Below are 57,671 nucleotides of genomic sequence, written 5' to 3' on the forward strand. Positions count from 1 at the left end.
ATAATCCCGTCATCAGAAACTGTCTCTGATTCATTGCGATAGATGTTGATGCGCAGATCCGTATCACCGCCAAGAAATTCCGGTTCCGGCAATCCGGCATCGCGAACCTCTTGCATGACACGCAGAATACCGCTTCCCCAATGTTCGATGTATCCCATGTATTCGAAAGCGGAAGCCAAGGCCTCATTACGTATCTTCGAATAGCCCTGCTTCATACGTTCAATGGTTTGCCCCATCGGCAGACGCCCCGGCGAGGTGATCTCCAAGCGATCATCATAGATTGCGATCTGAATGCTCGAACGATCGATATAGCTGCGATGCACTATTGCGTTGACGATCAGTTCTCGAATGGCATCCGGCGGAATCTCGTACACATCCTGCCGGTACACGCCCTTGAACCGGGCTCCCATATGAATGTTGCGCAGCACATACTGGTAGGACTCTTCAATAAGTTTCTGTGGCGTGCCGGAAAACTCCCTACGGTCCACGAATATGGCCTTGGTGCTTCCTTTGAACACCCCGCATTGCACTACGGAACGAACGGCCTCATTGCCCGTCAGAATCGCATAGGAGTTAGTAGGAGCCAATCGCCCGTCTTGTTCCGTCAGCACGCCCCACTGCAGCAGTTGCTTCTCTGTGACGGTTTTGACCTTTTCGGGGTCTTCGGCGTTATCCTTCGCGGTTTTCGTCAGACTTGCGCATAATGCTTCAACGTCTTCCTCCGTTATGGACAATCCAAGGCATTGCACCTGGTCGAAACTCCGATTGCTACCTTCAATAGTCAATTCCCGGATAGTAGGCTGATCGGCCTGACGCGTGGTGCCAGCTACACGAACGAACGTTCCTTGTTCCTGGCCGAGCGACTTGATATGGTACGGACGCTGCAAACCGGGAGCGATTTCAGCCACAATGACTGTCTTACCGTCCACGTCATGCATGGTGATATCGGGGATGATTAACGGCTCGCAACTATTGACAATGGCATCCGAAATAGAGTCCATTACCGTGAACACTTTGTCCTCGGCAATACCAGCCACACGGAGTGTCTGATCTTCAACGCCGAACACCAAGCATCCGCCTTGTCCATTGGCAAACGCCACTGCGGTTTTGGTGTAGTTGATGCTCTTGGAGGGAGGCATGAGCTTGTATTCCACATTCTTGGATTCGCCATTCAACAATGTCTCAATGCTCATTAGGCGTTTGCCCTTCTGAATTATTTATACGGTCAATCCAATTCAGTTTTGTATCTATTCCCATACGTTTCAGCTGTTTTTTAACAGAGCATAACGCGACCTTACTGAAAAAGGGAAGATCATGGTTATGACTGTCTTGCTTGGGAACGATGGCGAAGACGACATCATGAATTTGATTCTGATTCAACAGGAAATTCTCAACTGAGGAAAGTCCCTCTTGTTCGCCAATCTGCATGATTCTTTCATTCACTTTTTCTGCGTAATCGGAAGCATCCCTCTCCATAGAAGCTGAAACAAGCCCTTGATTAAACAAGTGGCTCATTGTTGCCGAGCCCGAGTACCGCTTTATATGAATTCTTTTGCCATCATCAGCAAGCACGTCACAGAATTCAATTCGGCTGCGACCACCACCATACGAAATTAATCTTCTATCCATTAGAAGAAAGTGGTTGGGAAATTCCTTGACAAGAGCTCTCTCAAGCTTATAGTTATAGAGTCCTTCTTTTTCTAGCTTTATCTTATTCCCGTCAAATCCATCGACCAGTTGTTCTTCATCGCAATCTTGAGAATACGGAATGAACTCGATATCCGATTCGTTCGTATCCATAAAGTCTTCATTAATTCGATTAAGATAATCAGAGCGAATCTCATACCAAGCACCATCAAGCACACAATATGATTTCCCATCATATGTCAAATCGCCAACAAGACACTTATGCGCTTGCCAACGTTGATAAGGCAAGCCATTTTCTCTTGAGATGGCAGTTATTCGTTTATTTTTAAGTTGATCAATAGAAGTAAGAGGGTTTTTAAAAGAACGAAGTACATCTGCTAAAAGTACATCATCCTGAAGAATGGGTTCTTTATTCTCATCAGTTTGAGATCCAATTTGAAAACCTTCAATTCTGTCCCAATCAATAATATCAGGAACTGCCATCCATAAATCATGCTGACTATCATCTTCATAGCTGTAGTCTGCGATTTGCCGAATCGACTCTGCCCATAATTTTTCTTCTAGAGCTGGATCTTTTACAGGAGCGATGTTGTCGACCCAATCAAAATCTTGTTTGTAAGTTTCTTGACAGAATAATTCATAGAGAGATTTAAGGAATTCTTGCACATTATCTATATCGATTTCTTTTGTAACAGCAAGAGAATCACCACCAGTCACCGTTCCACACAGCAACTCATCTTCTCCACATTTAGCCGTTACCTGACTTAGCAAATTCCTTTCAGTGTCGATTGCAAAATCATCGATATCCCCTATTCGGGACAACTGTTCACTTGAACGCTTGGCACTACCCGAGACATCAGCGAAATGAATCGCCCTCAATGTATCATTCTTTACAGAGTTAAGCACACATTTCAGACCAAAACGTTCCTCGATGGCGGAACGATTGATAAGCGTACGGCCATATCCAAAAGTAAGAACAAAGTAACGCTGACTATCTCTCCCACCTGACGAAATAGTTTCATCTGCTTCTACACCAAACGAATTATTCCCAACAATAACCGGAACGACAAGGGCCGCTCCAATATTAGCAACTCTAAGAGATTCACTTCCTACTGCTGAATTAAAGAAAGTATCAACCCATCCAGGCTCGTGCGGTTTTGCGGAACGGGCGAACAGTTTATAACTCTCATGCCCCTTGACCTGCAACTCAACAATACGGTTACCATCATCTGAGGCAGGAGGAATAATCTCTCCTACTGGAAAATCTTGTTTTATCAGATAAATGCTGAGCTTATTCTTTGCCATTGCTGACTTCCTTGTCTTTTTCCTTCAGTGGATGAACGGGCCAGGTCCAGGTGGAGACTTCTTTTCGCTTTCGCTCGATGGAGGGAATGGCACGAAGGGCTTTGCCCATGCGCAGGTAGTTCACCAGCACGCCGTCGTCCAAATCCATTTCCAGATTACGGGTAGCCAGCGGGTACAGGGTCTGATCCTCATAGTCCTTGCATTCAAGAATGGCTTTACGGAGTTTGGCGGCCTGTTTCTTGTCCGCGGTACGGTCGGAACGCTCCAAGCTATCGGCGATGTCGGCGATTTTGTTGGCATAGTCACGCAGATAGTTGAGCACCACGTTCGTGGTTTTTGGCGTATACCGATGCAGATACACGAGCGCCTTGAATGAGCCTTTGTTGCTGGTTTGGCTGGAGTACTGCCAGTAGATCGGACGATTCGAGTACATCTTCACGTGGTCGTTGTAGAAATCATTCACGAAATACTTGCGGATACTCTTGCCCAGCACCTGCTCGATATAGGCGATGTTCGCGGCCAGATCCTCCTTGCCGAACGCCACGGTAAGGAACCTGCGGAACCGTGTCACGATATCATCTTCGAAGCAGTCCGTCTCCGTGACAGGAATGACATTGTCCGCGTCCGGCTCGAATGACGGGTTCGGAATCTGTGCATGGTAGTCATCAAGTGTTTCACCCTGCGATGCGAGAATCAAACCAGGCTTGTCGAGCGAATACCTGCCGAACATGCAGCCCACCGCATACGAAATGAGCTCCTTGACGACATCTTGAGCGAATTTCTCGTTGCGCACTTCCGGAGTATCCTTCGGATATGCGAACGCGACGTTACGCTTCAACGACACGCGTTCCAACGGCACGTCACATGGCACATCATCACGCACGCCATACGCGTCCGCCACAGCTATGTTGTTATCAATCTCAAGCTGCTGCTGTTCCGAAGCAATCATTGCCCAATACGAGCGAACATTCTTAACAAGCTCTTCTATGACGCCAGATGAAAAGTCTGTCTGTTCCTCATCAAACAATATCGGCTTACTGAAATTCCATGAAATTTCTTGAGTGTTCCAATCATCTTTAGTATTCTGAATCAAATTATCAATTTTTAAAGTCCAATTTCCCGGAAGAAGATTGGCAATCGGCAACTTCGCAACTTGTCCAACTTCAAAATGCAGAGTTGGAGCCATTGCAGCTAGAAGCTGACCTGTTACCGAAGCATTGCAAATTGCAATGAGTTTATCTCTATCCAGTTCGTCTTTAGGGAAGAGACAATCACCAACATGGCTGAAAATGAAACCTTCTGGATAATACCGGAATGAAGGAGTCCCAGAAGATACATTGGACCACGATACTGAGGACTGGAAATAGAATTGTGGATTCCTGATAACTGATTTTGGCTTGAAATCATACAATTCTTGACCATTGTTTTCCCAATTAATCACATAATCTTGGTTTCCATACCATTTGCGGTATTCGCCACCTTTGTTATAGGGAAACCATTTATCGCAAACCGGAGTTTTTCTGTCCTTTGCGTTATCAGGCGTAAGCTTCGATTTGGATTGCGAAACTTCCCACCATTCACGAATGAAGCGATTATTATCAGCGGTCGCAAGCCCCTGCCTTGGTTTTGCAACTTTTTCAAGCTTATCTCCCTTAGTGAAAGCCTCAAGCATGGGTTTGCTAAGCCAGTAAACGATTGGCACACCGGGAATTTGCGCGAACTCGTGCTGGTCCACCTCGAAAAAATACTTGCGCATACCCGAATGGGCAGATTGCTCATTATTGTGCGCTTCGATAATTTCCAATGCACGAGGACCTTGCTGCTTCGCTCCTACAAAATCACTAAGTCTGACAAATGCACCCTTCCTATCGCTGCGACCCTTTCCTAGAGTGAAAGTACAAATAGGCACGGTGGCACCTTCGAATCCGGAATATTCCAGTTGAATCAATGAACTGATGTGTTCCTGTCGGATAATCCGTTGACGCATCTGCTCATAGGAAGATATGAACATCCACACGTAAGGAGTCATGAAGCCAAGCTGCCCATGCTTAGGCACCAACTCAAACAGTCTATAAATGAATGCCGCAAAGAGATCAGCCTTGCCATCCTCATAATGGTCCTGCACGAACTGTTTGAGCTCGCCGCTCATATTCTTTGCGCCCATATATGGCGGGTTCGCCACCACTGCCGCGTATTTACGTGCAAGGTACCTTGTTTGAGTAAATACGTCCTCTGCATGTTCACGCAGAAGAGGGTCGAACAACGTATCGATGTCATCCTCGCTTTCCGGTGATGACGCCGCCAATTCAACAAGCTCCTGTGGCGGCTGAATCAGCGAACCATACACGTCCGCCTTCGCATAGGTGTTCCATACCGTGGAGTCCAGATTCACCTGGTATAGGTCATTCAGCTCGGCGACTTCGTCTTCCTTGAACGCAATCGGCGCAATGCGCTGAATATTCGGCTCCACCTGTTTCTTGAAGAATCTACGGGAACGGGAACGAGCCTTCATGGTCAGAGCGAAGGCGGCAAGGCTTGCGGCTCGTTCATCGATTTCCATGCCGTACAGGTTGTGTTTGAGAATCAGGCCGGGAATATCACTCGGCGCATACCCCTCCTCCTCGTAGATCTCATACAGCAGGTCGAATGCGTAGGTAAGTATGTGGCCGGAACCGCATGCGGGATCGCATACGGTCAGGTCTTCCGGAGTCCGGATTGCGAGAATATCCTCGTTCCCGACGGAATCATTCTCTGAAGGCCAGATGTAATAATCCCAGTTTTTGTGCAGCTGGCTATCCGGATGCGACTGCATCCAAAGCCTGCCAACCGTGTTCTGCACCAGGTAGCGCACGATCCAATCAGGCGTGAACAGCTGGGTGGCGGCGGGAATCTCATTGGCTCCGGCTTTGTGGTTCTTCTTGAACCCGTCCATCACCTCGTTCTTGCGTTCCGAAATGTAGTATTGGTACAGCCAGCCGATGATCTCCACATTGCCAGACGGATCGTCAACGCCGCAATCCTCCGGGGTCATGATCTCCACCGCATTCCTCAACACGGAACCCTCGGCGAGCAGATCGGCTGGCATGAGCAGTTCATCCACTCTGCCGGCTTCCTTGCCGACGTTTTCGAACACGAACGGCAGGTTACGATTCCAGAACCGGCATTCGGATTGCAGCAGCAGGCCATAAGCCACGCCCTGCGGATCATCTGCCAAAATGGAACCACTCAGCAATCCTTCAATGCGCTCTTTGGCCTTATCATTCACCCGCAACGAGAACACCCTGCTGTCATACTCGCCTCGTTTCGCCGCTGCAAGCACTTCCGGCAGACCATTCGTGCTGGTCAGACCGGCTGGAGAGACCACCGGCGTGCCGGTGAACCCGTGCACATCCATGTAACGGAACGCGATGATGCGGTTGAACCACCGGTACGCATAACGCTCCACCACATGCTTGCGGCCCTCTACGCCGCCACCGGCACGCTCGATCTCACGCTGCAGAAAAGCGAACGCACGCGGGTCGTCAACCTGGGCGTCAGAATTCGGCACCAATGCGGCGTCAAGCCGGGCCCTCACCGCATTCATGAGCTGGCGGCGCGCATCCGTTGCGAAGGCTTGCAGTTTCGACGTGTTCATAGCAGGATCTTCTTTCCATTCTCAATGGCGGCGATAAGCTCACGGCGGTAAGCATCAAGGAAGTCATCCACATCATCCTTGGTTTCCAAAGCGTCCTTGGTGTGAGGCCTGCTGATGGTAGCGAACGACACGGCCACGCGCGGGGTTTCCTTTTGTTGCGATTCAGGAATGTTCGCATCCATCGGCGTAGTAGCTGTAGCAGCCTGCGCCTCTCCTGCGAGCGCGGTCTTCGGTCTCGGCGCGGAGGCTGCTAGCGTGTTGATGAGTTGCGGGTAAGTGCGTTCGCTCAGTTCGTGTACGCTTTCGCGCATTTTGTAGATGAACGGTATGCGCTGCATGCGTTCCGCCACTTGGTCCAGTTCTGTCTCGACCTTGGCTTGCGCGGCTTGTGTTGCATGCTGATATTCGGTGGAATCGTGGATTCTGGCGCGAATATCTTCCACGTCGTTAAGCGCGTTGGCGCGTTCGGTTTGGATGGTTGCGTCTGTTGCCTCACGCAGATCGTCAATGGCAGTCTTGAATTTATTGGTTTTGCGGAAGATGTTCGGGTCGTTTGCCAGCTGTTCCGCGGATTGGTACAGGCTTGCTGCCGTAGTGCCAGATACATAGTCGATGTTTGGCTTGTTGTTTTTCAGCCATTCCAATCCGTCTGCAAGAATCCTGGATTGGGAACCGTTGAGGAAAGCGACAATCGGGTCGATTACGTCTTCTTTAAACTCGAGCAGTTCTTCGGAACCGTTTTCGGTTTCTTGTGCGGTGAAATCGCCAAGCAGCCAGTCCTCACCCATTCCGGAGGCATAGTTGATTTTCTCAATGGCCTTGTCGAGCTGCTGCACAAAGCCGAATCGGGCATTGCGCACGCGCAGCTGGGTCAAACTCTCCGCCTCCCACTTAAGTCGCGTGGTAACGGCCTCCGCCAGATCAATCGCATTCGATGGCAGGTCCGCGGCGGTGAGCCCAAGGAAATCCCTGGCGAAGTCACGCAGCTGTGAAACTTTTCTCGTGTCGAATACGCGCGGTAGATCCACTCGGATGGAGTCCTGCTTTTTCGTTTCCCTAAGCACGCGGGCGGCCTCGCTGCGCTGCACCGGCTTGCCGTCCAGCGTCAGCGTGATTCTGTCGGAACCATACAGGTGGCCGATGCATGCGAGCGTGGCGGCGTACGGCCAACCATAGGGAACGCTGCCGTAGGCATCAAGAAGGCTCTTGACGGTGGCGACCATGCCTTTGCCTTTGTCACGACTGACCGCGGCGAACACATCATCGGCGGGAACGTCGAGTTTGTCTTGCACTGCGTTCAAGCCGTCGAACGTGCCAGGCTGATGCTGTGTGGCGTTCATGATAATCCGGGCGAGATCCGTTTCCTCATATCGTTGCCCGCCGAGCAGGGAGAAGTTTGTGTAATACCGGCCGATAAGCGTTCCAAGACCTTCCGCCATACGGGCCTGCACCTCGGTGGATTTCACTTCCACAGTTCCGCCGTTATAGTCGAACTCGCCATTGGCCGCGGCTTTGACGATGCGGGTACGCAGCTCCGTGTAAAGCCTTTCATTGGCGACGCTCTTGCGGGAGATGATCTGCTGGCGCACTTCTGACTGGCTGTTCTTGTCGGTGCGCATAAGGTACGTATAGGTCTTCACGTACATGCGCAGGTCGTCAAGCAATGTTTTGTCGGACATATCCAACAGCAAAGTGATGGTGTCGCGCATACCCATGCCCATGCGAATGGCATCGGCACGGTCCTGCGCATTGGTCGAAGTGACCACGTTCAACCAGATGGGCTGTTGCGCGGACTGTTGCACCCCATCGATGCGCAAACCATAGCGGAACTGGGCACGCTGTTCGCCGTATGCCACGGTCATCTTGCCGAGCACGTCGCTGACCAGGATCTTCTTCAGCTCGTCGATTTCCTTGCTGGAGTCGATGTCCGTGCTTTTGATCTCCTGCTCAATATCCTGCTCTTCGTTGGTCAGGTAATTGTAGGTATCTCCCACACGCTGCACATACGTGTCTTTTTCCAACTCTCCCAGAACATACTTGATGTTCCGTTCCAGTTCCATCACGTCCATGTCGAACTGGTCGGTCAGCAGAATGCGCAGGTTATGCGGTGTGGTGGGGAATCCGTCGACATGCTTGACCAGCAGCAGCACCTTCAGCAGGCGCACACCCAGTTCTTTTATATCGGAGCCAAGTCTCTTTTCGGCTTGGTTGATGCGGAAGTTCGAGGTTGATTGGATGGCGTCGGCGATGCCGTCGTACAGTTTGTCGAACGGCATCAGGGCCCCGACCGTCTCATTCTGACTGGACCGCAGCGTGCTGCTGATGGTGGAAAGCATGGACCGTTCACCCACGGATGCGTGACGCCCGGAGAACATGTTGTACCGGCTCATTTCCCGCAGCACGTTCTGGAACAGCTCGAACTCATAGTTCACGAACGGGTACGATGCGATGAAATCGTCTTTGCTGTATGCCTTGTTGCTGCTGAATTTCGAAGTCTCACGCGTGAATTCGAACATGGTGCGCAGGTTCGCATTCTGCTCATCCCACAGCTCGTTCATCACCGACTCATATTCCGGTTTCTTGGTAAGCAGGCGCTTCTGAATGACCTCCACCACGTCAGCACTGTTAAGCTTCAGCTTGATGGAGAATCTGCCCTGGATCTTCGAAAAGTCATAGCTTTGCTGCTTGGTCCGATCACCGACGATGGTATCCATGTCTTCCTGAGAGGTGACCACTACCCACGCACGCCCGTTGGTCTTAACGGCAAGATCCTCGGCAATGGATTGCAGGGACAGCATGAGCTCCCTGTTCTCACCGATGAACTGGCCAACCTCGTCCACGAGGAACAAGATACGGCGGTTCGGTTCCTGATGGGACAGCCATGCGTTCACGTCGTCTGCGAAATCGCCGACCGTCATCGTATACGTATCCTCATAGCGCTGGATGATGCTGTCCTGCTCCGGCTTGCCCGTCACCGCGGCATAGGCTCCGCAGATCTCATCATCCCATAGCACGGCCTCGTCGCGCCCCTCGCTCCACGGTTTGCCAGCCGCTTGTTCGAATTCATGTTTGAAATCGTCAAGGTAGCCGTTGTTCGCCAGATCACGTTCGAATTTCGCGACAAACGGATTCTTGCCATAGAAGCCACGCGCCTCATCGAATACGCGGACAAAGGCGTACAACAGCGCATCAGAGGCATTGGATTTATCTGCCTTCTGATCGATGTTAAACAGAATCGACGTGGCAGGAATCGTCAAGGTCTTCTCAAGCTGCCCTGCAAGCATCTGGTCATCCTGCGATTCGGCTTTGCCCATAAAGGTACGAACAATCTGCTCACGATTCATGGTCGGCTTATTGCCCTTGTCGACGAGTTCGGCCGGAACCTCGCCCAAAACGTGTGACAGCATCTTCAATAAGTGCGATTTACCAGAACCGAAGAAACCGGAGATCCATGCGCCATTCTGTTCGTGGTTCGACGGGTCGTTGTATGCGTCAAGGAATTTGGCCAGATTGCGGCAAATCTCCTCCGTCAGCACATACTCATTGACCTCATCGTCAAGGTTCTTCTCATCATTGGCCTTGATCACACCATTGATATTGCGGTCAATGTCCTTGCTGAACAACTCCTTGAAGCTGATAGCGCTTTCCCCGTTCATCTGCGTTCCCTTCTTCTTTGAACGAATACTTCGCAAGCGTTACTCGCATTCCACCTGAATTGGCAAAACAACCCTTAGGCCGTCATTCCTGTCATTCCTCCAGTCGCACACTCATCTCACGCAGATTTTGCGCACGATAATAATTATCCCCAGGCAAACAGTTGAACAGCGACATGACCGATCCTGAAGTAGCGCTTCTTGTGAACGTACCCGGATAAAACAGCACCAATGGGCGATCATCGATGCGCCCTTGCAACGCGTTAAGCAGTGTATGCGCACGAATATACGGGTAGACCTTGCCGATTCCCGTAATGAATACGATATTGGCTCCGCCCTCGCTCTTGGCCTGCTCGTAATGATCACGAATGGTATCAGGCAACTGAGCCGTATCCGCGCCCAACACGTTATCGAGCAGTCCTAAAAACTTATCCGTATGCGCATCCGACGAGACTTTTCTGTGGCGTTTTGCCTCCCTGTTAAGCACACGATCCAGAATGCCACGATTACCAAGAATCTCCAGAACAACATCGAATAAATCCAGAGTGAGCACCTGCGGAGCATAATCGCCATCATATTTCGGCGTCATCGTCTGCAGCTGACTCACCAATTGCCTGATATGTTCGGCGACCTCAAGCTCCTGCCTAGGCGGATAGTCATAAATATAATAAGGCTGCTCACCGGCCAATCCACTATTGGTCCGGAATGAACGGGACTCCATGATCTCGCGCAAATGAGCGAAATCAGCATCAATGTCACGGTGCTCATCGGCAGCTTCAACGCCTGCGATGAAATCGGTCATGCTATCCCCCATTCGTACTCACAAGGATGATTCACGCATCGGGAAAAACCCGAACGAATCTGGTCTCTTCATAAGGATATCCGCCAAAGAAGGACTGGGTAGGAAGGAAACCACCGTGTTGGAATTTTTATCGAACAGATGGGCCTCAACCATGGCCTTGAACAGATTGGACCGGAGTTTCTTCGCCGTGCCCTCGCTTATGTTTTCCAGTTCGGGATGCCATGTGGCTTTGTCCGCAATGAACCGATCATAATCCTCAAAGTCCAGATGCGTATTGCCGGTAAGATAATGCTTTTTAAGTACTTCGCCGGCGAATTCTCCGACGATTGCGTAATAACGGCACATCGCGGTCCACATAAGTGCCTCGCGGTCGGATGTGGAGGAATCCGGGCCTGCCAAATATGCAAGCTCCCCAACCGTGAGTGCACTGAGCCGCCTAGTAGTTTCCGCCACAACGCGCCTGTTCGCGGAATCCGTGCGAATCGCAAGAACATTTTCCTCGATGGCCTGTTGGCGAATCGCAACAATGGACTTGCCCACCTCGGTTTGGGGAGAACGCTCAGCATCGCCGCCGCCTACATGATTCAGATGATTCAGATACATTTCCGCAAGCGCCCGGCCCTGCGAGGCAAGAAGTCCGCCGACAGTGAAGGAAAGCCGGTACCGCTCCCCCTGCGTCGCTTCCGCACCGTACGAGCCCGCCATGCGTATTCCTCCCTTTGCTAAGACATCAACGTTAAGACACAAGAATATTTCAGAATATTCCTAGGTCTGGAATAATCACGACATCCAAGTCATGCCTGCAACCCCTCACCGCATCATTTTGAAACCTCTTCCGATATTTACTGTTCAGCATTCTGGCAACAAGTAATATAGGTAGTGCACAAACTTAGAACGAGCTGAAGTCGAAGGAGACACACCATGTTCAGTAAGGTCCGAAAAACAAGAAGTGATTGCACTGTTGATACCTATGAAAAGAAGCACGATCTTCCAACTGGCACCATTCGAAACACAGACGGAAGAAAGGCCCGCAAGGACAAAAAGCTTGCGACACTCCGCAAAGAAACCGGGAAGGATTTCCGCTGAAAATCTGCTTCTGGAGACGCGGCATCCCCCGAAAGACGTCCCAGGCAGAAGACACGCAACGATGTTTTCAGACAACATCTGATCCGCCTTTTCTGAACTACACTGTTCCTAGAAGAGTTTCCGTGTTGAAAGGGGTAACCGATGACGCGCAAAGGTGGGTCTCTGAAGGGGATCGTCACATCGGCGGCGACCTATGCCGTCAAAACGGCGGTCGATATCGCGGTCAACCCGGAGAACATGCAGAAGGTGGCGCAGCTTGTCAGCGAGCAACAGGTAGGCAGCAAACTCAAGCAGGCCGCCACGAACATGCATCTGCCTGCCGCCCTTAGCCCATCAGCAAGAGTCGCCAAGCAACTTGACACCATCGAGGAGACACTGGAGCAATATGCCGACCAATTTCCCGTAAACGCACCAGTCGAACGATGGAAGAGCACCCTGCAAAGCCTTCGTCTTATGGACACCATGAACAGATCCACAACCGGCAGCGAGCATAAGATCCGCTTGGAAAAGCTCCAGGCACAAACCGAGGCCCTGTTCAACGAGATCTTCCAGGCTCTCGACTCGGGCGATGCCCAGATCGAAGACTGACCACTTCCCCACCGCTTGCATACCTGTTCCCCGCCACTCCCAAGCGCATCAACGCACTTACCGGTCGTATACTGCTACCAGGTGGATTTGAAGGGAATAACCATGATCGACGACGATTCCAATGAACTCATCCCATTCGAAGGCGGAGACGGTGATGCCGATGCCAGCACCGGGAACAACAATCCAGACGACACGCAAAGCGTCACCATCATCCAAGACGAACAAGGCATCGTCTTCCTCGGCGACGCCGGTACCATAGATCTCTGGCTCAAGGACGAAGGCTTCGATTCCAAAGCATTCAAAGCCAAAGCCGTGCAGACCATCTCATCGGCCAGCAAAGGCGCACAGGCAGCCGGCAATGCCATGGCCGAAAGCGGACGCTGGGTAAAACTCACCAAGGAATCGGCCGAACTGGTTGCCAAATACGGCAAGAACTGTAAGAAGGGACCGTTCCAAGCCGGTGTTGTACGGCAACCGAACGGGCGCATCATCAAACATTTGAAATTTACCCAGCCTGGGCAACTCAACCCCGCTTTACTCACCGGTATCAGCGGCGTCATGGCACAGATGGCACTGGAACAGGCCGTCTCCGAGATCACCGATTACCTGAAGGAAATCGATGCGAAGCTCGACGACCTGCTGCGCGACCAGAAGGACCAGACCGTCAGCAAACTCGCCGGAATCTCCCACATGATTGACGAGACCATGCTCATCTACCAGCAGGTCGGTTCGATCAGCGAGACCACATGGTCCAAGGTGTCGGGATGCCCGCAGGGCATCGCCACCATCCAGGCATATGCAATCGCCAAAATCAAGGGACTCACCGAAAAAGTAGAACGTGAGCAGGATCCCAAGCAGGTCCGCCCGCTGACCCAGCAGATTCGACAGGAGATCCACCAGTGGTTGGGCATGCTCGCTTCTGCAGTCAGGATGCAGGATCAGGTCTCCTGCATCGAGCTCGCACGCGTATGCCAGGAGGAGCCGGAACAGCTCGAAGCGCACAAGAAGGGCATCGTGCTTGCCAGGAACAAGCGTCTTGCGGAAATCGAGCAGTCACTCAACGCATTGGGTAGGCAACTGGAAACGAAGGCTGGAATCGTAGGCGGGAAGGTGCTGCTGAACCCATACAGTTCGCCTCATGCCATTGCCAACATCGAAAGCATCACCAGCGATCTCAATGTATTCGCCAGCACATTGCAACTTGAGCACATTCATCTGCATGTCGAAGACGGTCCCACTTGGATTCAAGCCGCGGGCAAGGTTGTAGACGACACCGGCAAGGCCTTGCAGAACGCCGGGCAGCAGACCGCGCACGCCGTCCAAGACGCCGGCAATGCGATAGCGAAGGGCGCTCAAGATACCGGTGCCGTCGTTACCAAGGGAATGCAGGACGCCGGAAATCAAGCCTCACACATCGCGCAGGATGCGGGCAACGCCATCGCGAAAGGTGCCCAAGATGCAGGCGCTGGAATAGCAGACGGAGTGCAGCAGCTTGGCAAAGGCATCGCCAGCGGGTTAAAACAGCTCCCGGAAATCAAACTGCCCAAATTCGGGCGGGGCAAGAAATAAGCCGGAGAATATGGAAACAACCCAACACAAGCTGGAATGTCATATTCAGAACCTTTCCCCTCAGATCCGCGGCACATCAAAAGGATCCTTCCCTGTAAGCTGCACCTGCGCCTGTTGTTCCACATATGGTTGTAGAATCGCCAACACCTCCGGTACTTCATGGGTTACGGCATAGTACAAGCAATCAAAATCAAGTCCGTCATAATCATGGGCGATCCAGTCGCGCATGCCACTCACTCCACGCCATGGAACACCGGATTCCGATTCACGGAATTCTTTTGAGAGCTTCCTGGTGTGCTCTCCTGCTCTGGCAATCACCATAGCCACGGCATTCTGTTTCTCATCATTCTCAGCGAATTCCTCAGCGCTTAGCCCTCCAAGGAATCGTTGCGCATCATGAAGAGCGCGGACTATCGCGACGATATGCAAGGCATCTTTTTCCGTCGTTTTCATAACACACCTCAGATAATGCGGAACATCGGATTGGAGGTTATGGAATTGACGAATATCACACGCTGCATTTCAGCCAGTCTGTCCTGCAGTTCAGTGGTAATGTATCGTTTTTTCACCAAGTCGATCTCCCGACCAAAAGTCGATGCAAGATCATCACGCAAAGCCCACTCATCAATCATTGGATTGGCGGTGTCGTCAAACTGATAGATGAAATCGATATCCGAATCCGCATGCCCCTCCCCTCGAGCCATGGAACCGAACAGGTACAGTTCATTGACATGATGCCGCAGCGCGATAGGACGAGCAATCTCCGCTATCTGCTGCGGCATAGCGACCCGCGAAATCGCATCAAGCGCTTTCATAGAGCTAGAACATGTGCAAGTTTCTTTTCCACCTGGCGCATGACATCATCTTCCAAAATTCCAATGCGTTGGCCCAATGCCAAAGTGTGCACTGCAAGAATCTTCTCCGTCATCACCCAACTTTTTAATCAAACCATTCTGCGTAGTAGGAGGAACTTTAACCCGGGTAGTCATATCATTCGACGTAAAAGAAGTCATCAGGCATACCACGGTAGAGTCAAAACCCTCGATTTCGTCATTCTGCACAACGACAACCGGCCGAGGCTTTTTCGCGTAACCATCAGCCAGCACAGTCCAGATTTCACCCCTCCTCACCAACGCTCATACTCGCCATAATCGCCAAACGGTGCCACAAATAAGCCAACAAGCGTTTTTAGAGGACTATTCGTGTGATGTTGCGCTCTATCATTGATAAAGGATCCAGCAATCGCATACCGTAAGGAATCACATGCGCTATTTCACTTCGGACACGCATTTCGGCCACCCTCTGGTCACCGCACTGCGCGGATTCCTGAACAATGGCAGGCTCCGCACCGAATACCGTGATGTCTGGCAGGCGCAGGGTCGCGCCGCCGCGCACGCATGGATCAAACAATACGTACGCGACAATCAGACGTCGTTCAAAGCCATGTGCGACATCGAACGCCATGAGAATACCATCATCGGCAACATCAACAAGCTCGTTGGACGCGACGACGAACTATGGATTCTCGGCGACCTCTCCTACCGATGCACCGTCGAGCACACGCTTGACTGTCTGCACCGCATCAACTGCCGGCATCTGCACATGATCATCGGCAACCACGACCGCAACTTCCGGCTCCGCTCCAACGACGTGTTGTATGCGGACGTGTTCGAAACCATCGACGATTACCGTGAGATCGATATGACGCTGCCGCTGCTCGGCGATTCGAGCGAGTCCACGGGCCGGACCGCACCTCAGACCACGCTGCAGACGGTTGGCATGAGTCATTTCCCGCGCTTGTCGTCAATGCTGCAGGAACATGACGATTGGCCCGGGAACTGGAACGAGTTCGCGGATGATGCGCCCGACTGCGAGGGTTGGCTGCTATATGGTCACACGCATCAGGATGTTCCCGACGGCACCGACCCGCGTTGCGTGAACGTCGGTCTGGACGCGTGGAATCTCAAGCCCGTAAGCGAGCGGCAGATTTTCGAATGGTTCATGGATTCGATTCAGCAGAATCCAACGTCAGACGGCTCCATACCCTGTGTTCCAGCGCAAAGGCAGAAAGCCGCCCGTTGAATCCGAAACGCCACGTCGTCACAGAGGAATCGCTCACGGACACCATGCCAAGCTCTGGATTCCGGTCAGACGGTATGATGGCCACGATAAAACGTTGCCCGAAGAATATTGCGACAGGACAATGTCCTACAAGCCAATCGGCATAGTCCACGAAGACAAGCAAGGAGACTGACATGTCAGCAGCCGAAGGAAAGCACATCGCGATCGTCACCGGAAGCGCCCTGGGTCTGGGCTATGAGCTGGCGCGCCAGCTCATCAGCAAGGGTTGGCTGGTAGCCGGCATAGACTTCAACGCCGAACGCCAGGCCGAGCTTGCCGACAGATTCGGTTCCGACAGCTATCGCGCATTCGTCGGCGACGTTTCCGACGAGACCTTTGTGAACGACGCCATCGCCGAAATCGCGCAGCTCGGCCATATCGACCTGTTGATCAACAATGCCGGCCAGCCCTCGTTCAAGGTGCCGACCGGCTACGTCGCGGCCGACGTGGACAAGTGCCTGAAGGGCCTCAAAGGCATGATCCTGTGGAGTGTGGCGACGTTGAAGGCCTGCGGCGAGCAGAATCTGAAGATCGCCAATGTGATGAGCACCGCCGCCACGCGCGGCAACGCCAATGAATCCGTGTACTGCGCGACCAAGTGGGGCGAGAAGGGATACACGCAGAGCCTGAAGGCCGCCTACAAGGGCACGAGCGTGAAGGTGGTGGGTGTCTACCCCGGCGGCATCGACACCGATTTCTACCGCGACAGCCACGATTACGTGTCGCTCGACAAGCAGCATTCCTTCATGAGCCCGGCCGAACTCGCCGAGGTGATCCTGTTCAATCTCGTCAACGAGGCGAATCTCACCGTCTCCGACATCCTCATCGAGCGCAACTACCGATAAGCCCCACCCGCGGAGCCTTGGCGCTTCTCGAATGGCACACGGTTCACCAGATCGGCCACGGTTCCACCCCGACCGTCCCACAGCCCAACGTGCGAAGCGGCAGGAACGGAACCATCCGGGACATTCACCGTCCGGAGGCGAAGCGGCCCAGGACGCCGGATCGCGCCAACGCGCGGCACAGACCCCATGAGCCGAAACCTGCGAACACCAACGCGCTCAACAGCTCGCACACGGTGCCGATGAGGCCGCGTGGGCTGAAGAACGAGAACGCCTGATAGTAGAAGAACAGCAGGTAGAAGTTGTATACGATGCCGATCGCCATGGCCGACAGCAATGTGACGCCAAGCGTCCAACGACGGTAGCGGAACAGGGCGAACACCGCTTCGGCAGCCACCGCCTGCACGAGCGCGATCACCACCAGGCTCACGCTGTATTTCGTGCCGAGCACCACTTCGATGAACGAGGCGACCAGAAGCACATAGGCGGAGGCTCCCGGCTTGCGCACAATCAGCAATCCAAGGGTAGCCGGGAAATAGAACAACGCGTGCAGCAACGCGGCGGAGCCCGGAAGAATCAGCGTCAGCAGCGGGAAAAGACCATACGACAGACCATCAAACACCCAGAACATCACTCCCGACATCACGCCGACCGCCGCGCCGACGGCGATGTCGACCACACGCCATGCAAGCGTTCCGCGTGTTTCCTTCGACGTTTCCCGGGAACGTCCCGCAGCCTTCGCATCCGTATCATGGGCAATCGTTTTGGGGAATGGCTCCGCCATAATGAATCCTTCTCTCGGTCGATGCCGCGCACCGTGAATTGGAGATCGCGGCGTTCACCGTGGGCCGCTCCTCGACCTGCGCAGCCCGGGCAGGAGCGACATGCGACATTATACGAGCGGCTCGCATCTTGACACTCCCGTGGTTGAAACCACGGGATTCCTGCGAACTGGGCTTGCTTGCACTCGGGCGTTAGGTCCGAGTGCAGCGGCTTCCCATATCTGGCAGGCTATCCCCGATTGTCGGTCGGTTCCTCTTTTTGCGGTCATTGTCCGGTTTGGTTGAGGCGAAGCGCCTCGTCTCGAATGTTCAGCGCGGCGTTCACATCCCGGTCGTGCTTCCGTCCGCAATGTTCGCACACCCATTCGCGTTCCGACAGCCGCAGCTCCTTGTACTTGTGTCCGCAGTCGTGGCAGAGTTTGGAACTCGGGTAGAACCTGTCCACCCGGATGAGCGTGCGCCCGTACCGTTCGGCCTTGTATGCGAGCTTGTCCACGAGACCGCTCCACCCGTCGCGGAGTATGGAACGGTTCATCGCGCGTTTGCGCGACTGTCCGTTACGCATGGGCTTGCCGTTCGCGTCGAGCTTCTTCTTCGCTTTTCGTGTCATGTTCCGCACCATCAGGGTTTCCATGCCGATGAATTGGTTCTCTTCAATCAGCCTGTGAGATGTCTGATGTTGGAAGTCTTCACGATAGTGGCGGAGTTTCGCATATGCTTTCGCTACGTTCTGCTTCTGCTTAAGGTAATTGTTTGACCCTTTCCTTCTATGGGATAGTTTGCGTTGCCCGCGTTTGACGCGTTCCTCCAAAACCTTCATACGGTTGGGTAGTTGATTTTCTCACCGGTGGATAGTGTGATGAAATCCTTAACCCCGGCATCTATGCCGATTTTGCCTTCGACCGGCTTCTTCGGTTGAACGTCCACGTTGAACAGGAGCACCAGATAGTATTTGCCGTTCTCACGTCTCACCGTCCAGCTCGACAATGATTCGACCGGATAGCGCAAACGGTCACGTTTGCGGATTCTTACAGAACCAAGCTTCCTTGACAACGGATACCGGTTGCCGTCCAAACGCCGTATGGGCATACTGTTCCGAAACGATTGGACGTTGTCAATTTTGGAAGCGAAACGTGGACGGTTTTTACCATACTGCGCCTTATGAAAGTAGGCGGATCGGGCTTTGCGAAAATCCACGATGGCGTTGCTCAACGCGTTCGATGGTATGGGACTGTCCCTCAACCATTCGTTCGCATTCTTCATATCCGTCACATTCGGATACGACGGTTTCGGATTGGACTCCTTGTCATACGTGTTGAACGCCCCGACCTGCTGATTGTAGGCGAAACGCCTGTCACCGAAGCAACGCTCCAACAATAAGGCTTGCGTCTTGGACGGTTTGAACGGGATGCGTTGGGCCGCTTTACGCATGGTCATCGCTGTTCACGCTCCTTCTCCCGTTGACCGTCGATATATTTCGCCACCGCTTGTTCGTTGGTGGCGCCGATGCTTTCCGCGAAATAGCTGGGAGACCATAGGCTCCTTTCGCCTTTCCGACGCCAATACTGGCTTTTCAGTTCGGGATGCATGGAGAACAGTCTGAGGCTGGACGTGCCTTTCAGCTGTTTGACGATGCTGCTCACGCTGATTTTCGGCGGGGCGGACACGAACAGGTGGATGTGGTCGTCCAATCCGACCTCCATGTGGGGGATACGGTAGCCGTGCTCGTCGGCTATCTCCTGGAGGATGGCCTTCAAATCCGAGTCGATTCCGTTCTTGAGCACCTTGCGACGGTATTTCGTGCACCAGATGATGTGGTAGTTCAGATTATATACCGAAGTCCTACCATGTGTAAACCGTTCATCGCTTGTGCTCATAGGAATAATTGTAGCACATCCACTACCATGTGCATAATCGGGAACGCCCTAACCCGGCATTGGAATACCGGGTTTGCGGGCTAAAAAATTCATCAAAAAAAACAAAACGCCATCTTCCGGAAAAATGCGAAGGAATCGTCTACATCGTACGCAACGCATCGATCGGTCCCGCCTTTTCGTTTACTCTTGGACAGGGATTGAATGGTGGACTTTACAGGACATGGGCATGCGCGTTAAGAGGTTGTTGGCATGAAAACGATGGGGCGACGATTGGGAATCCTACTATGCGTTGCATTGGCCCTACTGTCGGCGTTCTATGCGTTCGCCGTGATGAAGGCCCGATCCGGCACCGGTTTCTGGATGGTCTGGCTGGCCATCGCCGCCTGCCTCATCCTACTCGCAATCGGCATCGCAGCCGACTGGTGGTCCAACTTCCCCCGTCTCGTCCAAGACATCATCGTTTCCCTAGTCTTCATCGCACTCGTAGTATTCGGCACAGTAGAAGGCTGCGTCATCAGCAGAATGACCGAACAGGCCAGCACCGACCTCGACTACGTGGTAGTACTCGGCGCCCAGGTGCGCGCGTCCGGTCCGAGCAAGGTGCTGCGCTATCGGCTCGACACGGCAATCGAATATCTCAATGAGAATCCGAAAACCATCTGCATCGTCTCCGGCGGCCGAGGCGTGAACGAGCCGTTCCCGGAGGCCCAGGGCATGGCCGACTATCTTGAGGAGCACGGCATCGAGAAAGACCGCATCCTCAAGGAGACGAAGTCACGAACCACCCAGGAGAACATCTCGAACAGCAGCGGCCTGATCACGAAACCCAACGCCGAGGTCGGCATCATCACCAACGATTTCCATATGTTCCGCGCGCTGCAGATCGCGCACAAAAACGGCCTCGTGGAGGCGCAGGGCATCGCGGCCGGCTCTCCCCGCGACATGCTGGCGAACAACATGCTCCGCGAATTCTTCGCCGAAATCAAATTCCTGTTCTCATAAACGGACGAGTTCCATCGGGAATCCGCCGACGACGAAAAGCGATTCCGCAACGCCAGCTCCGCTGATTTCAGATGGCATAGTCTCTTCCGCAGTTACAAAAACCGGGTATGGAAACGCTTGATGATTTTTTAGCCCGCAAACCCGGCATTGAAATACCGGGTTTGCGGGCTAAAAAATCATCAAGGGCTCGGCGAACAACGGATTCGGTATCGACGCACAGACCGACAACAACCGTGTCTCCATTGAGAACATGGCGTTCAACAATGTCGGCGTGGCCATCAGACTCAAGGGTGCTGACGCGGCACGCATCAGCGGATCGTGGATCGCCTAAACCGCTTTCGGCATCGAATTGACCGGCGCATCGAGGGCGACGGCCACGGATTCGTGTCCTCCAGCATCCGCTACAACATGGCCGATGACCATTGGCCCGACCTGCACGAGGTATGGCCGGGAGGCAGCCGCGTCATGGCCGCCCATGCAGGAGCACGACAACGGCCTGGACGATGACTATGGGCTCGTGCACGTGGAGGGAACGCGCAACACGGTCGTCGCAAACCACGTGTCCGAGGTCATCGACCCGGAGCATCTCAGGCCGGCGGGCGCGCGGCCGGTCGTGGTGCGCGTCGCGGACGGGTCGGGCAACTACATCGCCGCGAACCACGTGGTCGCGATGACGGAGTCCGCGGCGATCGGGGACGACGCGGCGGACTCGTGCTTCGGCGCGCAGGTCGACGCGATGCTCGCGACCGAGCGTGCCGTGCCGTTGGACATGGTCGCGGTCAAAGTGGATCCGTCGTCCACGGGCAACGTGGTGTTGGACACCGCGACCGACGCGCAGGCCGACCTAGACCGTAGCGTGAACGTGTTCCGCCCAATCCCCGCCATAGGCGCGTAAAAAAGAATCGTCTTTCGCTGCTTCCGCCAAGACGGAGGCAGCGAAATCCCTAGCGCCGACACGTCGGGCGAACGCCGAGGCCTCCGCGCTAGGGATTTCACAACATCACCAGGTCATGGCATTACCGTCAACGTGCGAGCTTCGCGGCAGCCATTCCTTCTTCGGCAATGAGGAGAACGTTGGCCATTGCTCCGCGGCGTCAGCGGCCGATTCGAGACGGCGTTTGAAGCCCGGCCATTCAGGATCGGATTCGATCAGCCGTCCAAGCAATATAGCCGTGGCATGGGCGTCGCTCAGCGCGCTGTGCGCATCCTCGTTCGCGATGCCGAAGTATTCGCAGCAATCGGAGAGTTTGCCACGGCCGATCAGTGAGCGGGACAGTTTCATCGTGCACAGCATGGTGCTTTGGTCGACGGGTATCGAGGCGCCCATACGGGAATATTCGGCGAGCAGGAACCTTGAATCGAACGACACGTTGTGCGCCACGAATACGCGTCCGGCCAGCAGGTCGCGCAGTTCATGCGCAATACCTTCGAAGTCCGGTGCATGCAATAGTTCCCGTGCGGTGATGTGATGCACCCATGAGGCGCCGACGCTGCGATCGACATGGATCAGCGTCTCATGTTCGTCCTCAAGCGTGCCGTCCGGCGACACGTGAACCAGGCCTATCTCGATGGCCCGGTCGCCTTTCGCGGGGCTTAGTCCCGTGGTTTCGAAATCGACGACCGCATATCCCCGATCCATCACATGCTCTCCCATCCATAGAAGCCGTTGGAATCCAACGTTCCCGGATTTCCAACGGCCATATTCCAACAGCGTTGTTCCTGCGAAAGAAAAAGGCCGGAACCCACTTGGGGATTCCGGCCCACGCGTATTCAGCGCTTCAGCCTATCGGCTTTCGCGATTCACTCGGCTTCCTTGTCGGCTGCGAGCTCATCGGCCACGGCTGCGGCCGCGGAAGCGGCTTCGACGCTTTCGGACTCTTCGTCCTCAGCGGCTTCGCCAAGGAAGGCGCTCAGATCCAGGGTCTCGCCTTCGGACTTGAAGGTCACGGCGCGCATGCCGGAGAGCAGGCCCTTGGAACGGCCGACTTCCTGCACCGCGGAGCCGATCTGGCCGTTGCGGATGATGGCCTGGATGAAGGCGTTCGGATCCATGCCGTACTGCTGGGCGATGGAGGCGAGGAAGTTGAACACTTCGCCCTGGGAGACCTTGACGTCCATGGTCTCGGCGAGCACGTCGAGCACCATCTGGTCGCGCAGTTCCTTCTCCACGGTTTCTTCGGCTTCGGCCTTCTGCTCCTTGGTGGCCTTGGACGGATCCGCGGTCACGTTCTTGAGCTGCTGCTCGACCATTTCGGCCTTGACGCCCTTCGGCACCGGAATCTCGAGGCCTTCCTCGAGCTTGGCGATGAACGCGTCACGGGCGGCGGTGGCCTGACGGCCTTCGGCGTCCTGAGCGGCGACCTTCTTCAGGTCTTCCTTCAGCTCGTCGAGGGTGTCGAACTCAGAGGCTTCGGAAGCGAAGTCATCGTCGAGTTCCGGCAGTTCCTCGGCCTTGACGGAGTTGACCTTGACCTTAATCTGGGCCTTCTCGCCTTCATGCTTGCCAGCTTCGAGAGTGCCTTCGAAGGTGGTTTCCTCACCGGCGGACAGGCCTTCGAGGGCCTCGTCCAGACCGTCGAGCATGGTGCCGGAGCCGAGCTCGTAGCTCACGCCTTCCTGGGAGTCCACGCTCTCGCCGTCGATTTCGGCGTTGAGGTCGATGTTGGCGTAGTCGCCCTTGGCGGCCGGACGGTCGACGCTCACGAGAGTGCCGAAACGCTGGCGCAGGGCTTCCAGACGGTTGTTGATGTCTTCATCGGTGACTTCAGCCTTGGCGACCTCGATCTCCATGCCGTCAAGAGCCGGCAGTTCGATGTCCGGACGACGCTCGACGGTGGCGACGAACTTCAGCTTGGTCTCATCCTTGGCGGATTCCGGCACTTCCTGAACATCGATCTCCGGCTGGGCCATCGGGTGGATCTTCTTGGTTTCGAGAGCCTTGGAATACAGCTCCGGCACACCGTTGTTCACAGCCTCGCCGGCGACGGCGCCGAAGCCGATGCGCTGGTCGATAATCTTGCCGGGCACATGACCCTTGCGGAAGCCAGGCACGTTGACCTGCTTGCCGATTTCCTTGCGAGCCTCGTCGAGATACGGGTTGAATTCCTCCGGGTCGACGGTGATGGTGAGCTTCACCTTGGTCGGCTCAAGATTCCTGACGCTGATTTTCACGCTTGCGCTCCTGAAACAATACGGTTCTTCATTGTTCTGCCGTTAGGCAACCTCTACATGATAGCGCGACTTACGGACTCTGCGACAAGGGCGACCTGCCAGTCGCGCGCGCCCTGCTCCGTAAGGAACTGTGCCACATCGCGCTTTCGCGGTTCGTCCGTCCAGCACAGGTTGCGCAGATACTGCGGTTTGATGATGATCTCCACTGGCGTGCGTGTGTCTTCAGCTATCTGCGAAACCACCTTGCGCGCCTTGTTGAGCACCTTCAGACGTTCCGGATAGCGTTCCTTCCACGCGCGGATGGATTTTGGAGCCGACGACTGCGGTTCGTGCCGACGGCCGACGGCGCTGTCCGTCTCCGGCCATTCGCTTGGCGGCAGAGCAAGCGCCTCCTGGATGACGTGTTTCCACATGCTCGGTTTGATTTTGCGTTGGATCGGCGCGTAGCGTTCGAACATCTTGTCCTGTTCGGAATCGGTGTGCATGCGGACGCGTTCGTTGATGGACCGGATCGCGCGGAACTGCGCCGCGTTGTGCGGCTTGCGTTTGGCCACTTCGATGATGGTGCTGTCGGCGAGCAGCAGCGATGGCGCGATGTCGTATTCGCGAGCGAGTTCGTCTCGTCTGGTCCACAGCGCCCTGACGATGGCCAGCGCCTGACGGTCGCGCATGACTTCGTTGATATGCGAGACGTGCATCCATGGGATCGGATGCTCCTTGCGCGGTCCCAGGCCTTCTTTGAGCGCGTATTCGAACTCCTCGCGGGCCCATTCCAGCTTGCCCTGGCGTTTGAGCTCGGCACGCATCTTCGTCTCAAGCTCGATGAGCAGTTCGACGTCCAGTGCGGCGTAGTTGCGCCAATCGCGGGGCAACGGGCGATACGACCAGTCCGCCGCGGAATGCTCTTTGGCGAGGGTCAATCCCAGGAAATGCTCGGTGACTGCGGCGAGACCGAATCGTTTCAGTCCCAGCAGACGCGCCGCGATTTCGGTGTCGAACAGGCGCTGCGGTCTCATGCCGAGGTCCGCGAATCCCGGAAGGTCCTGCAGGGAGTCGTGCAGGATCCATACCGCGTCGCCGACCGCGCGGTTGAAATCGTTCCAATCGGCTCCCGCGGCCGCAAGCGCCTGGGGGTCGAGCAGTCCTATGCCGGCGCCGTCGCGTTTGAACTGCACCAGCCAGTCCTCGTGACCGTATCGGAATCCCGATGCGCGTTCCGCGTCCGCCGCGAGGGAGCCGTGGGAGGAAGCCAAAGCACTGCAGTATTCGCGGAACGCGGGCAGTGTGTCGATCACATCAGGCACGCCTTCACGTGGTTCCGACTGCAGCTTTGGCTCATCGATCAACGGAAACGTCCTCCTCGGATTGTGTCATGGATCGGAGGAATGCCGCCCACCGTCCGACTTGGGAGCCGGCGTCGAGACCTCCATCGGCATAGTCTAATGGAGTCCAAGACACGCGGACCTCGCATCCCGCCATCGGAGCGTCCGGATCGTGTCCGAAGGCCGTGTTGTGTGCGACGGTGACGGTTCCCGACACGTGTTCGGAATCGTCCGGATCAAGGAACCGCATCATCGACTCCCAATACATGCCGGGTTCCATGCGTTTGCTCTCCTTTTCCGGCATCGGCAGGGAGGCGAAGGCCACGCATCGCCAGTGCGAATGCCAGTCTTCCTGGAATTTGAGCGAATACAGCACCATGATCCAGCCGGACGGGCATCCGTCGTCGCATTCCAGTTCGACGCCGATGCCGAAATTCGCCATGGAATTCGGCACCGGAATCTCGTGGTATGCCATGCCTTGCAGCCGTGGCATGCGTTCCACGGAAAGCACGGCGTCCCAGACCCTGTCGGGAACGCCGTGCGGGCGGAAAAGTGTGGAGTGCCGGGCATCATCGTCCATGCATGGCCCCTTGTCATCGTCGTACGCCACGTCGCGTACACCTTGAGGAAAATCGAAAATGTCTGCCATAGTCCAAGACTACGCCAGTGCGCCTTGTTTTGTCGTATTTCACGCCATTTCGCCACGCGTCGAATGTGAAGATTTTCCTCATCGTGATAGAAACGCCGGAACCGCGCCGCCAAATTGGCATGACGCGGTTCCGGCGTTCCTTTTCGCATGCGAATTCGTATGCGAAACTCCGACCGGAGGGGAATCAGTATACGGTGAATCCGTGCGCCTGGAACTGCTCGACCACACGCTGCTTCATCGCGGCCGATGGCCCTTTCTGGTCATCCAGCGGATATGGGATTCCCAGCATGTGCCATTTCGGACGTCCAAGCTGGTGGAAGGGCAGCACGTCGATATGTTCCACGGCGTCGCCAAAGGTCTCGCAGATCTTCGCCACGTTCTCGACGTTCTCCTCGGATGAGGTGAGGCCCGGCACGAGCACGAACCGCACCCAGATCTTCTTGCCCGCCTTGGCGAGCCGCTGTCCGAAATCGATGGTCGGCTGCAGGATTCCACCGGTCACCTTGTGGTATGTCTCCTCGTCGCCGGATTTGACGTCGAGCAGACACAGGTCGATATCGTTCACCATCTCGTCGGTGTAGCTCTCGCCGAGGAAGCCGGACGTGTCGAGGCACGTGTGCACGCCCATCTGCTTGGCCGCGTGGAACACGCGGGACACGAAGGCGGGCTGCATCATGGATTCCCCGCCGGAGAAGGTAATGCCGCCGCCGGTGGCCTTGAACAGGTCTGCGTAGCGTTCGATCTTCTTGATCATGGCCTCGTAGTACACGGGCTTGCCGTCGCGCATCTTCCAAGTGTCCGGGTTCTGGCAGTACTGGCAACGCAACGGGCATCCGCTCATGAAAACGGTCATACGGGTACCGGGACCGTCCACGGACGTGTTGATGTCCCACGAATGCACGAATCCGATGTCGCCGCTTTTCAGCGCCTGGATGCGATCCAAACGATCCAGGCCAATCGGGGATTCGAATCCCGACAGGCCTCCCATCAGAGTCTGCTTGGCGTATTCCTTGGAATCCCTCAGCATATGCCTGGTCGTGGTGCGGAATATGTGTTCAGGCATCGATATCCCCTTTCATCATCCTTCCCATCCTATCGAAAAAAGAGGGACGGAGCATAAGCTCCGCCCCTTGCCTTATCGCCGTCTCATACGGCGGCGGTCATCCGTCCGACAGGAACGTCAGTCGACGACTGCGCCCTGGTGGAACGTACGGGAGATCACGTCGAGCTGCTGCTCCTTGGTGAGCTTGACGAAGTTCACCGCGTAGCCGGAGACACGCACGGTCAGGTGCGGGTACTTCTCCGGATGCTCGACGGCATCCTCGAGCTGTTCCTTGCGCAGCACGTTGATGTTGGCGTGGTACAGACCGTGGCCGTTGCCGGCATCCAGGATGCCCACCAAGTTGCCGATGCGCTCGTCCTCGTCGCGGCCCAGACCATCAGGGGTAATGGTGTTGGTCAGCGAGATGCCGTCGAGCGCGTCGTTGTAGTCGATCTTGCCGACCGAGAACATGGACGGCAGCATGCCGTGGGAGTCCATGCCGTTCTCCGGATTGGCGCCCGGAGCGTACGGAGTGCCCTTCTTGTGGCCGGACGGGAAGGCGCCAGTGGCCTTTCCATACTCCACATTGGAGGTGATGGTCAGGATGGACTGGGTCGGAACGGCGTCGCGGTACACCGGCAGACGCTTGACCTGGCCCATGACGGTGGAGACGACCCACTTGGCGATGTCGTCGGCGCGGTCGTCGTCGTTGCCGTAGATCGGGAAGTCGCCTTCGGTGCGGTAGCCGACGATCAGATCGTCGTCCGCGCCTTCGACGTACTCGTTCTCATGACCCGGAGTGGTCTTGGCGTCCTTGTTGTAGATCGGGTAGACCTTGGCGTACTTGCATGCGGACAGGGAGTCGGCCGCGATCGACAGGCCGGACATGCCGCAACCGAGAGTGCGGTAGACCTCCTTGTCGTGCAGGGCCATCTCGATGGACTCGTAAGCGTACTTATCATGCATGTAATGGATGATGTTCAGAGCCATCACATAGGTCTCGGACAGCCATTCAAGGGCCTTCTCGTAGTTGGCCTTGACCTTCTCGTAATCCAGCGTGCCATCGGCTTCCGGCTTGATCGGGTCGATGACGCCCTTGTCGATGACCTGCATGCCGGTCATCTCGTCACGTCCGCCGTTGATGGCGTACAGCAGGGCTTTGGCGGAGTTCACACGAGCGGCGAAGAACTGCATCTGCTTGCCCACGCGCATCGGGGAGACGCAGCATGCGATGGCGGCGTCGTCGCCCCAGTGAGAGCGGATTTCCTTATCGGACTCGTACTGGATGGCCGAGGTGTCGATGGAGATTCGGGCGCAGAAGCGCTTGTAGGCTTCCGGCAGCTTCGGATCCCAGAAGATGGTGATGTTCGGCTCCGGGCCAGGTCCGAGGTGCTCGAGGGTCAGGGTGTTGAGCAGACGGAACGAGGTCTTGGTGACCATGGTGCGGCCATCGTCGCCGAAGCCCGCATCGGACCAGGTCGCCCAGTACGGATCGCCGGAGAAGATGGCGTCGTAGTCCTTGGTGCGCAGGAAGCGCACGATGCGCAGCTTCATGACCAGGTTATCGATGATTTCCTGGGCGTCGGTCTCGGTAATCTTGCCGGCCTTCAGGTCGCGCTCGAAGTAGACGTCGAAGAAGGTGGAGACACGGCCGAAGGACATGGCGGCGCCGTCCTGGCTCTTGACGGAGGCGAGGTAGCCCATGTAGGTCCACTGCACGGCTTCCTGTGCGGTCTGTGCCGGGCGGGACAGGTCGAGGCCGTACTCGTTGCCGAGGTTGATCAGCTGCTTCAGGGCCTTGATCTGCTCGTCATGCTCTTCGCGGAAGCGGATCCAGTGCTCGATCTCCGGCTCGGTGAAGTCGTTGCGGTACGGGATGGAGTCCTTGTCGCGCTGCTTGAACTTGATCAGGGTGTTCACGCCGTACAGCGCCACACGACGGTAGTCGCCGATGATGCGGCCACGGCCGTAGGCGTCCGGCAGACCGGTGAGGATCTTGTTGTGGCGGGCGAGCTTGATCTGCTTGGTGTAGACGCCGAAGACGCCGTCGTTGTGCGTCTTGCGGTACTTGGTGAAGATCTTCTTGATCTGCGGATCGGGCTCCTTGCCGGCCTCCTTGATGGCCTGCTCGACCATACGCCAGCCGCCGTTCGGCATCATGGCACGCTTGCACGGCACGTCGGTCTGCAGGCCGACGATCACATTATCGACTTCCGGGGAGTCGATGTAGCCCGCCGGGAAGGCGTCGATGCCGGCCGGGGTGTGGGTGTCCACGTCGTAGACGCGCTGCTTGCGCTCCACTGCCAGATAGTTGTCATCGAGATACTTCCACAGGTGCTTGGTCTTCTCGGTGGCATCCGCCAGGAAGGACTCATCGCCCTCATACGGCGTGTAGTTCTTCTGGATGAAATCACGGACATCGATGTCCTTCTGCCAGTTGCCCTCAGCGAAACCTTCCCAAGCCTTGGCCTCAAGCTCTTCCTGGGAGACCGCCGTCGCATCAACTGCTGCCATTTCCACTCCTTCTGGGTGTTTGGTTGGCGACGCATTGTTACGTCGTCGCTAGTTCTTGATTCTATTAGCCCTCACCTGCGAAAAACCTGAAAACCGCGCCGAATAAACGTGATAAAAATCACATTCGTTCCGCACGCATGGGCAATGACGAAAAACGCCGGGTGGAAATCCTCGTCCTGATTCGACGAAGGGTTTCCACCCGGCGTATCGTTCTTCAGCATCCAAGCCCGCCGTCACCGCATGGTGACGATCAGCCCCGGGAGGATGCTCCGGCTTGGCCGTCAGAGGACCAACGTTTCCATTCGCGGTCCTGTTCCTCCCATTCCAGATTGCGCTCCTGCACGATCTTCCACGCGTCGAGCGCATCCTCCTTGGTCTTGTACGGCCCCATGCGGTGGCTTGCCGGAGAGATCATGCCCAATTCCGGCTGCTCAGTGACCGTATTGAAATACCATTGACGTTCCATATCGGCCTCCTTCCTGCAATGCGCGGCCCAGCCGTCCGGGCCGCGGCCATACGACTTCCTTGCACGCGTTTCGTCTTACTCACGGAACGCGTTGGTCACCGGCAGACGACGGTCACGGCCGAACGCCAACGCCGTCACCTTCGGGCCAAGCGGATACTGGCGACGCTTCCATTCGGCGCGGTCCACCAGCCGCATGACCGTGTCCACTGTCGCTTCATCGAAGCCGTCGGCAAGGAGGTCGGCCCGGCCATGCGCATGTTCAATATACATCGCCAGCACTTGGTCGAGCAGCGCGTACTCCGGTAGCGAATCGGAATCCTTCTGGCCTGGACGCAGCTCGGCGGAAGGCGCCTTCTCGATCGAGTTGACGGGAATCATCACGCCGTCCGGCAGGGGAACGCCGGCGCTCCCCTGCTCGTTGCCTACGATGTGGAGTCCCCCGATGCCCATACCGGCCGCGGCGGCCTTGTTGCGCCAGCGGGAGATCTCCCACACGCGGGTCTTGAGCAGGTCCTTGATCGGAGCGTAGCCGCCGACTGCATCGCCGTAAATCGTGGAATAGCCGCAGGCCAACTCCGACTTGTTGCCGGTCGCCACGGCCAACAGCCCCTTGGAATTCGAGTAGGCCATGACGATCACGCCTCGGATGCGTGCTTGCAGGTTCTCGGCGGCGACTCCTTCCAATTTCAGTTGATGCTGGAAGGAGACGAACAGTGGCTCGATGGGTTGGATGTCGTAATGCGCGCCGAGGTTGCGCGCCAAATCGGCCGCGTCGTCTTTGGAGCCGTCGGATGAGTACATGCTCGGCATGGAGATGCCGTGCACGTTTTCGCCGCCCACCGCGTCGGCCGCCATGGCAGCCACGAGCGCGGAATCGATGCCGCCGGACAGGCCCAGGCACACGCCCTTGAAATGGTTCTTGGCCATGTAATCCTTCAGACCCAGCACGCAGGCGGTGTACACTTCCTCGTCCGGATCGGGTTTGGCTGCGATTGTACCGACCTTCTGATGCTCCGCGGACGTGTCCAAATCGAAGAAGCTCAGATCCTCCATGAACATCGGCGAGCACTCAAGCAGGGTGCCGTCGGTGTCCACAACGAAGCTGCCGCCGTCGAAGACGAGGTCGTCCTGGCCGCCCACCTGGTTGAGGTAGATCAATGGCGCTTGCACTTCGGCGGCGCGTCGCACGGCGAGGTCGAATCGCGTGTCGGTCTTGCCTTCCTCGTATGGCGAGCCGTTCATGGTGAGCAGTAGGTCGATGTTCTCCTTGGCGAGTTCGGCCACGGGGCCTCCGTCCTGCCAGATGTCCTCGCAGATGGCCACGCCGATGCGGGCTCCGTCTACGTCGAGCACCATGGATTTGTTGCCAGGGCTGAAAATACGGAATTCGTCGAACACGCCGTAGTTGGGCAGGAAGTGCTTGTCGTAGCCGGCCCAGACCACGCCGTCGTGCAACACGACGAGCCGGTTGCGCGGCTTGGAATTCTCACGGTCGGTGCCCACGGTGCCGACCACCACATACAGGCCCCCCAGCCCGTCTGCCGCCAGTTTCGTGGCGAGCCAGTTGGCTTTGTCCCATGCGGCCTTGCGGAAGGTGGCGCGCAGGGCGAGATCTTCGATGGGGTATCCGGTCAGGGTCATCTCCGGGAACACGACCACGCGTGCGTTGCTGCGTGCGGCGAGGTGCGTGTAGTGCATGACCTTGTCGGCGTTGGCGTCGAGGTCTCCGACGCAGGTGTCGATCTGGGCGAGTGCGAAACGAATGTCTGTCATATCTGCCTAGCTTACCGTTGGTTTGTTGGACGTTTGTTTTTCAGCGATCGCGTCCGTCCGCGATCATGGGTTGCGAGTGGACGCGGCGCGTCATGAGAGTTCATTGAGTACCGTCAATGCCGCGTTGGCGTAGAATTCCACGCCGGTCTGCAGCGATTCGTCGAGTCCGATGAAGTGCGGGCTGTGCCAGTCGGGGCAGCCTTCTTCGCCATTGGAGCCGATGAAGGCAAATACCGGCAGGGTGACGGGCATGAAATCGCAGAAGTCCTCCCCCGCCATCGACGGGCGGATGGGTTCGAGCTGCGCGTAGTCGCGTACGCTGTCGGCGACGATTTTGGACAGTTCGGTATCGGAGACGAGCGGGTTCTGGAAATCGTCCCAATCGATGTCGGCGGTGATGCCGTATCCGGAGGCGATGGATTGGACCTGCTGTTTGAAGCGTTTCTCCACCAGTTCACCGTCGGACTCGTGGAAGTATCGTACGGTGCCTTGGAAGCTCGCCTTGTCGGGTACGACGTTCCACACGTGGCCGCCGTGCATCTCGGTGATGGACAGTACGAGCGGATGGAACGGCGAGACGTTGCGGCTCACGATGGTCTGCAATGCGAGGACCATGGTGGCGAGCGCCTCGATCGGGCCGGTGCCCTTGTGCGGATAGCCGGCATGGGAGCCGGTGGCGTGCAGGGTTACATGGAATTTCACGCAGCCGGCCATCATCGGTTCGGGGCCGACGGCGATCTGTCCGGGCGCGTAGTTCGGGTTGTTGTGCGCGCCGATGGCGGCTGATACGTCGGCGAGCAGTCCCGCGTCGACCATGGCCTTCGCGCCGAGGCCAAGTTCCTCGGCGGGCTGGAACAGCAGTTTGATGGACCCCTTGATGCGCTTGCGGCGCTTGGCGAGCCAGAACGCGGCACCGAGCATGTACGACATGTGCAGGTCGTGGCCGCAGCCGTGCATCACGCCGTCGTTGACGGATGAGAACGGCAGACCGGTGTCCTCCTGGATGGGCAGGCCGTCGATGTCGGCGCGCAGTGCGATGCGCGGCCCCGGCTGTTCGCCGCGGATCAGGCCGACCACGCCGGTCTCCAGCGGATTGTTGAGCACCTCGATGTCGTGTGCGCGCAACAGTTTCTCGATGTAGGCGCTTGTCTCGTATTCCTTGAAGCTGCGTTCGGGGTGCGCGTGCAGGTAGTGTCGGATTTCGATGATCTCCGGCGTAATCTCGATATGTTCGCTCATGGTTGTCGATTGTAGGCATATGCGGACGTTTTTCCTATTTTCGCGTCCGTGGTTTCATGTCGTCGACGGCGTTTCCCCGGATCCTCCCGTAAGCTGGAAAGTGATCTAACACGGGACATTCATGAGGAGGTCGGCATGGGATCGGACATCAGGGCTGCGTTTTTCGACATCGACGGCACGTTGACGAGCTTCGTCACGCATGTGGTGCCGCAGTCGGCCATCGACGCGCTGCACGCGTTGCAGGAGAATGGCGTGAAGGTGTTCATCTGTTCCGGCCGAGCACCCTCCTATATGGGCGTGGTGCTGGACACCATTCCCGTACGGTTCGACGGCATCGTGGGCCTCAACGGCCAATACTGCACCACTCGCGACGGTCTGAGCTACCAGCATCCCATCGACCAGGCCGACGTGGAGATCATCACCTCCTGGCTGGAGGAGCACACCGACGTGATCGCCAACTATGCGGAAAGCGACTACGGGTATTTCAACCGGACCAACGCAACGTTGGAAAGCACGTGGAACAGTCTCGGTAAAACCGCGCCGAAAATCGACATATGCGATCCGCTGCAACGTATCGGGGACCATCGCACATTCCAGATCAGCCCATATGTGGACGAGGCGACGGAAGCGGAAATCGCCGGCATGTGCGGCAACGTGCGCGGTGTCAGATGGCACCCGGCCTTCACCGACCTGATTCCCGCCGACGGCGGCAAGGCGGCCGGCATGCGGGTGGTGCTCGACCATTTCGGCTGGACGAAGGATAATGCGATCGCATTCGGCGACGGCGGCAACGATGTTGACATGCTGCGCTATGCCGGCATCGGCGTGGCTATGGGCAACGCGACCGACGAGCCGAAGTCGGTGGCCGATTACGTCACCGATAATGTCGATGACGCCGGCATCGCGAACGCGTTGAAGCATTTCGGTATTCTGTAAAGCGCTTTTTACAGAGTTTTTCTTGCGATTCCCGCACGCGTTTTCCGTAAATTCCTGCGGTTTTCGCACCCTTTATAAGTAATTCCGATAAGCGTGCGCCGTGTTGCCGTCACGGGTTCCTCTATATTGGTCAATCGTTGGCCCACAACCGCGGCAAGCGGACGGACCGTATAGCGAAATTGAGAGAGAGGAACTCAACCATGCGTAACAAGAAGATTCTCGGCGCGCTGCTCGCCGCCGCCACGCTCGCGACCTTCGGTCTGGCCGGCTGCGGCAATTCCGGTTCCAACGGTGCCGCCTCCAAGGAGGACGACAAGACCATCACCGTGGCCGCCTCCCCGACCCCGCACGCGGAGATCCTGAACAAGGCGGTCAAACCGCTCGTCGAGAAGGACGGCTACAAGCTGGTCGTCAAGGAATTCACCGACTACGTGCAGCCGAACACCGCCACCGAGGATGGCGAGGTTGACGCCAACTACTTCCAGCACAAGCCGTACCTCGACAACTTCAACAAGGAGAAGGGCACGCATCTGGTGTCCGTGGAGGGCATCCACTTCGAGCCATTCGGCCTGTACCCGGGCAAGACCAAGGAGCTGAAGGACCTTCAGGACGGCGCCACCGTGGCCGTGCCGAACGACGCCACCAACGAGGCCCGCGCGCTTCTGCTGTTGCAGGATGCCGGCCTGATCAAGCTGAAGGATCCGAAGGACATCAACGCCACACCGAAGGACATCACCTCCAATCCGAAGAACCTGCAGTTCAAGGAGCTTGAGGCCGCCGTCGTGCCGACCGTCATCAAGGATGTCGACATCGCGGCCCTGAACGGCAACTACGCCATCCAGGCCGGCTTCGACCCGACCAAGGACACGCTGGTCACCGAAAAGGCCGGCGGCCTGGCCGCGAAAACCTACCAGAACATTCTCGTGGTGAAGGAAGGCAACGAGAACACCGCCAAGACCAAAGAGCTCAAGAAGGCTCTGAAGTCCGACGAGGTACGCGACTACATCAACAAGAATTACAAGGGCGCTGTGGTGCCGGTCTTCTAAGGCCGACCGCTTCGGCTGCCGACAATTCAATGCCGCAGGATAGTATGTCCTGCGGCATTCTTGCTATGGAAACATGAAAACAGGAACAGGACATTATGACGATTCAGATCGACCATCTGCACAAAAGCTACGGCAGTGGCGCCGAAGCGCATGAGGTGCTGCACGACATTAACCTGACCATCGATTCGGGTGAGGTCTTCGGCATTCTCGGCTCGTCCGGCGCGGGCAAATCGACATTGGTGCGTTGCATCAACCTGCTGGAGCGTCCCACTTCCGGCAAGGTGCTCATCGACGGACGTGACATCACCGGCGCGAAAGGCAAGGAGCTGGCGGACGTGCGCGCCGGAATCGGCATGATCTTCCAGAACTTCAGCCTGTTTCAACAGCGCACCGTGCTACGCAACGTAACGTTCCCGCTGGAACTCAACCACACGCCGAAAGCCAAGCGTGAGGAACGTGCCCGCTACCTGCTCGACCTGGTCGGATTGGCCGATCTGGCCGACCGCTACCCGAGCCAGCTGTCCGGCGGCCAACAGCAGCGCGTGGCCATCGCACGCGCGTTGGCCAACAATCCGTCCATCATGCTGTGCGATGAGGCCACCAGCGCGCTCGACTCCACCACCACGGCGCAGATTCTCGATCTGTTGCGTCGTATCAACCGCGAGCTCAACGTGACGCTGGTCGTCATCACGCATTCGCTGTCCGTGGCACGCAACATCTGCGACCGTGTGGCCATGATCGATGGCGGTCGAATCGTGGAGATGGGCGATACGGAGGAATTGTTCGCCAATCCGCAAAGCGACATTCTGAAGACGCTGATCGCCGATGCGAAGGTGGAAAACCATCGCCATAAGCATGATTCCGCTTCGTCCGACAATCCGACGGACGCGCCGGCCAAGGAAGAGGTGAAGTGAAATGGGACAGATTATCTCGCAATTCATCGCCGATTACGGCGAACTGCTGGTCGAAGGCGTGCGTGACACGATCATCATGACCGCCGTCGCAACACTGCTGGCGTATGTGATCGGCCTGCCGATCGGCGTGCTGCTCATCACTTCCGCGAAGAAGGGCATCCGCCCGAACGCGCCACTCAACACCGTGCTCGGCTGGATCGTGAACATCGTGCGTTCCGTGCCGTTCATCATCCTTCTGGTGGCCATCATTCCGTTGACGCGACTGATTGTCGGCACTTCGCTCGGTGTACCGGGTGCCATAGTGCCGCTGGTCATCACCGCGGCGCCGTTCGTGGCACGCGTGGTGGAGCAGTCGCTTGCCGAAGTGGACGGCAGTCTGGTGGAGGCCGCGCAAAGCTTCGGCGCCAGCAATCTGCAGATCGTGTTCAAGGTGCTGCTGTTCGAAAGCCTGCCATCACTGGTGCGCGGTGCCGCGTTGACGTTCATCACCCTGTTCGGCTTCTCCGCCATGGCCGGCACCGTCGGCGCGGGCGGCTTGGGCGATATCGCCATCCGATACGGCTACCAGCGTTACCAGTACGACGTGATGACCGTCGCCGTGATCCTGTGCGTCATTCTCGTGCAGATCGTGCAGACCATCGGCGACGTGGTGTCCAACCGCATTGACCATCACGAACGCTGAGACATTCCACCGAACGTCCATTCACAAAAGAATCGGGTCCAGACGCAATCCGTCTGGACCCGATTCCCCTATAAGGCCATATACGGCCGGAAAATCACTTGTTGAGTTCGGCCTTGACCAGACCGGCCAGCTTGCCTCCATCGATGGTCTTGCCCTCAAGAGCGGCGCGGGCCGCCTTGATGACACGACCCATATCCTTGGGGCCTGCCGGCTGCACTTCCGCCATGGCATCAGCGATGGCCTTGGCGTAATCCTCATCGGTGGCACCCGCCGGCAGGAAGGTTTCCAGGAAATCCGCCTCGGCGGTTTCGGGGGCGGCCTTGTCGGCCAGTCCCTTGTCCTCATACAGCTTGGCGGTCTCACGACGGGTCTTGACACCCTTCTGGATGACCTTCAGCACCTCCTCGTCGGTGGCCTCATGACCATTGGCGATCTCCATGTTCTGAATGTCCGCCAACGTCAGGTTGATCGGATTGAGCTTGGCCTTGTCCTTGGCCTTCATCGCCGCGATCTTGGCCTTCTTCAGCGTATCCTTCATCGACATGTTCATTCCTCTTTTCCGAATCGTTCGGCACACGTCTTTATACCACAATAGTCACCAGACGTCCTCCACAAACGGAGACCGTCAACGCTCCAGCAAATCGTGGATGCGGTCGGTCAGCTCACGATGCATCGACGAACGCAAGGAAGGGAACGCCCGAAGCAGACGAACCTGCTGACGGCTCAACGCACGACGCACATGCTCCTTGGTAAGCCTGTCCAACGCGGCAGGCTTGTCTTTTCGCCCGACCGTACGAATATCGGCGATCGTGCCATCGATACGCTCGCGGGTCTGGTCAATACGTTCCTGAGCGGACCGCTGAACCTGTGCAAGACGATGCTCCATGCGCGCGTTCGCCTCGGCCATATCGTCGTTCGCCTTGTCGATCGCCTCCAGACGCCCGGCCTTGACATCCTCGCCGAGCCGCGCGAGCCTGTTGTCCATGTCGGCCATGCCCATGGTGCTGGCCAGCCAGTCGACGAACGTGGCGGCCAAGAGACCCCAGGCCGCGATATGAAGCCACGGTTGGGGTATGGTGGCGGTGAGTTGCGCCAGCCAGGGCTGCACGACCAGTTTAACCAGCGTGGCGCCCGAGCCGAACGTCAGGAATCCGTTCAGATAGACGCGGCCGTTGATGTTGAACGGTTTATCGGTGTAATCCCAAAGCCGAATATGGAACAGCCGCTCGTACTGCCACGACACCACGTATTCCAAGGTACAGGCGATGACGCCGCTTCCCAGGAACAACGCCACCGGATTGGTCACGTCGTGCAGCAGCAGGAGCACCAGCAGCGCACCGTTACCGTAGATCGGGCAGATCGGGCCGTTCAGCGCGCCACGATCCACCCACTTGTGCTTCAGCACCAAGTTAAGCCCGGTCTCCCACACCCAGCCGATGCAGGAGTAGCACATCCACCACAGGACCACCTGTTCCGCAAGATTCAACAAACCCATACCATGACCTTACGTTCCCGACGCGCATTTTCCAACACGCGGTCGCGAAACCCGCCACGAACGCCTCTCCCCCGGTCTTAAGCCCATGAGGCACTTGGAACCATGACTACGGTTATCGTGCGCATTTCGCATGATAACCGTGGTCGACTGTTTTTGGCTCTATTCCAAGGTTTTCCACTCTTGGGAAGCCCGCCGATTACCCTCGTTTCCCACGAGGCACTTACAGGCACCCGAGAATAATCTCGACTGATTCCCACCGACCAGTCAACGGTGACCGGTCCAACTGATCTATTCCCATTCAAGACCTCCCACCAACGACAGGCAATGCCCTTTTAGATATTTCGACATTCCTGTCCGGCGTCCCCGAGAATCATCTCTGCCCCGCGGCCGCCAACGCATCCTTGTCCGTGGCACTCACAAGGTTCCGTAGCACGTTCGCTCCCGGAATCAGGTAGGGATCGGAGACGCGCGCCATCGTCACTCCAGTCCATAACGGCGACGGGTACAGGAAAGAGGCTCGGCACTGCCGATGCTCCCCCGCTCGTATTCTCCGGCATCGCGCATGAAGGCCCTCGTAACATCGCCGCCCTCCAATCGCACTGACTGCACCAACAGTCCGATGTTCTCCGCGCGGCGGCGCATTTCGGATTCAGATATCGTTCCGAACATCACACCTCCTTTTCCTTAGATTCCAGCGAAACCGGCAACCCTTAGACAGAGCTTCGTCCGATTGTCTCCTTCCCTGGTCCGCGGCGCAATCCCTCGATCAGATCGATGAACGCGTGTTCCTCCTGCTCCACGCAGTCAAGGAAAATGGAACAGAACGAATCCGTCTTGCCGTCCACCTGCCAGGCCTCCAGACTGCGGGCATAGTCGCGCTTGGCGTCATACTTGATCGCCACGGGACGATAGCCGTGCCTCAGCAGCATGAAGTTGAGCAGCTGGCGGCCGGTACGCCCGTTGCCGTCCATGAACGGATGGATGTTCTCGAACATCGCGTGGAAGCCAGCGGCCCTGAGCAACGGATGCGCGTCGCTTGCGTCCAGCCCGTCGATCAGGGATTGCAGGTCGTCGCGGATCTCCAGCGGGTCCGCGGTCTTGACGCGGGTCGCGGTGATCCTCGCCAGATAGCCGTACGGGCGGAACGTGCCGCGGGCGAACGGCTGGAGGTCCAGCGCGGTCACCTCGTGGACGCGACGGACCAGCTCCTCATCCAGTCTCCGCCCTTCCCGGGCGTATTCGCGCACGTAGGCCATGCCGTCCGCAACGCCGCGCGCGGCGAACACATACCGTGCCGGCGAATCCGACGGGACGAACTCGCCCTCCAACACCAGCGACGTGTCCTCCAGGGTCAGCGTGGATCCCTCAATGGCGTTCGAGTTGTAGGTGTACCGCACCAGCCAGTCGCGGTCGTAATCCTCCAACGCCATGTCCTCGACGCCGTCCAGCGGCTCCAGCGCGCGGGCACGGTCCTTCAGCGCGTCGATCCGCCGCAGACGTTCGGCGGTTCCCGGCTCGCGCTCAAGGTCGAGCAGTTCCTCGGGCAGCGCCTGTATGCGCTGTGATAGCTCGGGATTGGCCATCATGCCCCTCTTTTCATGTTCCGGTTGCAAAGTCCACTATTCCAGCCGCAATCCATTTTGGCGATGCGGACGATTCCCCGAATCTCCCATGAAGCATGTCCATGCTCCTGCGACACTCATTCGGGCTCATCCAACCTTGGGATTCCTTAACCAGCCCTCACAATAGTACTCCAAGTGACCGTCGAGCTCAGCCACGAACGCATCGACGTACCCAGCGGCAGCCGGTCTCAAGCCCATGAGACACTTGGGACCATGACTACCATCATCATGCGCACCTCTGATGATAATCGCATGTGGTCGTTTTTTGGCTTTATTCCAAGGTTTTCCGTTCTTGGGAAATCTGCCGATTACCCTCGTTTTCCACGAGGCACCTACAGGCACCCGAAAATAATCCGGAAACACCGCCAACCGCGACTCCAAACGTTTGCCGTTCCCCGGAGCAGTGGCGGACATAGCGCGCATCAAGCGTTTTCATCGCTGGCCGCAGGTTTTAATCCTTCGGTTCCCCTGGCGATCCGCGTCTTCGCGGCCCTGTCATTGGCCTGTGAATTTTGAGTATTCCGGTTTGAGCATGAGATTGAATGTGCACGGCGAGAGCCATGGGTGCTTGGCGAGGATGAGTTCGGTTTCGTTCGGATCCGTCTTGTCGTTGTACAGTCCCGGGCGGTGAGCTATGAGCACGGTGTCCGCGTACTGGCATACAGAGTCCGAATTCCTGAGGTGGAAAAGCAGAGGTCTTCTGCCGTCTATGCGCACCCGACCCCGTTCCATTTCCGATGTCACGATGACGGCGATGTCGATCTCGTCGGCGAATGATGCGAGTCTGTCCAGCACCTTGCCCAATTCGCAGCCTGAATTGTCGGCGATGACGTCGATGCGATGCAGGACCACGAGTTTCAGGTCCACGGTTCTTTTCAGCCTGCGGCAGGCATCCATGATGGAGTCCAGGGTAATGGATCGTTCCGAATTGACATACAGCGGCATATGCTCGCACAGCGAGCAGAATGCGTCGCATAATCCCCTTTCGTCCTCATCGAGGCCGCCGTCCGCGAGGAGGACCTTCATCGGCACGTCGGTCTCCGCCGACATGATACGCACCGCGATTTCGCAGCCGGACAATCGAGGGCAGAAGATGGCGGATGGCAGTCCGTTCACGGCTGCGTGGCGCACGATGTCCAGTTGCAGGTTCCTCGAATCAGCCAATGTCCATCCAGAGATGATCGTGAGGGTTCTTCGGGCGAACCCGTTGGTGCGTTTATCGTATTCCTTGAATCCGCTGGGCACGTAGTTCCCGTCCGCTGGGTTGATGCGCTGCTTGTCCATCAGCTCCATGACCTGCAGCATCGCCGTATATATCGGATTCAGGTCGCATGGGTCCTCCCCGCCATGTGCGTCGGCGGATGCATTGCCGCCCATGTGTTGCGTGATGATGTGGTTCACTTCGGTTCCTCCCCATACAACGATGTTACAAGCATACCTGCTTATGTGGTATCTTATATACAAGATACCTTTGATACAAAATAGGAGGTACTAGCGATGGCAACATTATGGCTCCGCTGCAGGCATCTGGTCATCGACCCATGCAATCGCATGCCCGGTCATCTTCCTCGGTCCGACGGATGGCTGAACAGCCAGAACGACAGGCTTGCTCAAACCGTGTGCGACTGGCTGTCCGACCTAGCCTGGGATGGGTGGCGCGTGGAGGCCTGCGTCGGTTCGTTCGACTCCACAGCGATTGACGTGCGGGACCTGCTGGAACTGTGCCCGGAGCGTGGGGAACGTGACGGCCAGGGGTATCAGGTCTCATGGTTTTCCGTCGAACGTACCGATTCCGAGAAAATGCGAGTGCTTGACGAAGACGGCGACGAGGTCGACGCCGAGCTCTTCGAGTGCGAGGAGTATCAGCGAATCTGGGATGCCGTCGATCCGCTATGGCTGATTTTCGACAACGGAGAGGAAGATGACGATTCCGACCCCAACAATCGCCACCAACCGGAATCCTCCTATGAGGATCCATTGCCTCCCGATCTGGCGATTCGTCTCCTGACCGCCAGGCAATCCCTGCGGCGGTTGAGGGAGTCACTGGGATCTTACCCAGAGATACCGGCTGACGCTGTTCGGAGAGGAGGGCTTCACCGTCGACAACGCGTGGTTTGAGACCATGGAACAGAGCTGCGACCAGCTCAATGAACGCGTGCACGCCTACGCGCCACAGTCGTCATGTGCGAATCCCCAGGACGACGGCTTCGATCGAGAATAACTTCACCCTCTACATACTGAAAATAGACAAAACAGAAAGGATCCGCAATGCTTACCGCCGACATCGATGCCGACCGCTCAATCGTCACGTTTCGCAATGAGGACGACAAGACGGAACTGACTATCTCCACAGCTCCCCTTTCCACCGTCGAGGCAACTCCGGCCGCCCATCTCATCCCGTCTCCCGGCGCCAAGGCCGAAACCGCGCTGAAACAGACCGCGGAGATCATCGCATCGCTTACCAACACAAACAGCTACATTCACATTGATTTCCCGGATGTCATCTCCATCTGCGCGTCCGCGGCTATACGCATCATACGGTTCAATGCCGGAGATGATCCGAGCAAGGCATTCTCGGACGCGCTCGCCGCGCAAGGGATCAACCCGTCATGCTGCGATAGGGCGCTGATCAACATTGGGGCTCCCGCCAATATTGGTCTGGCCAAAGTCACCTCATTGGTCACAATCGTGCAGGAAGCGGTCCAGGACGACGCCTTAATCATCTGGGGTCTGGCACTGGACCCGCAACAAAAAGACACGAAAATCGCCGTCATCCTCGCAGAGTCCGAAGGAGAGACGGCGGCGCACGAAACCGCCAAAAAAGAATTGACTACCGGAAAGGACACTCAGATGATGCAGGAAGAAACGATGGATACACCAAACACGCCGATTCGGTTCCTTGATTTGATTGGATTGGACAACGAACAACTGAAAGATTTCACTATCAGGTTGAACGGCAACAAGCCTGCTTGGTTTGATGTACTTGATGCCTACTACTCATCGCATGATGAGCTGATGGAGTGGGTATTTATCAAGCAATGGCCTGGGCAGCAGGTGAAGGGAGCTTTCAAGAAGAAGAAAGTTCTGCAGTTCATCCAACTTCACCAGGAAGACCCGACGAAATGGCTGTTCATAGGTGCTTCTGAAGTCCTTGGCGAATATCAGAAAGAAGACGGCACTGTCGCGTACGACTACCGAGAAATACCGCAGTATGCCCCGTTGGACGCTCGCGCTGTGGTGTATTACAAGAAAAGCCAAGGACCCACTCAACTTATGAACGATATGGGCAACGATAAGTTGCGGAATCGTTTCTTGGAAACCATGACCCTAGACCACTTATCGCAGTCTCCAATTTCCTCGCTTCCCTTCCCCGGTTTTGAAAACGTGTGTCTCACTCATCGGCAGCTAGTTGCCGCAGTGAGAAACGATACATGGAAAACTGCTCTGGGCAACGTCCAAGCTGTTTACCTGCAAACCGACCGTCGTACTGGATGGCATTACGTTGGTTCTGCCTACTCACATAAGGGTGCAGAGCAAGGATTATTGTCCCGTTGGTCGGAGTATGCCTATGGTGATCATTCTGGTGGCAACAAGCGTCTCAAGGAGCTGGGTGCCAAATATATCGTGGACAACTTCCAATACTCGATTCTAGAAATCTTTGATATGCGCGCTTTGCCGAAAGACATCATTAATCGGGAGCATTGGTGGATGGACACTCTCAGTTCTGTATACCATAGCGAAGATGAGCATCCACATGGATACAACTCTGTCGCAGAGCGTAATAGCGACAATCCCGTTGAGTGAGTGAGGCAGAAATCTTTATTCTGCTAATTAGCAGAATGTGCCGTAGAGGGGCGTCTGTTTCTTGGAAAGTGAACAAATGCCCCCCTCTGCATCGCTAGAGACAATCCTCCCCTGAATAATGAGGTAATTGCATGGGATGGTCTTCATATATCTTTCATTCAAGATGGCAGGTACGCAAGGTTGTAGGATATGGGGCATGACTGAAATTGTGACGATGAAACTTGGCCCCCGCAGAGAACTTGGCTGGGTCGAGGACCTGCCAGAGGGCGGCACTCGGCATCTGGTGGGATGGGATCCCAAGATGGAAGGCGACTTCGAAGAAATCTGGCGTTCCGGCAACAGCTGGTGGCGACTCGAACCTGGCCGGGCGGTCCGCTGCGATCTCGGCCTCGTCCTGACTCCCGACAACGTGGTGGCGTGCGTCGCCAAGATCAACGGCATCATCAAACGCGATGATATGCGCATGGGCTTTATCGGCGAGCCAATCCACGGCGACTACGACAATTGGATTGGCAAAATTCTCGAACGCAACGACTCCAAGAACCCTATCGCCTACTTCGACGAGCGAGCCATTCTCCCTCCCAACAAAGTCACCAAAGACACTGAAAAGCTTAATCTTTAATGTGATGGCTGGTGCCGTCAGACAAGCGCGGTTTCGTATGCGCCGTTGACGGATTCGGATATGGCATTGGCGTAGAGGTCGCTGCCCATGACGGCACCGTCAGAAAACACGTCGCGCAGAATACGTCAGATAATCACCGACTATTTTTGTTGATTGAGCACAAACAGTGATATGCAGATAACGTCCGGGAAGAAAACCATTGACTCCGTCAAGCATCATGGACGCGACTGACGGTGAGGCGGAATGTCACCCGTCGCATCAAGACCGGCATCAAGGTCGTTCGCGTCGCGCAACGACAACCTGCCGAAATACTTCAACAAGTCACCATCGCCAAACCAGAAACGCTGCGAGCATCTCGCCACGGATGGCTTGTATAGGCCCTCCTGACGCCAGTCAAGCAACGGCACGTCACCCGGACCGTTCCATGTCGTCACACTGGTCACCTTGACGACGATACCCGAGACCCGATCGCCCTCGACCCTGGTGACGATGACGGGCCTGATCTTGCCCACGCCGGGATGATCGGGGAACTCGACGCGCATCAGCCACACGTCATATACTTCGGGCTCATGCATGATCGTAGATGTCGTCCGCCGGATCGTCCCAGTCCTGAGGCAGTACGATGTTGCCCGTACTCTTCGAACGCTCGAACCGATACGCGTCATGAGCCGGCGGAACCGGATATCCATCGGATCGGGTCGCCCTCAGACTCGGTGTGAACGGCATGCCCTTGTCGCGGACCACCTGCCGCAGACAGATCTCCGTGAATGAGCTCAGGCTCAAACCCATCTGCTCAAGCACGTCCGCCGCCTCACGCTTGACCTCGGGATCCAATGCAATGGTCGTCCGTTCCTTCACAGCCATAGCAACCACCTCTCAATATGCATTACATAAGAATTATGTAAATTATATGCAGCTCTAATACACATCCACAAGTTACTCAAATAAATTCTGCTTGGTAAGCATCATGACCGTCTCAAGCCCATGAGACACTTAAGACCATGACTACAGTTATCATGAGCACCTCCGAAGGTGACATCAAAATCAACCTATTCGACGACGAAACCCCGAAAACCGTGGCCAATTTCCTTGGCCTCGCGACCGGTGAGAAGGAATGGACCGATCCGATGACCGGTCAGCCTTCCCATGAGCCGTTCTACAACGGCCTGACCTTCCACCGCATCATCAAGGACTTCATGATCCAAGGCGGCTGCCCGCTGGGCAACGGCACCGGCGGCCCGGGCTACGATTTCGATGACGAAATCGTTCCGGAACTGAAGTTCGACCACCCGTATCTGCTGGCCATGGCAAACGCAGGCCTGCGCCGCGGCATGGATGGCAAAATCCATGGAACCAACGGCTCCCAGTTCTTCATCACCACCGTGCCGACCCCGTGGCTGGATGGTCATCACACCATCTTCGGCGAGGTCGCCGATGACGAGTCCAAGGCCGTCGTCGACAAGCTTGAGGCAGTGAACACCGATCGCATGGACCGTCCGACCGAGCCGGTCGGCATCGTGTCCGTGGAAGTGCTCAAGTAACAGCGTTCAAATAAAATCACCATACGATATGAATGAAGCCCCTCCGACGAGGGGCTTCATTCATTCTGCGATCCGATTGATCGGGACCGTCACATCTTGCGCAGCCGCGGTTCCGCGGAATCCTTCGCTCCGGTGATACGGTACACGTCGAACACGCCTTCGATCTTGCGCACTGCGGCAAGCAACGTGTTCAGGTGCTGCGGGTCTGCCATTTCGAAGCTGAACTGGCTGGTGGCCACACGGTCAGTGCCGGTGGAGATCGCACCGGAGATGATGTTCACGCCATGATCGGACAGCACACGCGTCACGTCACTGAGCAGATGCGGACGGTCAAGCGCCTCGACCTGGATCTTGACCATGAACACGCCCTTGGTGCTGGTCCACTGCACGTCCACCACGCGTTCGGGCTGACGTCTTTCCAGTTCGAGCATGTTCTGGCAGTCCACGCGATGTACAGACACGCCTTGGTTGCGGGTGATGAAGCCGATGATTTTGTCTCCCGGCACCGGCATGCAGCAGCGGGCCAGCTTGACCCAGATGTCACCCACGCCTTTGACGGAAATGCCCAACGAGCTGGTGGTCTTCTTGGTGCGTTCCACCTGCTTGAGCGGCAACGCCTCCTGTTCGACCTCCTCGTCGACCTCGTCGCTGCCGGCGTCCCGGACCAGATGGGAGATGACGTTCTGCGTGGAGATCTGACCATCGCCAATCGCCGCGAATACCGCGTCGGCATTGGCGAAATTCAGCTCGTCGGCGATACCGACCAGCGCTTCCGGCGTCATCAGCGTGCCGATCGGCAGGTTGCGCTTGCGCATGGCACGGATCAGTTCGTCGCGTCCCTCCTCGACGGCTTCGGTGCGGCGTTCCTTGCTGAACCATTGGCGGATCTTGTTGCGCGCCTTCGGGCTTTTGGTGAAGCTCAGCCAATCGCGTGACGGTCCGGCCGACTCGGACTTGGATGTAAGTATTTCGACGGTGTCGCCGTTCTCAAGCTTGGTGTCGAGCGGTACCAACCGTCCGTTCACACGCGCACCCATGGTACGGTGTCCGACTTCGGTGTGCACCGCGTAGGCGAAGTCGATCGGAGTGGCTTCGGCCGGCAGGGAGACGATCTTGCCTTTCGGTGTGAACACGTATACTTCGGATCCGCCCAGATCCTCCTTGAGCGATCCGAGGAATTCGTTGGAATCCGGTGTCTCGCTCGTCCAGTCGGCGAGCTGTTGGATCCACTTGAGGTTGTCGGCCTCGCTCAGCTCCTGGTTCTCCCCACGCTTGCGGTCGGACTTGTCCGGTGAGCTCAGGGCACGACCGGCCTGGCCATTCTCCTTGTATTTCCAGTGCGCGGCGATGCCGAATTCGGCACGCCGGTGCATGTCCCACGTGCGGATCTGGATCTCAACCGGCTTACCGCCAGGGCCGACCACCGTGGTGTGCAGGCTCTGGTACATGTTGAGCTTCGGCATGGCGACGTAATCCTTGAAGCGACCCGGAACGGGGCTCCAGCGCGCATGCACCGCGCCCAACGCCGCATAGCAGTCCTGAATCGTGTCGACGATGATGCGCACACCCACCAAATCGTAGATGTTCGCGAAATCGTGCCCGCGCACGATCATCTTCTGATAGATGGAGAAATAGTCCTTCGGACGACCCGTCACATAGGCCTTGATGTGCTGGGCGCTGAGATCCTCATTGACTTCGGCGAGAATCTGCTTCAGATACACATCCCGCTGGCCGGCGCGGCGCGCCACCAGCACCACAATCTCGTTGTAGATCTTCGGATACAGGACCTTGAAACTCAGTTCCTCAAGTTCGGTTTTGATGGCGTTCATGCCAAGACGATTGGCGAGCGGGGCGTACACGTCCAGCGTTTCGCGCGCCTTCTTCTGCGCGTTCGACTGCTTGACGTAGCGCCATGTGCGGGCGTTGTGCACACGGTCGGCAAGCTTGACCACCAGCACGCGCACGTCGCGGCTCATCGCCACCACCATCTTGCGGATGGTTTCGGCCTGGGCGGAATCGCCGTATTCCATCTTGGAAAGCTTCGTGACGCCGTCGACCAGTCCGGTCACCGTGTCGCCGAACTCGGCGCGGCATTCGTCAAGCGTGTAATCGGTGTCCTCCACCGTATCGTGCAGGAGCCCCGCGGCCACGACCAACGGTCCCATGCCCAGATCGGCAAGGATCTGCGCCACCGCAAGCGGATGGATGATGTAGGGCTCGCCGGATTTGCGCCGCTGCGACGAATGTTGGGTGACCGCGCGTTGGTACGCCCTTGAAAGAATGCTCATATCCTCGCCGGGATGATGGTATTCGCACATCCTCAGAATCGGCTCAAGCGGGTCGAGGGGATTCGCGCTGATCTCGCAGCCCAGCATTCGGGCCGAACGAACCTCATGATCCATGTCGCTCATTTCATCCTCCTCGCTTGGAATGAACCCTATAGTACCCGCGTATCGACGCATATCGGGAGCACCCGGCCACATTGTCGCGCAACCGGGTGTTTCCAAAAAACTTCGTTGGTCGTATGCCTCGTCAGGACGCGACGCCGGTCGAACCGAACCCGCGCTCGGCGCGGTCGGAACCGGGCAAGGTCTGCGCGTCGATGAACTTCGCTTCGACATACCGTTGGATGACCAGCTGCGCGATGCGATCGCCCGGATGGAACGTCACAGTATGCTCCGGGTCGAGATTGATCAGCGGCACCTTGATCTCGCCACGGTATCCCGCATCGATGGTGCCCGGCGCGTTCAGCACGGTGACACCCTGCTTGACGGCAAGACCCGAACGCGGATGCACGAGCGCGACATAGCCGGCCGGCAACGCGATCGCCACTCCTGTGGGCACCAGCGCCCTGTGGAACGGCTCAAGCGTGACCTCTTCGGTGGTGCGCAGATCCGCGCCCGCGTCTCCGGCGTGGGCGTAATGCAGCTGAGCGGGTCGGTCGGGATCCAGCGACTTTACCAGAACTTCGACGTTTTCCGGCTCGTTGTATGCCTCGTCGAACGCCATCAGGCAGCACACTCCTTGCATACCGGCTGGCCGTCCGCGGTGGTGTGGTCAAGCTGGCTGCGATGCTTCACCAGAAAGCATTCGGAGCAGATGAACTCGTCGCCCTGCATCGGAATGACGGTCACCGAAGCGTCCTCATTGCTCAAATCGGCGCCCGGCAGCTCGTAATCCTCGGCGATGGCGTTCTCGTCGTCGTCCATATCGTTGGAGTTGTTCTGAGAACCTTTGCCCAAAGCCTGGAGCGACTCCTCGTCCTCGTCCTTGTTGCGCGGGGAATCATAATCCTGTGCCATCGAGATTCCTTTCATCATCTACGGTGCCTTATGCGCCATAGAATACATGACTTTTCCCCCGCTAGAATACACGAATTGAAATACTCGTAAAATCCGACACGTGGGGCACAATAGAATTAGTAGAAAAAATTAAGGGAAAGTGGTGTGTTGTGCCTGAGAATGCGCTCGAAGACGCACGGTTCGATCATGTAAGCGAAACCGGCGAACTCATCTTTGTTTCAGGTGCCGGCAAATTCGCCGTCAAAGTCACTGAATCGCTTGAAAGAGCCATTTTGGAGGCGAAGCAGATTCGCTCCGAAGCCCAAGAGGAGCATCAGGCCCAAACCCCCTCAACTCTACCGATATCGCAGATTCAATCGCTGATCCGAGCCGGCGCGAGCCCGACACGCGTCGCGGAACGTTATGGACTGAGTGAAGCGCTCGTTCGGCGTTTCTCATCGGCGGTGGAGACCGAAAAGCAATATGCGATCGAACAGTTCCTTGCCGTTCCCGCGCCGAAGGAAAGCCGGGTGCGGTCGCTTTCCGAGCTGATCGAGCGCACGTTCGCGGCCGCGCGGGTGCGTTTGGAAGACGTGAAATGGAAGGCCACCAGACGTGGATTGGAACCGTGGAAAATCAGCGCGCAATTCGAATCCTCCGGCCGGACCGTGTGCGCGGAATGGTCATGGAACATGCATGACAATGCGGTCGTCTGCCTTAATTCCGCGGCACGCAAGCTTATCGGCGAGCAGGACACGCCGGGGGAAGGACATGCCGAAAAGCATGTCGATCAAGGATTCCTCACTTCGTTGAATCTTCCTGGAGATTCCGCACGTTCCGCACGCATCGAGCAGACGGTGTCCGCATGGAATACACTGGAACCGCCCACGACGGCGGACACGCCATCGGACGGCGGAAAAACCGTCTCGAATGTCCTCGATGCGTCCAATTCCAAGCCGAACAACGATGTGCCGTTGCCTGATCGTCCGAAGACAGTGGCGAGCCTTCTGCCCACCGAGGCGAAGACCCCGCAAGCCACGGATGAAACCCAGGACGCGAAAACCGGAACCACGGAAGTGTCCGCGCCCATCACGCTCAAAACGGAGCAGACGCAGGATCCGCACAGCCAGAACACGACCAAGACGAGACGCCGTTCGGGACGTTCCGCGGTGCCGAGCTGGGATGAGATCCTGTTCGGAGACTGACGACACTCATTCGTAAGAACCCGCACTCATTCGTAAGAAGCCCGCTTGAAGGAGACGAAGGTCTCGGCAAGCGTTTTCAGATGGGTGCTTCAGACGATGTCGATCAGACAGGGAATGTCCGATTCCAATCGGGTGAGCGAACCGTGGACGCTGGGCAGATGCATCGCCTTTTCCGTTTGCGTACGGGAATCGACGATGGTGGTGGCTCCGGCCGAGGACACAATCACGTCGCCGATCATCGGCTCCACGTATGAAGCCACCTGTCCGTAAACGCCTTCCTCGATGGCTTGCCGACGCGTGCGCACCTGCGCCCGCTCCCCCAACGTCTCACGCCATCTCGCGGCGATGTCCTCGGGTTTCTCATCGGCTTCGGCGTAAAGCATGACGCAACGCGGTTCGCCTCCCACCTTCGCCACTCCCCTCATCAGACGGGGGTCGGCTGCAATATCGACGCAGCATTCCGGGTCCGCGGTGATCATCCCGTGGTCCGCCACGATGACCATGAGCGTGCCTTTGGGAAGATTGCGCCGTAAGAGACCCAACTGCGCATCGACACGTTCGAACGCGCCGATCCATTTGTCGGAGTCCCAACCGTAATTGTGTCCGATCTTATCGGTGTCGCGCAGGTACACGTACGTCAATCCCGGTGTCCATGCCGCATTGGCGGCTGTCATGATGCGTCGGCGAGGATCGTCGTTGGAGATGTAATCGCTGCCGCGCAATGCCGCCTGTGTCAATGCGGAGAACGCGAATTTCGGCAAGCCTGAACTGGTGACGCGAACGCCTTGCGCCGTCAGTCGTTCGAAAATGGTCGGCTGGCGCTGCAATTCCATCGGCGCGGGGGCGTTTTTGAAGGATATGAGCTGACAAATCTCTCCAATGTCGGGATTGAGCTGCGTGTATCCGGTCATGCCGGTCAGTCCGGGGCAGGTGCCGGTACCGAAGGTGGACATGGCGGCCACCGTGGTGCTGGGCATGCATGTGGCGATCGGACGCTGGTTGGCGCTGTCAGCCATCAGCGAGCGCAGATATGGCGCATGCCCCAATCTCATGTTGATGTTCCAATAACCGAGGCCATCCACCAGAACCACGACCGCCGAACTCGCATCGGGCAGGCCAAGCGCCTCCTGCAGGTGTTTCGGGTCGGCGTGCACCGTCGTCGGTATGGGATGTCCGATGGCACTGGAGATGGCTGGAAGCACTGAGGACAAGTGGAATGCTCCGCCGCGGGCGTTTCCATCGGGCGTATCGTCTCCGTATGACGCTGGTCTGGTCATGGACAGCAGCTGGTCGGTATCGGGCACTTCAACACTCATGGTTTCCATTCAAGCACCGCGGCAGTACCAGCTGGTAACATTGCTAGGTTGATTACCATAAACTTTCCGTGAGGAGAATCACCGCATGGTGTCGCACCGCAAACCGGCAAAACCAGCCTTCGACCCGCGTACGGTCAAGGAGAACATCGTCGAAACGCCGCTGAACGAGGAGATGAGCAAATCGTTCCTCGAATACGCGTATTCGGTGATTTACGCCCGAGCGCTGCCTGATGCCAGGGATGGTCTGAAGCCGGTGCAACGGCGCATCATCTATCAGATGGGTCAGATGAATCTCAATCCGGATCGTCCGTATATGAAGTCGGCCCGCGTGGTGGGCGAAGTGATGGGCAAGCTCCATCCTCACGGCGATTCCGCGATCTACGAGGCGATGGTGCGTTTGGCGCAGCCATTCGCCATGCGTCTGCCGTTGGTGGATGGCCATGGCAATTTCGGTTCCCTTGATGATGGTCCGGCGGCCTCGCGTTATACCGAGGCGCGCATGGCTCCGGCCGCGTTGGGTATGAACGCGGATATTGCTGAGGATACGGTCGATTTCACGCCGAATTACGATAACAAGCTCAAGGAGCCGACCGTTCTACCCGCGGCGATTCCGAACCTGTTGGTCAATGGCGGTTCCGGTATAGCCGTCGGCATGGCCACGAACATGGCCACGCACAATCTTGGTGAGGTGGTGGCCGCGGCCAAGCATCTCATGCGTCATCCCGACGCGACTTTGGAGGAGCTGATGCGCTACGTGCCGGGTCCGGATTGGCCGGGTGGCGGCGTGATTGTGGGCCGCAAGGGCATTCGCGAGGCGTATGAGACCGGCCGTGGCGCGTTGACCACGAGGTCGGTCACGCATATTGAGAATGTGACGGCGCGCAAGAAGGCGATCGTGGTGACGGAGCTTCCGTTCATGGTTGGTCCGGAACGTGTGCTGGAACGTATTTCCGAAGGCGTGAAGAACCGCAAGCTGGAGGGTATTTCCGGCGCCATCGATCTGACCGACCGTCATAACGGCACCCGTCTGGTCATCGAGGTCAAGACCGGTTTCGACCCGAATGCCGTGTTGGTCCAGCTGTTCAAGCACACGCCGTTGCAGGACAATTTCACCATCAACAACGTGGCGTTGGTCAATGGGCGTCCGCACACCATGGGTCTCAAGGAGATGCTTCAGGTGTGGGTGGATCACCGCCGCACGGTGATTCGCCGCCGCAGCGAATTCCGCAGGAAAAAAGCGCTGGAGCGTCTGCATCTGGTGGAGGGTCTGCTGCTGGCCATGGTGGACATCGACGAGGTCATTCAAGTGATTCGTTCCTCCGATGACGCCGAGGCCGCGAAAACGAAGCTCATCGCCGTATTCGATCTGGATGAGATCCAGGCGCAGTACATCCTCGATCTGCGTCTGCGTCGTCTGACCAAGATGAGCCGCATTGAGTTGGAGGCTGAGCGCGACGATCTGAAAAACCGCATCGAAGAGCTCGAGCGAATCCTCGCCTCCGATGAGGCGCTTGACGGCGTGGTCATCGACGAGATGGATGATGCAGTGGCCAAATACGGCACTCCACGCCGTACCGTGCTGCTGGATGAGGATGCCGAAGGCAATCTGACTCCGGTGGTGGCGCATGGCGATGATGGCGTTTCCGCGAATGCGATGGCTGCGGCGCGCACGGCGGCCACTGTATCCTCCACTGCGGCGGATGTGGCCGCGGCCGCGAAGGCTGCGAGGAAGGCCGGCGAGGACAATGCCACCGCCGCGGCTCTGCAGATTGACGATGAGCCTTGCGCGGTGATGCTGTCCGCCACCGGTCTGATAGCGCGGACTTCCGTGGATGCGGTGGAACGTTGGGAGAACCGTTCCATTTCCACCGGCCGCGCCAAGGACGACCAAATCGTTTCGATGTTCCGCACTTCCACGCGTTCCTCGTATGGTCTGATCACGTCCGCGGGCCGTCTGGTGTTGGCCCATGTGGTCGAGCTGCCGAAGGTTTCCTCCGAGGGGACGGTCAGAGTCACTGGCGGTGTGAAGGCGGAGGAGCTGCTGGGCATGACGGAGAACACCGACCCTGTCCGTGGGGAACGGGTCATCGCTGCGATAGCCATGCCGTCTTCGGATGAAGGCCAGCCCACTCCCCTAGCGTTGGGCACACGCAATGGTGTGGTCAAGCGTTGGAACCGCGAGTCGCCAACCACCATGGATTCGTGGAGCGTCATCGATTTGAAGGATGGAGACTCGGTGCTCGCCGCGGCCGAGGCGAATGACAACGACCGGTTGGTCTTCGTGTCCACTGATTCCTCCCTGCTGACGTTCGAGGCGAAGAACGTGCGTCCGCAGGGCCGCACCGCCGGAGGCATGGCCGGCATCCGATTGGCGGAAGGCTGCACGGTGGCCGCTTTCGCGGTCGTTCCGGCGGATAAGGTGTCTTGGAACTACGAGGAGGGCGAGAACGGCCTGTTCTCCGCTTCCGGAGCCGTGGTATTGACTGTTGCCGGCGATTCCAAGGCGCTGCCGGGCACGGAGAACGGTTCGGCGAAAGTCACTCCGTTGGAAATGTATCCGACGAAGGGACGTGGTACTGGCGGTGTCCGCTCGCAGCGGTTCCTCAAGGGGCAGGACACGCTGATTCTCGCGTTTGTGGGCGCATATCCGGTTCATGCCTCGACCAGTGGCGGAACCGACGTGGAGCTGCCGAAGCCCGATATGCGTCGTGATGGTTCCGGAACCGAATTGTCCGCTCCGATCGCGGTAGCCGGCTGAGGCGGACCTCTGATTCCCGAGAATCGCGGGGTGTCGTGCATCAGTATGAATCGGTGCGCGATACCCCGTTTTTGCGTCAATACGTATGAATGACGTTCAGCGGTATAGCTTCATGCCTTGCGGACTGTCGGCGAATCCCGCGGCGCGTAGCAGACGCCGTGCATCGTTGCGCGCGTTCAATGATTCGCCGTTCATTTCGGCGAATCTGACGCTGCCGCTGGGAAGCCGTTGCAGTGTATAGGCAAGTTCCGCGCAGGCGGATCGCAATGTCGGCTCATCATCGGTGAAACTGGCGATCTTATGGCTTTTCGGCATGGCGAACATGACCGGGGCGCCTTTGGCGAGCACGATGATTGAACCGGCTCTTCGCGCCGGTTTGAGATGCTCCTGTTGCGGCCATGCGATCGCGGCTCCCGTCAGGACGGCCGGATCGGTCACGTCGAGCGCCACGCAGGACAGGCCGCGCGATGCGTGCTCGTCGCGTAAGACGTCGACAGTGTTGCGACTGGCGAATTGGGCTGCGCCGAAGCCTTTGACGAACATGCCTCTGACCAGGAGCCCATGTTCCTCCATGCGTTTGAGCACCGGATACAATCCGGAGAATCCTCCGGGAATCCGTTCCTTGTCCACCAGGGGGGATGCGAGCACGCCGTATCGGTCCAGAAGCGATTCGACAAGTTCGATCTCATATTCCTCGACGCCTGACGGGCGCGTCGAATCGTCGGAGCCGACCGTGCCGTCCGGGTTGACCGCAGACCATAGTCCGCCAAGCGTTGCGGGAATCGAAGGACGCATCCGCACGCGTCTGCGGGCGGACATGCGAGGAGCCCGAACCGTGCCATGCCTGTGGGACAGCGAGCGGACGGGCATGAACGAACTGTTCGTTATCCTGCCCTGCCATATCAGGAACCATAACGCCTCTTCGAACCGTTCCTCGTTCCACGAGGGATACATGATCTCCCCTGTTTCGGCATTCACCTGAATCTCGGCATGGTTCTTCCATAGGGTTTTCGCCATAGAGGAAAGCTGCCGAGCGGGGAAGGCTCCGCCACCGTTCAGAACGGCGAGCACGGCTTCCGGAACGGTCATGGCATCGGTGTCGGACGACTCGTTCTGTTCAGAACCGTCCGGCACATCCAGCAAACGTGAATCGGCGGGATGAAACGCGATGGAACCGGCGTCCTTGCCATTGGAACCATTGAATTTGGAGCCGACCCATACCACTTCTCCGGATGCGAGCAGTTCGTCGAGCATGCCCGGCTCGTAATCGCGGACCCGTGCCGGGAACACCGAAGATTCCCATACGTCGGCGTTGAGGGGCACGCCTTCAAGCTGTTCGATGACGCGCAGCAGACCGTCGACGCCTTCATATCGGGCGCCACCCACCGGTCCGACACCCTGGCGATCCAACAGGAACGCCTGGTATGCCGCCTGGTCGACCGGTTTGACGGCCCGGCGGGCTTTGGCGAGGGATAGCGATCGGATACGGCGGAGCACCTCGATGTGGAGCCACTGGTCGGTGGTCTGGTCCGGATCGGAGAAACGTCCTTTGAGCAATGTCCCTTTGGCGTTCAGCTCGTCCAGGGCATGAACCGCCCGCGCCGCGTCGATCCGGAGCTGTGCGATCATCTGGTCCGCGGTGAACGGTCCATGCGTTTTGGCGTATCTTGTGACTCGGCCCGTGACATCGTCCTCATCCAGATCGTTCCAGAACGTTCGTCCGGCCAGATCCTTCTCAACCTGCGCGATGGCGTCCGGGTCCAACAGCGAAGCCATGTCGGCGGCGCCCAGCAGTCGCTCCAATACTTCCGGATCCATGGACAGCAGCTGCGTACTGCGTTCGGCTTGGGGAACGTCGTACTGGTACATCACCGATCCGACGAATCCGAACAGCAGCTGTTCCGCGAATGGTGACGGCGTCCGCGTGGCCGTTTCGGACAAATCGATGACGCCATCATTCAATCCTGCCATCACCTGGCGCAGTGCAGGCAGATCGTATACGTCCTGCAGGCATTCGCGTGCGGTTTCCAGCAGGAGTGGGAAATTCCTGCAGGTGCGTGCCGCGTTGAGCAATTGCGCGGCTTTCAAACGCTGCTGCCATAACGGCACGCGTTTGCCGGGTCTGGTGCGCGGTAGGAACAACGATCGTGCGGCGCATTCGCGGAATCGCGCCATGTATAGCACGCTTTCGCCAATCTGTGTTTCCACGATGTGCTGCAGCTCGTCGCAGTCGAACAATATCAGGTCACGCGCCCGCATGTCGGCGTATCCGTCCGGCAGACGCAGGATGATGCCGTCGTCGGCCGCATGCACCTGTCCGTCGAAGCCGTAACGTTGCTTCAGACGTGTGGTGATGGCCATGGCCCACGGCTCGTGCACGCGTCTGCCGAACGGGGAATGCACGATGATGCGCCAGTCGCCGTCGTCCTCCCGGCTGCGTTCCACGACGAGCTCACGATCGTTGGGCACGATGCCGGCCGATTCGCGCTGTTCGGCCAGCAATGCGACCAAGTTGCCGATGGCGTTGTCGTCGAGTCCGTCATCCCGCAGCCGCCGCTCCGCCGATGCGGTGAATTTCGGTTTGCCGGCCGATTCACCCGTTCCAGCGGACAGTTCACGGCTTAGTTCGCGGACGAGGCGTCCTTCCGTCATGCCGAAATGATAGTCGCGCCCGTCCTGGTCGCCATGCCAGAACGGTAGTCGAGCCGTGCGTCCGGGGGCCGGCAGCACCACGACGCGGTCGTGGGTGATTTCCTGGATCTGCCATGTCGAAGTGCCCAAGGTGATGACGTCCCCGACCCGGGATTCGTAAACCATCTCCTCGTCCAGCTCCCCCACTTTGCGCGGCCCCGGACCGGAGCCTTCTTCGGGGAGCACGACGGTGTACATGCCGCGGTCGGGAATGGTGCCGCCGCTGGTGACGGCGAGACGCGCTGCGCCGGGTCTGGCGGTGATGAGCCCCGATTCCTCGTCGCATTGCAGAGGAGGGCGGAATGCGGAGAAGTCTTCGCTGTTGTAGGCGCCGGTCATCATGCCCATGGTGGCGTCGAACATGGAACGTTCAAGATTGCGGAATGGCGCGGATCTGCGTACCACGGCATACCATTCGTCCGGTTTGAGGTCGTGCATCGCCGCGGCAGCGACCGTCTGCTGGGCGAGCACGTCCAATGGATTGCTGATGATGCGCAATGGTTCGAGGTCTCCCGACCGCATGCTTTCGACGCTGGCCACCATGCCGATGATCTGCTGGCGCGTGACCGGGTAGAACAACGCGTGCGACACTCCCCCGACCTTGTGGTCGGCGCGTCCGACGCGCTGCAGGCCCGATGACACCGACAGCGGAGGGGCGATCTGGATGACCAGGT

General features: G+C 57.3%; 53 protein-coding genes and 2 pseudogenes (1 of these 55 running past the window's edge). 18 read left to right on the forward strand and 37 right to left on the reverse strand.

Going from position 1 to position 57,671, the window contains the following annotated elements; translation table 11 throughout:
* From OU26_RS05640 to OU26_RS05665, 6 genes are all read right to left on the reverse strand, one after another.
* Nucleotides 1–1,193: ATP-binding protein (locus OU26_RS05640; RefSeq protein WP_033498975.1), on the reverse strand; the 1,193-nt coding region annotated here is incomplete at its 3' end.
* Complete coding sequence (locus OU26_RS05645) at nt 1,183–2,952, reverse strand: DUF6119 family protein (RefSeq protein WP_026646060.1); 1,770 nt, start codon at nt 2,950–2,952, stop codon at nt 1,183–1,185. The genes OU26_RS05645 and OU26_RS05640, both read right to left, overlap by 11 nt.
* On the reverse strand, nt 2,939–6,586 hold the full coding sequence (pglX, locus tag OU26_RS05650; protein WP_026646061.1) for a BREX-1 system adenine-specific DNA-methyltransferase PglX: 3,648 nt from the start codon (nt 6,584–6,586) through the stop codon (nt 2,939–2,941). The genes OU26_RS05645 and pglX overlap by 14 nt, the downstream gene beginning before the upstream one ends.
* Nucleotides 6,583–10,242: a BREX system P-loop protein BrxC gene (gene brxC, locus OU26_RS05655; protein WP_026646062.1), complete on the reverse strand. Its 3,660-nt coding sequence runs from the start codon at nt 10,240–10,242 to the stop codon at nt 6,583–6,585. The genes pglX and brxC overlap by 4 nt, the downstream gene beginning before the upstream one ends.
* Nucleotides 10,243–10,333: 91 nt before the next feature.
* Complete coding sequence (locus OU26_RS05660) at nt 10,334–11,041, reverse strand: DUF1788 domain-containing protein (RefSeq protein WP_026646063.1); 708 nt, start codon at nt 11,039–11,041, stop codon at nt 10,334–10,336.
* Nucleotides 11,042–11,059: 18 nt separating this feature from the next.
* A complete protein-coding gene (locus tag OU26_RS05665; RefSeq protein WP_026646064.1) occupies nt 11,060–11,746 on the reverse strand; it encodes a DUF1819 family protein in 687 nt (228 codons plus the stop codon).
* A 216-nt stretch (nt 11,747–11,962) separates the two neighbouring features.
* On the opposite strand from OU26_RS05665, the gene OU26_RS10300 reads away from it, so the two are divergent.
* The 3 genes from OU26_RS10300 to OU26_RS05675 all read left to right on the forward strand — a co-directional run bounded on the left by OU26_RS10300 (nt 11,963) and on the right by OU26_RS05675 (nt 14,284).
* Nucleotides 11,963–12,127 carry a hypothetical protein gene (locus OU26_RS10300; protein WP_003826148.1) on the forward strand — a complete coding sequence of 55 codons (165 nt, stop codon included), beginning with the start codon at nt 11,963–11,965 and terminating at the stop codon, nt 12,125–12,127.
* Between the two features lie 141 nt (nt 12,128–12,268).
* Nucleotides 12,269–12,715 (forward strand): hypothetical protein, encoded by a 447-nt coding sequence (locus OU26_RS05670; protein WP_026646065.1) that lies wholly within the window; start codon nt 12,269–12,271, stop codon nt 12,713–12,715.
* Nucleotides 12,716–12,817: 102 nt separating this feature from the next.
* Nucleotides 12,818–14,284, forward strand: a complete 1,467-nt coding sequence (locus OU26_RS05675; protein WP_026646066.1) for a hypothetical protein — start codon at nt 12,818–12,820, stop codon at nt 14,282–14,284.
* Nucleotides 14,285–14,344: 60 nt separating this feature from the next.
* On the opposite strand, the gene OU26_RS09680 is transcribed toward OU26_RS05675, so the two are convergent.
* The 4 genes and pseudogenes from OU26_RS09680 to OU26_RS10635 all read right to left on the reverse strand — a co-directional run.
* Nucleotides 14,345–14,737, reverse strand: a complete 393-nt coding sequence (locus OU26_RS09680) for a HepT-like ribonuclease domain-containing protein (RefSeq protein WP_051592896.1) — start codon at nt 14,735–14,737, stop codon at nt 14,345–14,347.
* 8 nt (nt 14,738–14,745) lie between these two features.
* A complete protein-coding gene (mntA, locus tag OU26_RS05685) occupies nt 14,746–15,099 on the reverse strand; it encodes a type VII toxin-antitoxin system MntA family adenylyltransferase antitoxin (RefSeq protein ID WP_051592897.1) in 354 nt (117 codons plus the stop codon).
* Nucleotides 15,096–15,212, reverse strand: coding sequence for a type II toxin-antitoxin system PemK/MazF family toxin (locus tag OU26_RS10630; protein WP_254879486.1), 117 nt, complete (start codon nt 15,210–15,212; stop codon nt 15,096–15,098). The genes mntA and OU26_RS10630 overlap by 4 nt, the downstream gene beginning before the upstream one ends.
* Nucleotides 15,213–15,288: 76 nt before the next feature.
* Nucleotides 15,289–15,414, reverse strand: a pseudogene (locus OU26_RS10635) (type II toxin-antitoxin system PemK/MazF family toxin); the annotation flags it as partial.
* Nucleotides 15,415–15,547: 133 nt separating this feature from the next.
* On the opposite strand from OU26_RS10635, the gene OU26_RS05690 reads away from it, so the two are divergent.
* Together OU26_RS05690 and OU26_RS05695 are read left to right on the forward strand one after the other, a co-directional pair.
* Nucleotides 15,548–16,366: a metallophosphoesterase gene (locus OU26_RS05690; RefSeq protein ID WP_026646067.1), complete on the forward strand. Its 819-nt coding sequence runs from the start codon at nt 15,548–15,550 to the stop codon at nt 16,364–16,366.
* Between the two features lie 173 nt (nt 16,367–16,539).
* Complete coding sequence (locus tag OU26_RS05695; protein WP_026646068.1) at nt 16,540–17,250, forward strand: SDR family oxidoreductase; 711 nt, start codon at nt 16,540–16,542, stop codon at nt 17,248–17,250.
* Nucleotides 17,251–17,374: 124 nt separating this feature from the next.
* Here OU26_RS05695 and OU26_RS05700 read toward each other — a convergent pair whose 3' ends face one another.
* The 4 genes from OU26_RS05700 to tnpA all read right to left on the reverse strand — a co-directional run bounded on the left by OU26_RS05700 (nt 17,375) and on the right by tnpA (nt 19,906).
* Nucleotides 17,375–18,031 carry an ECF transporter S component gene (locus tag OU26_RS05700; protein ID WP_026646069.1) on the reverse strand — a complete coding sequence of 219 codons (657 nt, stop codon included), beginning with the start codon at nt 18,029–18,031 and terminating at the stop codon, nt 17,375–17,377.
* A gap of 263 nt (nt 18,032–18,294) precedes the next feature.
* Nucleotides 18,295–18,849, reverse strand: a complete 555-nt coding sequence (locus OU26_RS10515) for an RNA-guided endonuclease TnpB family protein (protein WP_237743742.1) — start codon at nt 18,847–18,849, stop codon at nt 18,295–18,297.
* On the reverse strand, nt 18,846–19,466 hold the full coding sequence (locus OU26_RS10520) for an RNA-guided endonuclease InsQ/TnpB family protein (RefSeq protein ID WP_237743743.1): 621 nt from the start codon (nt 19,464–19,466) through the stop codon (nt 18,846–18,848). The genes OU26_RS10515 and OU26_RS10520 overlap by 4 nt, the downstream gene beginning before the upstream one ends.
* Complete coding sequence (gene tnpA, locus OU26_RS05710; RefSeq protein WP_026646070.1) at nt 19,463–19,906, reverse strand: IS200/IS605 family transposase; 444 nt, start codon at nt 19,904–19,906, stop codon at nt 19,463–19,465. Before tnpA ends, OU26_RS10520 begins: the two co-directional genes overlap by 4 nt.
* Before the next feature lie 294 nt (nt 19,907–20,200).
* On the opposite strand from tnpA, the gene OU26_RS05715 reads away from it, so the two are divergent.
* Nucleotides 20,201–20,908: an ElyC/SanA/YdcF family protein gene (locus OU26_RS05715; protein ID WP_337588533.1), complete on the forward strand. Its 708-nt coding sequence runs from the start codon at nt 20,201–20,203 to the stop codon at nt 20,906–20,908.
* Nucleotides 20,909–21,383: 475 nt separating this feature from the next.
* Nucleotides 21,384–21,803: a hypothetical protein gene (locus tag OU26_RS09470; protein ID WP_026646072.1), complete on the forward strand. Its 420-nt coding sequence runs from the start codon at nt 21,384–21,386 to the stop codon at nt 21,801–21,803.
* A gap of 105 nt (nt 21,804–21,908) precedes the next feature.
* On the opposite strand, the gene OU26_RS05725 is transcribed toward OU26_RS09470, so the two are convergent.
* From OU26_RS05725 to OU26_RS05765, 10 genes are all read right to left on the reverse strand, one after another.
* The gene (locus OU26_RS05725; protein ID WP_033498967.1) at nt 21,909–22,562 is read right to left on the reverse strand and encodes a 3'-5' exonuclease; all 654 of its coding nucleotides are present in this window, start codon (nt 22,560–22,562) and stop codon (nt 21,909–21,911) included.
* Between the two features lie 146 nt (nt 22,563–22,708).
* Nucleotides 22,709–24,079 carry a trigger factor gene (tig, locus tag OU26_RS05730; RefSeq protein WP_026646074.1) on the reverse strand — a complete coding sequence of 457 codons (1,371 nt, stop codon included), beginning with the start codon at nt 24,077–24,079 and terminating at the stop codon, nt 22,709–22,711.
* A gap of 53 nt (nt 24,080–24,132) precedes the next feature.
* Nucleotides 24,133–25,425, reverse strand: coding sequence for an HRDC domain-containing protein (locus tag OU26_RS05735; protein WP_026646075.1), 1,293 nt, complete (start codon nt 25,423–25,425; stop codon nt 24,133–24,135).
* On the reverse strand, nt 25,415–26,050 hold the full coding sequence (locus tag OU26_RS05740; protein ID WP_033498968.1) for a DUF3000 family protein: 636 nt from the start codon (nt 26,048–26,050) through the stop codon (nt 25,415–25,417). Before OU26_RS05740 ends, OU26_RS05735 begins: the two co-directional genes overlap by 11 nt.
* Before the next feature lie 184 nt (nt 26,051–26,234).
* On the reverse strand, nt 26,235–27,113 hold the full coding sequence (gene pflA / locus OU26_RS05745) for a pyruvate formate-lyase-activating protein (RefSeq protein ID WP_026646077.1): 879 nt from the start codon (nt 27,111–27,113) through the stop codon (nt 26,235–26,237).
* Nucleotides 27,114–27,230: 117 nt separating this feature from the next.
* Complete coding sequence (gene pflB, locus OU26_RS05750) at nt 27,231–29,606, reverse strand: formate C-acetyltransferase (RefSeq protein ID WP_026646078.1); 2,376 nt, start codon at nt 29,604–29,606, stop codon at nt 27,231–27,233.
* A gap of 71 nt (nt 29,607–29,677) precedes the next feature.
* Nucleotides 29,678–29,827: a hypothetical protein gene (locus OU26_RS10205; protein WP_155809200.1), complete on the reverse strand. Its 150-nt coding sequence runs from the start codon at nt 29,825–29,827 to the stop codon at nt 29,678–29,680.
* 29 nt (nt 29,828–29,856) lie between these two features.
* Entirely contained in the window at nt 29,857–30,072 is a 216-nt protein-coding gene (locus OU26_RS05755) for a hypothetical protein (protein WP_026646079.1), read from the reverse strand.
* 75 nt (nt 30,073–30,147) lie between these two features.
* Entirely contained in the window at nt 30,148–31,845 is a 1,698-nt protein-coding gene (locus OU26_RS05760; RefSeq protein WP_026646080.1) for an NAD+ synthase, read from the reverse strand.
* A gap of 90 nt (nt 31,846–31,935) precedes the next feature.
* Nucleotides 31,936–33,084 carry a M20 metallopeptidase family protein gene (locus tag OU26_RS05765; RefSeq protein ID WP_026646081.1) on the reverse strand — a complete coding sequence of 383 codons (1,149 nt, stop codon included), beginning with the start codon at nt 33,082–33,084 and terminating at the stop codon, nt 31,936–31,938.
* Between the two features lie 135 nt (nt 33,085–33,219).
* Between OU26_RS05765 and OU26_RS05770 the strand changes: the two genes are divergently transcribed.
* The 4 genes from OU26_RS05770 to OU26_RS05785 all read left to right on the forward strand — a co-directional run bounded on the left by OU26_RS05770 (nt 33,220) and on the right by OU26_RS05785 (nt 36,662).
* On the forward strand, nt 33,220–34,020 hold the full coding sequence (locus tag OU26_RS05770) for a Cof-type HAD-IIB family hydrolase (RefSeq protein WP_026646082.1): 801 nt from the start codon (nt 33,220–33,222) through the stop codon (nt 34,018–34,020).
* Nucleotides 34,021–34,220: 200 nt separating this feature from the next.
* Nucleotides 34,221–35,066, forward strand: coding sequence for a MetQ/NlpA family ABC transporter substrate-binding protein (locus OU26_RS05775; RefSeq protein WP_026646083.1), 846 nt, complete (start codon nt 34,221–34,223; stop codon nt 35,064–35,066).
* A gap of 95 nt (nt 35,067–35,161) precedes the next feature.
* A complete protein-coding gene (locus OU26_RS05780; RefSeq protein WP_026646084.1) occupies nt 35,162–35,980 on the forward strand; it encodes a methionine ABC transporter ATP-binding protein in 819 nt (272 codons plus the stop codon).
* Nucleotide 35,981: 1 nt separating this feature from the next.
* On the forward strand, nt 35,982–36,662 hold the full coding sequence (locus tag OU26_RS05785) for a methionine ABC transporter permease (protein ID WP_026646085.1): 681 nt from the start codon (nt 35,982–35,984) through the stop codon (nt 36,660–36,662).
* A 94-nt stretch (nt 36,663–36,756) separates the two neighbouring features.
* Here OU26_RS05785 and OU26_RS05790 read toward each other — a convergent pair whose 3' ends face one another.
* From OU26_RS05790 to OU26_RS05805, 5 genes and pseudogenes are all read right to left on the reverse strand, one after another.
* Nucleotides 36,757–37,206 (reverse strand): GatB/YqeY domain-containing protein, encoded by a 450-nt coding sequence (locus OU26_RS05790; protein WP_026646086.1) that lies wholly within the window; start codon nt 37,204–37,206, stop codon nt 36,757–36,759.
* Between the two features lie 81 nt (nt 37,207–37,287).
* The gene (locus OU26_RS05795) at nt 37,288–38,157 is read right to left on the reverse strand and encodes a putative ABC transporter permease (protein ID WP_026646087.1); all 870 of its coding nucleotides are present in this window, start codon (nt 38,155–38,157) and stop codon (nt 37,288–37,290) included.
* Between the two features lie 382 nt (nt 38,158–38,539).
* Nucleotides 38,540–38,632: pseudogene (locus OU26_RS10680) on the reverse strand (Fic/DOC family protein); the annotation flags it as partial.
* Between the two features lie 2 nt (nt 38,633–38,634).
* Nucleotides 38,635–38,826, reverse strand: a complete 192-nt coding sequence (locus tag OU26_RS05800; RefSeq protein ID WP_026646088.1) for a hypothetical protein — start codon at nt 38,824–38,826, stop codon at nt 38,635–38,637.
* A 41-nt stretch (nt 38,827–38,867) separates the two neighbouring features.
* Nucleotides 38,868–39,740: a Fic family protein gene (locus OU26_RS05805; RefSeq protein WP_193345873.1), complete on the reverse strand. Its 873-nt coding sequence runs from the start codon at nt 39,738–39,740 to the stop codon at nt 38,868–38,870.
* A gap of 252 nt (nt 39,741–39,992) precedes the next feature.
* Here OU26_RS05805 and OU26_RS10280 point away from each other — a divergent pair, with 252 nt between their 5' ends.
* On the forward strand, nt 39,993–40,295 hold the full coding sequence (locus OU26_RS10280) for a hypothetical protein (protein ID WP_162164121.1): 303 nt from the start codon (nt 39,993–39,995) through the stop codon (nt 40,293–40,295).
* Here OU26_RS10280 and OU26_RS05815 read toward each other — a convergent pair.
* Nucleotides 40,275–41,180 (reverse strand): DnaB-like helicase C-terminal domain-containing protein, encoded by a 906-nt coding sequence (locus OU26_RS05815; RefSeq protein WP_026646090.1) that lies wholly within the window; start codon nt 41,178–41,180, stop codon nt 40,275–40,277. The genes OU26_RS10280 and OU26_RS05815 overlap by 21 nt on opposite strands.
* 96 nt (nt 41,181–41,276) lie before the next feature.
* On the opposite strand from OU26_RS05815, the gene OU26_RS09475 reads away from it, so the two are divergent.
* The 3 genes from OU26_RS09475 to OU26_RS05830 all read left to right on the forward strand — a co-directional run bounded on the left by OU26_RS09475 (nt 41,277) and on the right by OU26_RS05830 (nt 44,205).
* On the forward strand, nt 41,277–41,897 hold the full coding sequence (locus OU26_RS09475; RefSeq protein WP_237743744.1) for a hypothetical protein: 621 nt from the start codon (nt 41,277–41,279) through the stop codon (nt 41,895–41,897).
* 150 nt (nt 41,898–42,047) lie between these two features.
* The gene (locus OU26_RS05825) at nt 42,048–43,583 is read left to right on the forward strand and encodes a cell division protein FtsZ (RefSeq protein WP_033498969.1); all 1,536 of its coding nucleotides are present in this window, start codon (nt 42,048–42,050) and stop codon (nt 43,581–43,583) included.
* Between the two features lie 196 nt (nt 43,584–43,779).
* Nucleotides 43,780–44,205, forward strand: a complete 426-nt coding sequence (locus OU26_RS05830) for a hypothetical protein (RefSeq protein WP_026646092.1) — start codon at nt 43,780–43,782, stop codon at nt 44,203–44,205.
* A 215-nt stretch (nt 44,206–44,420) separates the two neighbouring features.
* Here the strand turns inward: OU26_RS05830 and OU26_RS05835 are convergent, their stop codons facing one another.
* A complete protein-coding gene (locus OU26_RS05835) occupies nt 44,421–44,780 on the reverse strand; it encodes a type II toxin-antitoxin system PemK/MazF family toxin (protein WP_014485576.1) in 360 nt (119 codons plus the stop codon).
* Nucleotides 44,773–45,069, reverse strand: a complete 297-nt coding sequence (locus OU26_RS05840; protein WP_014485575.1) for a type II toxin-antitoxin system RelB/DinJ family antitoxin — start codon at nt 45,067–45,069, stop codon at nt 44,773–44,775. The genes OU26_RS05835 and OU26_RS05840 overlap by 8 nt, the downstream gene beginning before the upstream one ends.
* 137 nt (nt 45,070–45,206) lie before the next feature.
* On the opposite strand from OU26_RS05840, the gene OU26_RS05845 reads away from it, so the two are divergent.
* Complete coding sequence (locus OU26_RS05845; protein WP_026646093.1) at nt 45,207–45,746, forward strand: peptidylprolyl isomerase; 540 nt, start codon at nt 45,207–45,209, stop codon at nt 45,744–45,746.
* An 89-nt stretch (nt 45,747–45,835) separates the two neighbouring features.
* On the opposite strand, the gene OU26_RS05850 is transcribed toward OU26_RS05845, so the two are convergent.
* The 3 genes from OU26_RS05850 to OU26_RS05860 form a co-directional block, all read right to left on the reverse strand.
* On the reverse strand, nt 45,836–48,157 hold the full coding sequence (locus OU26_RS05850; RefSeq protein ID WP_026646094.1) for a RelA/SpoT family protein: 2,322 nt from the start codon (nt 48,155–48,157) through the stop codon (nt 45,836–45,838).
* Nucleotides 48,158–48,278: 121 nt separating this feature from the next.
* Nucleotides 48,279–48,755 (reverse strand): dUTP diphosphatase, encoded by a 477-nt coding sequence (dut, locus tag OU26_RS05855; RefSeq protein ID WP_026646095.1) that lies wholly within the window; start codon nt 48,753–48,755, stop codon nt 48,279–48,281.
* A complete protein-coding gene (locus tag OU26_RS05860; RefSeq protein ID WP_026646096.1) occupies nt 48,755–49,048 on the reverse strand; it encodes a DUF4193 domain-containing protein in 294 nt (97 codons plus the stop codon). The genes dut and OU26_RS05860 overlap by 1 nt, the downstream gene beginning before the upstream one ends.
* A gap of 149 nt (nt 49,049–49,197) precedes the next feature.
* On the opposite strand from OU26_RS05860, the gene sepH reads away from it, so the two are divergent.
* Nucleotides 49,198–50,232, forward strand: a complete 1,035-nt coding sequence (gene sepH, locus OU26_RS05865; protein ID WP_026646097.1) for a septation protein SepH — start codon at nt 49,198–49,200, stop codon at nt 50,230–50,232.
* 89 nt (nt 50,233–50,321) lie between these two features.
* Here sepH and OU26_RS05870 read toward each other — a convergent pair whose 3' ends face one another.
* Nucleotides 50,322–51,548: an alkaline phosphatase family protein gene (locus tag OU26_RS05870; protein ID WP_026646098.1), complete on the reverse strand. Its 1,227-nt coding sequence runs from the start codon at nt 51,546–51,548 to the stop codon at nt 50,322–50,324.
* A gap of 85 nt (nt 51,549–51,633) precedes the next feature.
* On the opposite strand from OU26_RS05870, the gene OU26_RS05875 reads away from it, so the two are divergent.
* Nucleotides 51,634–54,306 carry a DNA gyrase/topoisomerase IV subunit A gene (locus OU26_RS05875; RefSeq protein ID WP_026646099.1) on the forward strand — a complete coding sequence of 891 codons (2,673 nt, stop codon included), beginning with the start codon at nt 51,634–51,636 and terminating at the stop codon, nt 54,304–54,306.
* A 96-nt stretch (nt 54,307–54,402) separates the two neighbouring features.
* Here OU26_RS05875 and OU26_RS05880 read toward each other — a convergent pair whose 3' ends face one another.
* A protein-coding gene (locus OU26_RS05880; RefSeq protein ID WP_026646100.1) for a DEAD/DEAH box helicase crosses the window boundary here: on the reverse strand, nt 54,403–57,671 show its 3' portion. 1,174 nt of this gene lie beyond the right edge of the window; 3,269 of the gene's 4,443 nt are visible here — the last part of the coding sequence; its start codon lies beyond the right edge, outside the window — the gene reads right to left on this strand; the stop codon is at nt 54,403–54,405.

The sequence above is a fragment of the Bifidobacterium ruminantium DSM 6489 genome, assembly GCF_000770925.1.
GTDB lineage: Bacteria > Actinomycetota > Actinomycetes > Actinomycetales > Bifidobacteriaceae > Bifidobacterium > Bifidobacterium ruminantium.

Coding starts and splice junctions, on each gene's coding strand:
- OU26_RS10280 (WP_162164121.1), top strand. CDS start 39,993: ATGACTACCATCATCATGCGCACCTCTGATGATAATCGCATGTGGTCG.
- mntA (WP_051592897.1), bottom strand. CDS start 15,099: ATGAAAGCGCTTGATGCGATTTCGCGGGTCGCTATGCCGCAGCAGATA.
- OU26_RS05675 (WP_026646066.1), top strand. CDS start 12,818: ATGATCGACGACGATTCCAATGAACTCATCCCATTCGAAGGCGGAGAC.
- OU26_RS10630 (WP_254879486.1), bottom strand. CDS start 15,212: ATGACGGAGAAGATTCTTGCAGTGCACACTTTGGCATTGGGCCAACGC.
- OU26_RS05785 (WP_026646085.1), top strand. CDS start 35,982: ATGGGACAGATTATCTCGCAATTCATCGCCGATTACGGCGAACTGCTG.
- OU26_RS05845 (WP_026646093.1), top strand. CDS start 45,207: ATGACTACAGTTATCATGAGCACCTCCGAAGGTGACATCAAAATCAAC.
- OU26_RS05835 (WP_014485576.1), bottom strand. CDS start 44,780: ATGCATGAGCCCGAAGTATATGACGTGTGGCTGATGCGCGTCGAGTTC.
- OU26_RS05725 (WP_033498967.1), bottom strand. CDS start 22,562: ATGGGAGAGCATGTGATGGATCGGGGATATGCGGTCGTCGATTTCGAA.
- OU26_RS05805 (WP_193345873.1), bottom strand. CDS start 39,740: ATGGCCAATCCCGAGCTATCACAGCGCATACAGGCGCTGCCCGAGGAA.
- OU26_RS09470 (WP_026646072.1), top strand. CDS start 21,384: ATGCAGGAGCACGACAACGGCCTGGACGATGACTATGGGCTCGTGCAC.
- OU26_RS05795 (WP_026646087.1), bottom strand. CDS start 38,157: ATGGGTTTGTTGAATCTTGCGGAACAGGTGGTCCTGTGGTGGATGTGC.
- OU26_RS05870 (WP_026646098.1), bottom strand. CDS start 51,548: ATGAGTGTTGAAGTGCCCGATACCGACCAGCTGCTGTCCATGACCAGA.
- pglX (WP_026646061.1), bottom strand. CDS start 6,586: ATGAACACGTCGAAACTGCAAGCCTTCGCAACGGATGCGCGCCGCCAG.
- OU26_RS05875 (WP_026646099.1), top strand. CDS start 51,634: ATGGTGTCGCACCGCAAACCGGCAAAACCAGCCTTCGACCCGCGTACG.
- OU26_RS09680 (WP_051592896.1), bottom strand. CDS start 14,737: ATGAAAACGACGGAAAAAGATGCCTTGCATATCGTCGCGATAGTCCGC.
- OU26_RS05780 (WP_026646084.1), top strand. CDS start 35,162: ATGACGATTCAGATCGACCATCTGCACAAAAGCTACGGCAGTGGCGCC.
- OU26_RS10515 (WP_237743742.1), bottom strand. CDS start 18,849: ATGAAGGTTTTGGAGGAACGCGTCAAACGCGGGCAACGCAAACTATCC.
- OU26_RS05670 (WP_026646065.1), top strand. CDS start 12,269: ATGACGCGCAAAGGTGGGTCTCTGAAGGGGATCGTCACATCGGCGGCG.
- OU26_RS05790 (WP_026646086.1), bottom strand. CDS start 37,206: ATGTCGATGAAGGATACGCTGAAGAAGGCCAAGATCGCGGCGATGAAG.
- OU26_RS05755 (WP_026646079.1), bottom strand. CDS start 30,072: ATGGAACGTCAATGGTATTTCAATACGGTCACTGAGCAGCCGGAATTG.
- tnpA (WP_026646070.1), bottom strand. CDS start 19,906: ATGAGCACAAGCGATGAACGGTTTACACATGGTAGGACTTCGGTATAT.
- OU26_RS05860 (WP_026646096.1), bottom strand. CDS start 49,048: ATGGCACAGGATTATGATTCCCCGCGCAACAAGGACGAGGACGAGGAG.
- pflA (WP_026646077.1), bottom strand. CDS start 27,113: ATGCCTGAACACATATTCCGCACCACGACCAGGCATATGCTGAGGGAT.
- OU26_RS05695 (WP_026646068.1), top strand. CDS start 16,540: ATGTCAGCAGCCGAAGGAAAGCACATCGCGATCGTCACCGGAAGCGCC.
- OU26_RS05830 (WP_026646092.1), top strand. CDS start 43,780: ATGACTGAAATTGTGACGATGAAACTTGGCCCCCGCAGAGAACTTGGC.
- OU26_RS05740 (WP_033498968.1), bottom strand. CDS start 26,050: ATGGCAGACATTTTCGATTTTCCTCAAGGTGTACGCGACGTGGCGTAC.
- pflB (WP_026646078.1), bottom strand. CDS start 29,606: ATGGCAGCAGTTGATGCGACGGCGGTCTCCCAGGAAGAGCTTGAGGCC.
- dut (WP_026646095.1), bottom strand. CDS start 48,755: ATGGCGTTCGACGAGGCATACAACGAGCCGGAAAACGTCGAAGTTCTG.
- OU26_RS05660 (WP_026646063.1), bottom strand. CDS start 11,041: ATGACCGATTTCATCGCAGGCGTTGAAGCTGCCGATGAGCACCGTGAC.
- OU26_RS05775 (WP_026646083.1), top strand. CDS start 34,221: ATGCGTAACAAGAAGATTCTCGGCGCGCTGCTCGCCGCCGCCACGCTC.
- OU26_RS05765 (WP_026646081.1), bottom strand. CDS start 33,084: ATGAGCGAACATATCGAGATTACGCCGGAGATCATCGAAATCCGACAC.
- OU26_RS05760 (WP_026646080.1), bottom strand. CDS start 31,845: ATGACAGACATTCGTTTCGCACTCGCCCAGATCGACACCTGCGTCGGA.
- OU26_RS05840 (WP_014485575.1), bottom strand. CDS start 45,069: ATGGCTGTGAAGGAACGGACGACCATTGCATTGGATCCCGAGGTCAAG.
- OU26_RS05770 (WP_026646082.1), top strand. CDS start 33,220: ATGGGATCGGACATCAGGGCTGCGTTTTTCGACATCGACGGCACGTTG.
- OU26_RS05800 (WP_026646088.1), bottom strand. CDS start 38,826: ATGTTCGGAACGATATCTGAATCCGAAATGCGCCGCCGCGCGGAGAAC.
- OU26_RS05665 (WP_026646064.1), bottom strand. CDS start 11,746: ATGGCGGGCTCGTACGGTGCGGAAGCGACGCAGGGGGAGCGGTACCGG.
- OU26_RS05700 (WP_026646069.1), bottom strand. CDS start 18,031: ATGGCGGAGCCATTCCCCAAAACGATTGCCCATGATACGGATGCGAAG.
- OU26_RS05645 (WP_026646060.1), bottom strand. CDS start 2,952: ATGGCAAAGAATAAGCTCAGCATTTATCTGATAAAACAAGATTTTCCA.
- brxC (WP_026646062.1), bottom strand. CDS start 10,242: ATGAACGGGGAAAGCGCTATCAGCTTCAAGGAGTTGTTCAGCAAGGAC.
- OU26_RS05690 (WP_026646067.1), top strand. CDS start 15,548: ATGCGCTATTTCACTTCGGACACGCATTTCGGCCACCCTCTGGTCACC.
- OU26_RS09475 (WP_237743744.1), top strand. CDS start 41,277: ATGGCAACATTATGGCTCCGCTGCAGGCATCTGGTCATCGACCCATGC.
- OU26_RS05850 (WP_026646094.1), bottom strand. CDS start 48,157: ATGAGCGACATGGATCATGAGGTTCGTTCGGCCCGAATGCTGGGCTGC.
- OU26_RS05825 (WP_033498969.1), top strand. CDS start 42,048: ATGCTTACCGCCGACATCGATGCCGACCGCTCAATCGTCACGTTTCGC.
- OU26_RS10205 (WP_155809200.1), bottom strand. CDS start 29,827: ATGCTGAAGAACGATACGCCGGGTGGAAACCCTTCGTCGAATCAGGAC.
- OU26_RS10520 (WP_237743743.1), bottom strand. CDS start 19,466: ATGACCATGCGTAAAGCGGCCCAACGCATCCCGTTCAAACCGTCCAAG.
- OU26_RS10300 (WP_003826148.1), top strand. CDS start 11,963: ATGTTCAGTAAGGTCCGAAAAACAAGAAGTGATTGCACTGTTGATACC.